This window comes from Streptomyces sp. NPDC056486 (assembly GCF_042795295.1).
Lineage (GTDB): Bacteria > Actinomycetota > Actinomycetes > Streptomycetales > Streptomycetaceae > Streptomyces.
In genome coordinates, this window is record NZ_JBHTSF010000076.1 from 1 (window position 1) to 42,746 (window position 42,746).

General features: G+C 69.4%; 43 protein-coding genes. 21 read left to right on the top strand and 22 right to left on the bottom strand.

Going from position 1 to position 42,746, the window contains the following annotated elements; all coding sequences use genetic code 11:
- Positions 1-11: 11 nt before the first annotated feature.
- Complete coding sequence (locus ACFQ7F_RS26620) at positions 12-617, bottom strand: hypothetical protein (protein WP_383274971.1); 606 nt, start codon at positions 615-617, stop codon at positions 12-14.
- 341 nt (positions 618-958) lie between these two features.
- Here ACFQ7F_RS26620 and ACFQ7F_RS26625 point away from each other — a divergent pair, with 341 nt between their 5' ends.
- The 3 genes from ACFQ7F_RS26625 to ACFQ7F_RS26635 all read left to right on the top strand — a co-directional run bounded on the left by ACFQ7F_RS26625 (position 959) and on the right by ACFQ7F_RS26635 (position 3,710).
- On the top strand, positions 959-1,891 hold the full coding sequence (locus ACFQ7F_RS26625) for a YihY/virulence factor BrkB family protein (protein ID WP_383274974.1): 933 nt from the start codon (positions 959-961) through the stop codon (positions 1,889-1,891).
- 192 nt (positions 1,892-2,083) lie between these two features.
- Positions 2,084-2,644, top strand: a complete 561-nt coding sequence (locus ACFQ7F_RS26630; protein ID WP_383274977.1) for a hypothetical protein — start codon at positions 2,084-2,086, stop codon at positions 2,642-2,644.
- Between the two features lie 196 nt (positions 2,645-2,840).
- The gene (locus tag ACFQ7F_RS26635; protein ID WP_383274980.1) at positions 2,841-3,710 is read left to right on the top strand and encodes a DUF2382 domain-containing protein; all 870 of its coding nucleotides are present in this window, start codon (positions 2,841-2,843) and stop codon (positions 3,708-3,710) included.
- Positions 3,711-3,805: 95 nt separating this feature from the next.
- On the opposite strand, the gene ACFQ7F_RS26640 is transcribed toward ACFQ7F_RS26635, so the two are convergent.
- Positions 3,806-4,234: a flavoprotein gene (locus ACFQ7F_RS26640; protein ID WP_383274983.1), complete on the bottom strand. Its 429-nt coding sequence runs from the start codon at positions 4,232-4,234 to the stop codon at positions 3,806-3,808.
- 171 nt (positions 4,235-4,405) lie between these two features.
- Here ACFQ7F_RS26640 and ACFQ7F_RS26645 point away from each other — a divergent pair, with 171 nt between their 5' ends.
- Together ACFQ7F_RS26645 and ACFQ7F_RS26650 are read left to right on the top strand one after the other, a co-directional pair.
- Positions 4,406-5,155, top strand: a complete 750-nt coding sequence (locus tag ACFQ7F_RS26645) for a dienelactone hydrolase family protein (protein WP_383274986.1) — start codon at positions 4,406-4,408, stop codon at positions 5,153-5,155.
- A 76-nt stretch (positions 5,156-5,231) separates the two neighbouring features.
- Entirely contained in the window at positions 5,232-5,870 is a 639-nt protein-coding gene (locus ACFQ7F_RS26650; protein WP_383274989.1) for a hypothetical protein, read from the top strand.
- Positions 5,871-5,898: 28 nt separating this feature from the next.
- Here the strand turns inward: ACFQ7F_RS26650 and ACFQ7F_RS26655 are convergent, their stop codons facing one another.
- From ACFQ7F_RS26655 to ACFQ7F_RS26685, 7 genes are all read right to left on the bottom strand, one after another.
- Complete coding sequence (locus ACFQ7F_RS26655; RefSeq protein WP_383274992.1) at positions 5,899-6,414, bottom strand: hypothetical protein; 516 nt, start codon at positions 6,412-6,414, stop codon at positions 5,899-5,901.
- Positions 6,415-6,485: 71 nt separating this feature from the next.
- A complete protein-coding gene (locus tag ACFQ7F_RS26660) occupies positions 6,486-6,902 on the bottom strand; it encodes a hypothetical protein (protein ID WP_383274995.1) in 417 nt (138 codons plus the stop codon).
- A gap of 423 nt (positions 6,903-7,325) precedes the next feature.
- Positions 7,326-8,525, bottom strand: coding sequence for a sialidase family protein (locus tag ACFQ7F_RS26665; protein WP_383274998.1), 1,200 nt, complete (start codon positions 8,523-8,525; stop codon positions 7,326-7,328).
- A gap of 145 nt (positions 8,526-8,670) precedes the next feature.
- A complete protein-coding gene (locus tag ACFQ7F_RS26670) occupies positions 8,671-10,191 on the bottom strand; it encodes an alpha-N-arabinofuranosidase (protein WP_383275001.1) in 1,521 nt (506 codons plus the stop codon).
- 74 nt (positions 10,192-10,265) lie between these two features.
- A complete protein-coding gene (locus tag ACFQ7F_RS26675; protein ID WP_383275004.1) occupies positions 10,266-11,153 on the bottom strand; it encodes a carbohydrate ABC transporter permease in 888 nt (295 codons plus the stop codon).
- A gap of 2 nt (positions 11,154-11,155) precedes the next feature.
- Positions 11,156-12,064 (bottom strand): carbohydrate ABC transporter permease, encoded by a 909-nt coding sequence (locus tag ACFQ7F_RS26680; RefSeq protein ID WP_383275007.1) that lies wholly within the window; start codon positions 12,062-12,064, stop codon positions 11,156-11,158.
- A gap of 88 nt (positions 12,065-12,152) precedes the next feature.
- Positions 12,153-13,520 carry an extracellular solute-binding protein gene (locus ACFQ7F_RS26685; protein ID WP_383275010.1) on the bottom strand — a complete coding sequence of 456 codons (1,368 nt, stop codon included), beginning with the start codon at positions 13,518-13,520 and terminating at the stop codon, positions 12,153-12,155.
- 278 nt (positions 13,521-13,798) lie between these two features.
- Here ACFQ7F_RS26685 and ACFQ7F_RS26690 point away from each other — a divergent pair, with 278 nt between their 5' ends.
- From ACFQ7F_RS26690 to ACFQ7F_RS26710, 5 genes are all read left to right on the top strand, one after another.
- Positions 13,799-14,815 (top strand): LacI family DNA-binding transcriptional regulator, encoded by a 1,017-nt coding sequence (locus ACFQ7F_RS26690; RefSeq protein ID WP_383275013.1) that lies wholly within the window; start codon positions 13,799-13,801, stop codon positions 14,813-14,815.
- 282 nt (positions 14,816-15,097) lie between these two features.
- Positions 15,098-15,727, top strand: coding sequence for a helix-turn-helix domain-containing protein (locus ACFQ7F_RS26695; protein ID WP_383275097.1), 630 nt, complete (start codon positions 15,098-15,100; stop codon positions 15,725-15,727).
- Positions 15,724-15,924 (top strand): ferredoxin, encoded by a 201-nt coding sequence (locus ACFQ7F_RS26700; RefSeq protein ID WP_383275017.1) that lies wholly within the window; start codon positions 15,724-15,726, stop codon positions 15,922-15,924. Before ACFQ7F_RS26695 ends, ACFQ7F_RS26700 begins: the two co-directional genes overlap by 4 nt.
- Positions 15,921-17,111, top strand: coding sequence for an NAD(P)/FAD-dependent oxidoreductase (locus ACFQ7F_RS26705; RefSeq protein ID WP_383275020.1), 1,191 nt, complete (start codon positions 15,921-15,923; stop codon positions 17,109-17,111). Before ACFQ7F_RS26700 ends, ACFQ7F_RS26705 begins: the two co-directional genes overlap by 4 nt.
- A gap of 96 nt (positions 17,112-17,207) precedes the next feature.
- The gene (locus ACFQ7F_RS26710) at positions 17,208-18,464 is read left to right on the top strand and encodes a cytochrome P450 (RefSeq protein ID WP_383275023.1); all 1,257 of its coding nucleotides are present in this window, start codon (positions 17,208-17,210) and stop codon (positions 18,462-18,464) included.
- 120 nt (positions 18,465-18,584) lie between these two features.
- On the opposite strand, the gene ACFQ7F_RS26715 is transcribed toward ACFQ7F_RS26710, so the two are convergent.
- Positions 18,585-19,316, bottom strand: coding sequence for a TioE family transcriptional regulator (locus tag ACFQ7F_RS26715; protein ID WP_383275026.1), 732 nt, complete (start codon positions 19,314-19,316; stop codon positions 18,585-18,587).
- Positions 19,317-19,374: 58 nt separating this feature from the next.
- Here ACFQ7F_RS26715 and ACFQ7F_RS26720 point away from each other — a divergent pair, with 58 nt between their 5' ends.
- Positions 19,375-20,592, top strand: coding sequence for an erythromycin esterase family protein (locus ACFQ7F_RS26720; RefSeq protein WP_383275029.1), 1,218 nt, complete (start codon positions 19,375-19,377; stop codon positions 20,590-20,592).
- A 75-nt stretch (positions 20,593-20,667) separates the two neighbouring features.
- Positions 20,668-21,447, top strand: a complete 780-nt coding sequence (locus tag ACFQ7F_RS26725) for an NAD(P)H-dependent oxidoreductase (protein WP_383275032.1) — start codon at positions 20,668-20,670, stop codon at positions 21,445-21,447.
- Positions 21,448-21,471: 24 nt separating this feature from the next.
- Here ACFQ7F_RS26725 and ACFQ7F_RS26730 read toward each other — a convergent pair whose 3' ends face one another.
- Positions 21,472-22,191: an ABC transporter permease gene (locus tag ACFQ7F_RS26730; protein ID WP_383275035.1), complete on the bottom strand. Its 720-nt coding sequence runs from the start codon at positions 22,189-22,191 to the stop codon at positions 21,472-21,474.
- A 37-nt stretch (positions 22,192-22,228) separates the two neighbouring features.
- A complete protein-coding gene (locus ACFQ7F_RS26735; RefSeq protein WP_383275038.1) occupies positions 22,229-23,113 on the bottom strand; it encodes an ABC transporter ATP-binding protein in 885 nt (294 codons plus the stop codon).
- A gap of 206 nt (positions 23,114-23,319) precedes the next feature.
- Between ACFQ7F_RS26735 and ACFQ7F_RS26740 the strand changes: the two genes are divergently transcribed.
- Positions 23,320-24,456 carry a sensor histidine kinase gene (locus tag ACFQ7F_RS26740; protein ID WP_383275041.1) on the top strand — a complete coding sequence of 379 codons (1,137 nt, stop codon included), beginning with the start codon at positions 23,320-23,322 and terminating at the stop codon, positions 24,454-24,456.
- The gene (locus ACFQ7F_RS26745) at positions 24,453-25,055 is read left to right on the top strand and encodes a response regulator (protein WP_383275043.1); all 603 of its coding nucleotides are present in this window, start codon (positions 24,453-24,455) and stop codon (positions 25,053-25,055) included. The genes ACFQ7F_RS26740 and ACFQ7F_RS26745 overlap by 4 nt, the downstream gene beginning before the upstream one ends.
- A gap of 124 nt (positions 25,056-25,179) precedes the next feature.
- Here the strand turns inward: ACFQ7F_RS26745 and ACFQ7F_RS26750 are convergent, their stop codons facing one another.
- Positions 25,180-26,646, bottom strand: a complete 1,467-nt coding sequence (locus tag ACFQ7F_RS26750) for an FAD-dependent monooxygenase (RefSeq protein WP_383275046.1) — start codon at positions 26,644-26,646, stop codon at positions 25,180-25,182.
- A gap of 63 nt (positions 26,647-26,709) precedes the next feature.
- On the opposite strand from ACFQ7F_RS26750, the gene ACFQ7F_RS26755 reads away from it, so the two are divergent.
- Positions 26,710-27,327, top strand: a complete 618-nt coding sequence (locus ACFQ7F_RS26755) for a TetR/AcrR family transcriptional regulator C-terminal domain-containing protein (protein WP_383275049.1) — start codon at positions 26,710-26,712, stop codon at positions 27,325-27,327.
- A gap of 100 nt (positions 27,328-27,427) precedes the next feature.
- Here ACFQ7F_RS26755 and ACFQ7F_RS26760 read toward each other — a convergent pair whose 3' ends face one another.
- Positions 27,428-28,078: a TetR/AcrR family transcriptional regulator gene (locus tag ACFQ7F_RS26760; RefSeq protein ID WP_383275052.1), complete on the bottom strand. Its 651-nt coding sequence runs from the start codon at positions 28,076-28,078 to the stop codon at positions 27,428-27,430.
- Between the two features lie 110 nt (positions 28,079-28,188).
- On the opposite strand from ACFQ7F_RS26760, the gene ACFQ7F_RS26765 reads away from it, so the two are divergent.
- A complete protein-coding gene (locus tag ACFQ7F_RS26765) occupies positions 28,189-28,746 on the top strand; it encodes a GNAT family N-acetyltransferase (RefSeq protein ID WP_383275055.1) in 558 nt (185 codons plus the stop codon).
- Positions 28,747-28,809: 63 nt separating this feature from the next.
- Here ACFQ7F_RS26765 and ACFQ7F_RS26770 read toward each other — a convergent pair whose 3' ends face one another.
- A complete protein-coding gene (locus tag ACFQ7F_RS26770; protein WP_383275058.1) occupies positions 28,810-29,430 on the bottom strand; it encodes a LysE family translocator in 621 nt (206 codons plus the stop codon).
- 112 nt (positions 29,431-29,542) lie between these two features.
- Between ACFQ7F_RS26770 and ACFQ7F_RS26775 the strand changes: the two genes are divergently transcribed.
- Complete coding sequence (locus ACFQ7F_RS26775) at positions 29,543-29,995, top strand: Lrp/AsnC family transcriptional regulator (protein ID WP_383275061.1); 453 nt, start codon at positions 29,543-29,545, stop codon at positions 29,993-29,995.
- A 13-nt stretch (positions 29,996-30,008) separates the two neighbouring features.
- Here the strand turns inward: ACFQ7F_RS26775 and dgoD are convergent, their stop codons facing one another.
- The 7 genes from dgoD to ACFQ7F_RS26810 all read right to left on the bottom strand — a co-directional run bounded on the left by dgoD (position 30,009) and on the right by ACFQ7F_RS26810 (position 36,574).
- The gene (dgoD, locus tag ACFQ7F_RS26780; RefSeq protein ID WP_383275063.1) at positions 30,009-31,154 is read right to left on the bottom strand and encodes a galactonate dehydratase; all 1,146 of its coding nucleotides are present in this window, start codon (positions 31,152-31,154) and stop codon (positions 30,009-30,011) included.
- 74 nt (positions 31,155-31,228) lie between these two features.
- Positions 31,229-32,005: an SDR family NAD(P)-dependent oxidoreductase gene (locus tag ACFQ7F_RS26785; protein ID WP_383275066.1), complete on the bottom strand. Its 777-nt coding sequence runs from the start codon at positions 32,003-32,005 to the stop codon at positions 31,229-31,231.
- On the bottom strand, positions 32,005-32,520 hold the full coding sequence (locus ACFQ7F_RS26790) for a GNAT family N-acetyltransferase (protein ID WP_383275069.1): 516 nt from the start codon (positions 32,518-32,520) through the stop codon (positions 32,005-32,007). Before ACFQ7F_RS26790 ends, ACFQ7F_RS26785 begins: the two co-directional genes overlap by 1 nt.
- A gap of 93 nt (positions 32,521-32,613) precedes the next feature.
- Positions 32,614-32,835, bottom strand: coding sequence for a hypothetical protein (locus ACFQ7F_RS26795; protein ID WP_383275072.1), 222 nt, complete (start codon positions 32,833-32,835; stop codon positions 32,614-32,616).
- 83 nt (positions 32,836-32,918) lie between these two features.
- Positions 32,919-33,542, bottom strand: a complete 624-nt coding sequence (locus tag ACFQ7F_RS26800) for a hypothetical protein (RefSeq protein WP_383275075.1) — start codon at positions 33,540-33,542, stop codon at positions 32,919-32,921.
- A complete protein-coding gene (locus ACFQ7F_RS26805) occupies positions 33,539-35,491 on the bottom strand; it encodes an RICIN domain-containing protein (protein WP_383275078.1) in 1,953 nt (650 codons plus the stop codon). Before ACFQ7F_RS26805 ends, ACFQ7F_RS26800 begins: the two co-directional genes overlap by 4 nt.
- A gap of 477 nt (positions 35,492-35,968) precedes the next feature.
- Positions 35,969-36,574, bottom strand: coding sequence for a sigma-70 family RNA polymerase sigma factor (locus ACFQ7F_RS26810; RefSeq protein WP_383275081.1), 606 nt, complete (start codon positions 36,572-36,574; stop codon positions 35,969-35,971).
- A 78-nt stretch (positions 36,575-36,652) separates the two neighbouring features.
- Here ACFQ7F_RS26810 and ACFQ7F_RS26815 point away from each other — a divergent pair, with 78 nt between their 5' ends.
- The 4 genes from ACFQ7F_RS26815 (at position 36,653) to ACFQ7F_RS26830 (ending at position 42,705) form a co-directional block, all read left to right on the top strand.
- The gene (locus tag ACFQ7F_RS26815) at positions 36,653-37,480 is read left to right on the top strand and encodes an alpha/beta fold hydrolase (protein WP_383275084.1); all 828 of its coding nucleotides are present in this window, start codon (positions 36,653-36,655) and stop codon (positions 37,478-37,480) included.
- A gap of 144 nt (positions 37,481-37,624) precedes the next feature.
- Positions 37,625-39,244: an FMN-binding glutamate synthase family protein gene (locus ACFQ7F_RS26820; protein ID WP_383275087.1), complete on the top strand. Its 1,620-nt coding sequence runs from the start codon at positions 37,625-37,627 to the stop codon at positions 39,242-39,244.
- Positions 39,244-40,974 (top strand): thiamine pyrophosphate-dependent enzyme, encoded by a 1,731-nt coding sequence (locus ACFQ7F_RS26825; RefSeq protein WP_383275090.1) that lies wholly within the window; start codon positions 39,244-39,246, stop codon positions 40,972-40,974. Before ACFQ7F_RS26820 ends, ACFQ7F_RS26825 begins: the two co-directional genes overlap by 1 nt.
- Before the next feature lie 210 nt (positions 40,975-41,184).
- Positions 41,185-42,705 (top strand): catalase, encoded by a 1,521-nt coding sequence (locus ACFQ7F_RS26830; RefSeq protein ID WP_383275093.1) that lies wholly within the window; start codon positions 41,185-41,187, stop codon positions 42,703-42,705.
- The last annotated feature ends 41 nt before the right edge of the window (positions 42,706-42,746 follow it).

A 42,746-nucleotide genomic window follows, 5' to 3' on the forward strand; every position in this document is an offset into this window, starting at 1 on the left:
CTCCTGTTTCGTCAGTACAGCTTGTTGACCGCCTTGACGGTCGTTGTCTTGAAGTCGGCCACCTGCGCGTGGGCGAAGTTGCCCATCTGCCCCCACTGGACGAGCGTCACCGTGGTGCCGTCCCGGCCGACCGAGAACATATTGATGTCGGAGGCTCCCCACGTGGCCTCGGTGTGGACGCCGTAGACATGAGCGCCTTCCTCGACGTTCAGCTTTCCGTAGTACTTCTGCGTCGCGGTGATCTCGGGATCCTGCTGCATCAGCTTCTTCGCGCAGCCGTCGAGGTCCTTGCGCAGCAGGGCTGCGAAGTCCTTGGCGCGCTGCTCACTGCGCTCGACGACCGTCACCTGGAGGGCGCCGGTGTCGAGGTCCGTGCGGTAGGCACGGTGGACGGAGATCGACGGCAGGGCCTCCCCCACACACATCGGCAGCGGGTCGGGCTGCCCGGCGGTCACCGGCCCCGCGGTCCAGGCCGACGTAGCATGCGGCGGCAGTTCGGCCGGAGCCAGGAACCGGGGCGAGTCAGCGGCGGCCGCCGGACCCGTACCGGCCACCACACCCGCCACTGCCACCGCGGCTCCCAGTGCACACAGCCCTCGGCTCATACGAACGCTCATGATCGTCAACTCCCCGTTTTCGAAAGGTCAGTTAGGCGACGACGTCGGTCCTGCCGCCTGATTCCCACGCCTCGTACGACCCGCGACACCCCGCACCCGTTGTCCCCGCCCACGTCACAGCTCTGTCCGCTATGTGACGGAACGGCAACGTCCGCACGCGTGTTCACGTGCACGGGCCCGCTGGAACCCGCCGGCACCCGCTGCCACCTGCGCGTGGCGGGAAGGGGAAGATTACTTTCCGCCCGCTTCCGCGTGACGGACCCGCGCGACACGTGTCCAAGGGGTCGAGCCGGGCAGGCGGCGCAGTGCGCCGTCCGCAAGAGACAACGAGGAGTAACCCCATGGACAGTTCCGCGACACCTGCGCGTGCGGCGTCCGCCGACGTCGCGGACGCGTCCGGCGTACTTCCCGCCTCTACGGGACGGGCCGAGGCCCCTTCCCTGTGGGCGCGGCGGGGTGCCGCACTGCGCCGCACGCCGGTGTCGATGTGGAACGACGACGTGTCGGACTGGGCCGCGGCGTTGACGTACTACGCGATCCTCGCCCTGCTGCCCGCCCTCCTGGTCACGGTCAGCCTGATCAGCCTCGTCAGTCCCGGCACGACGCAGACGCTCATCGCGGAGGTAACGGACTGGGCGCCCGCGCAGGCGGGCAGCGCCTTGAACGAGGCGCTCACCGAGATGGCCGGTGCGCGTTCCGCCGCCGTGACGGTCGTGGTCGCCGGCGGGGTCAGCGCGCTGTGGTCCGCCTCCAGTTACGCGGCCGTCTTCCGGCGGGCGCTGCACTCGATGCACGGCGTGAAGGACACGCGGCCCGCGTGGCGCAAGGCGCACCGCGTGCTCATGACCGCCGTCGCGCTGCTCGCGCTCCTTGCCGCCAGTGCGCTGGTGCTCGTACTGAGTGGATCGCTCGTCCAGGCTGTGGGACGGCGCGCCGGTGTCGGCGACGCCGGGCAGACCGTGTGGAGTGTCATGAAATGGCCCGCTCTGGTCTGCCTGGTGGTCCTGCTCGTCCTCGTGCTCTTCCGTAACGCGCCGCCCTCGGAGCGCGGTTGGCGCCGCAGCCTGCCCGGCGGATTGCTTGCCGCGCTGCTGTGGCTCCTGTCCTCGGGTCTGTTCACCTTGTACGCATCGGGGTTCGGCACCTACGGCAAGCTTTACGGCTCGCTGGCGGGCGTGGTCGTCTTCCTCGTGTGGCTCTGGGTGTCCAACCTGGCACTCCTCGCGGGAGCCCAGTTCACGGTGGAGATGGCCCGCGCCCCGGCCGTGCAGTGACCCGCACGGGGGGCCGAACCGTGCGCCCCCAGGCGGAAATCCGGGCCCATGTGCCCGCGTGCACCCTTCCCTGCGCGCCGCGTGCGCTCCCCCCGCAGGGGTTCGGGGCGGGCACGTACCGGTGATACGCCTGAAGGACAAATTACTCGTGCGCGTGTTCATCGCCACGCGGCATCGAAGAGGAGTCATCCCATGGCCTCGTTCGACACGGGACGGTTGCGTGCGATCGTCAAAATCCTGGACCAGGCAAGCACCCATCTCCGGCTGGCTGCCCGCGAGTGTGCCCTCACCGGATCCGCGACGGCCATGACCCGGTCGGCCGCCGAACCTGCCGCATCCGGCATCGCCACGTCCGGTGCCACCGCACCCGGCACCACCGCATCTGGCATCACCGCATCTGGCATCACCGCGCTCCTGAGCGTCTCGGAGCAGGCGTCAGGCAGTGTCCGGCGCGCTCTCGTCCACATCCGTAACGGTGAGGTCCAGGACGCCGAGGACGAACTGGACCGGGCACGGACCCAGCCGTGCGGGCCGGACCTCACTCCGGCCGGACTGCCGCGGCCACTCCCCCAGCGCGTGACCACGGCACTGTGCCTGATGCAGGGGATCACCGGCTTCTTCCCGTCCGAAACGGAACAGGTCCTGATGCGGGCGGCCCTCCCGGCGGGGGCAGGAACCCTCCGAGTGGGGTCGGCGCTCCCCATAGCCGCCGCCCCCTGCTCCCCCAGCCGCTCCCTCACTCGAATGGGCTAAGGAGGGGATGGGGGACCAGATCGGCCCGATCGCCGCAAACAGCCAGCCGAAGGGCTCCCGTCGAGCCATCCGCGCACGCTCAGTGACTCTCCTGGTTGCGTCACGCACCGGTGGGGCGCGCGATGGAGGGGACGCGTGCGACGTCCGTGGCGAGATTCGATTCTGCCCGTCGCGCGCTGCGAGGGAGTGATCACCCATGACTCAGGGCGAGGCCTTCACCAGCGCCGATGGGCTCGCGGGCCTTACGGCCTACGACCGGACCGGCGAGAAGATCGGCAGCGTCGAGCAGGTGTATCTCGACGACCGAACTGGGCGTCCCGAGTGGGTGACCGTCAAGACCGGTCTCTTCGGCATGAAGCAGAGCTTCGTGCCGCTCTCCGGAGCCCGCCGCCAGCAGGACGAGCTGCATGTGGCGGCCACGAAGGAGGCCGTCAAGGAGGCCCCGCGCGTGGACGCCGACCAGCACCTCGAGCCCGACCAGGAGCAGGACCTCTACGCCCACTATGGCCTCACCCGTCCCGGTGGCACACAGCAGTCCCGTAAGCCGGCGACTGGTGGTCGCGACCGGGCAGGCATGGCAGGAGCCGGTGCCGGCATGGGCATGGGCGCCGGCGAGCGTGAGATGGCGAGCCGCTCCGGTGCGCGCGACGACCACAAGGGCGACATGATCCGCTCCGAGGAGCAACTGCATGTCGGTACCGAAGAGCAGGAGGTCGGGCACGCCCGACTGCGCAAGGTCGTCGTCAGCGAAGAAGTGAAGACCTCCGTCCCCATCTCCCACGAGGAGGTTCGCGTCGTACGTGAGCCCATCCGCGAGGGCGACCGCAGCACGCGTGCCAACATCGGCGAGGAGCAGACCGAGGTGACCCTGCACGCCGAGAGGGCTGTGGTCAGCAAGGAGTCCGTGCCGGTCGAGCGTGTCCGCCTGGAGACCGAGAAGGTCACCGAGACCCAGGAGGTCTCCGACACCGTGCGCAAGGAGCAGATCGAGTTCGACGACGCCAAGGGCGAGCGCGGCGCCAAGGGCGAGGGCATGCGCGACCGGAAGCAGGGCCCGCGTCACTGACACCTCTCAGGGTGCCCTGAGCGAGGGCAACTGACGGTGGAGGGAGGGAGCACTCGGCGAGAGTGCTCCCTCCCTCGGCGTTCGCGTGCGGCTGGTCACGCCCGCGCAGGCGGCCCGGGGGTGAGGAGTTCCAGGGCTTCCTCCCAGCGGAAGGGTGCGTCGTCTCCGGACGTGGGGCGGTGGGGTTCGTAGTCGCCGAGCAGCACGCCCATCGCACGCAGGCGGTCGGCGATGCCCGCCGCCCACTTGTTGATGGTGTTGAAGGTGGCCGGAGCCACCACGATCGCGTCCGCCGACGGGAAGGGGCGGGGGTCGTCGGGAGTGCGCCAGGCCGATCGGATCGGGCGGCCGGTCTGGGCCTCGACGGCCTGCTCGTCGATGAAGCCGCGTCCCTGCGGGGTGGCGATCACGCCGACGTCCCAGTTCCGCTCCTGCGCCGCAGTGATCAACTTACCGACGCCGTCGGCTGTCCCGGCCGCACAGACGACGACGTACAAGAAGGGCTTGGCCGACTGGTCGGTCACGCGGGCACTCCTGGGCTGGGCGTGCGAGGGGACAGTGCGGTGCGGTGCGGTGCGGTGCAGAGAGCGTAGAGCGGCGGGCGTCACGGCATACGCCACGCGTGCCGCGTTGATCTTTGATTGACCTCAACCCCGGTAGGGCTGTGCACTGGCATCAGCCCAAGGAGGAACAACTTGCCCACCAAGTCACTGCAGATTCCCACCACGGACGGTCAGGCCGACGCCTTCGCCGCCTTCCCCGACCGTGGCGAGCGGCACCCGGGGGTGCTGCTGTACCCCGACGCCTTCGGCGTGCGGCCCGAGTTGGAGGAGAAGGCCCGCGAACTGGCCGAGCACGGTTACTACGTGCTCGTCCCCAACCTCTACTACCGGCACGGCCCCGCACCGGTGATCGAACTCCCCGAGCACATCGGAGAAGAGATCCGGGCCGCGGTCTTCGCCCAGCTGATGCCCCTGGTCGAGGCGCACACCGCCGAACGCGTCCTGCGCGACGCCGACGCCTACCTCAGGTTCCTCACCTCCCAGCCCGAGGTCAGCGCCGGGCCGGTCGGCGTGATCGGCTACTGCCTGGGCGCCGCCCTGGCGATGCGCACAGCGACGGCCCACCCGGACCAGGTGGCCGCCGTCGCCGGATTCCACCCCGGTTTCCTGGTCACCGACGCGCCCGACAGCCCGCACCGCCTGGTCCCGAAGCTCACCGCACAGGTCCATCTCGGCCTGGCCGAGGGCGACCTGACGCCCGAAGCCATCAGTGAGCTCGACCAGGCTCTGGATGCCGCGGGTGTCGGCCACTCCATCGAGATCTACCCCGGCACCATCCACGGCTTCACCATGTCCGACACCGACGCCTTCAACCCCTCCGCACTGCAACGTCACTGGGACCGCCTGCTCCCCCTCCTCGACCGCACCCTCGTCACCAAGTGAGGCGCTGAGGCTTCGGCCCGGTATCCGGGCCGAAGTCCAGCGGCAGCATCCCGCGACACTCAGTAAAGTCGCCGACATGCGCGGTGTGCGGGTGGTGTTGATCGGGGGGACGTCGCATGTGGGGAAGTCGACCGTCGCCCAAGTGGTGGCGGACAGACTGGGGTTCGCGTGCCTGTCGACCGACGGCCTGGCGCGGCACCCGGGGCGGCCCTGGCGGACGCCGGACCGGGAAGTGCCCGCGCACGTCGCCGAACACTACGGATCCCTGCCGGTGGACGAGCTGATCTCGTCTGTACTGGATCACTACGAGCGGCTGTGGCCCCGCATCCAGGAACTGATCACGGATGGCGCGGCCGGGCACCGTGCCGGAGCGGGCCTCGTCCTGGAGGGGTCGGCGCTCTGGCCGGACCGCGTCGCCAGGCTGAGAGCCCCTCACGCGGCCGCCGTGTGGCTGACCGCGGAGGACGCGGTAATCCGCGCCCGTATGCACGAGGGCAGCCGCTACAACGAAGTCACCACCGAGGAACGGCACCTGATCGATCAGTTCCTGGCTCGCACCCTGCGCTACCAGGCGCTCATGCGGGATGACGTCGACAGAACGGGCTTGGATCACATCGACGTGAAGAGCGACTGCCGGTCACCCGAGGAACTGGCCGACGCGGTGCTTACAGCGGTCGCCGCGCAGTACGCGATCGGGCGGTCGGCCATCGGTTGATGCCCACCGCGGTGGCTCGCCGACAAGGTCAGAGCCCTGCACTGCCCGGCAGAACCTGACCGTCCGGCGAACCGCGCCTGGCGGCGCCCGCACATTCGAGGCAGGCCGGTTCACCGTCGATCGTCGTCCCGTCGTCGGATGCGGCTTCGCAGATGCCGGTGCGGCCGGGGTGGTTGGCCTGGCAGTGGCAGGTGCAGGTGTCGGTGACCGCTTCCACGTCGGAGTCGCCTTGGGGGGCGAGGCCCATGCGGATGTCGTGGCAGTTGCGGCACAACGGCACATGCTGCGGGCCGGTGGTGGGCGCGTTGACGACGACGGTGAGACCTGGTTCGGCGTAGCCGCTGCATGTTCCGGGGAACTCGGGGTGAGTGCCGCACGGGCAGTGGCAGGAGGGGAGGTCGGCGGTGAGCGGCGTCGGGTTGGATTCGTACTCGGCCTCGGAATCGGACCCCTGCCGCTGCACGGCAGGCACCATCGCCCGTCTGAGTGCCTCGGCGACAGCCTGAAACTGCTCTGCGTTCGGCGCGGATGCAGGCTTGGTCATGCGCCCATTGTGTTGATCGACCCGGCGTAGCGCCAGTAGCCCTGGGGGCCGCGAGGTGTTGACGGTTCGGCTCAGGCGCCGGTCTCCGAGAGGCCGGCGACGCTGTTCCGGCACGCCGCTGCCGCGGCAGTGATGACCTTCTCGTACTGCTCGTCGTCGAGGAGGACGGAGAGCCCGAAGGCGATTCCCCATGCGACTTGTGCCGCGTCCTCGCCGAAGGTCTGTTCTTGCCTGATCAGCTCTCGACCGAGGTACTGGCCGTGGAGGTCTCTGGGATCCTGGCTCTCCGCGCGACGTCGGACGGCTTCGACGGCGCTCACAGTGAACGTCTCGTAGTGGGTGTCACCCAGCAGTCTGCGCAGTTGCTCGAGCTGGGCGTGGGCGGCGCGAAGGTGCAGCGACCACGTTCGACTGGTGCCGAATTGCGCTTCCATGGCCTGCGTCAGGTCGATCCGCCGGAACATCTCGTCGAGGGGGTCGTAGGTCATGATCTCTCGGTAGCGGCTACTGACGCCAGGGCGACGAAGGCTCGCTGCGGGCTCCCCCATGTGGCTGCAGTCAGCAACCAGGGAGCACCACTCGTTCGTGCCCGCGAATCAGCATCATGCACATGACCATTGGCACGTGCCTCGGCTTAATGGCCGGCAACGGCACCCTCAGCGACGGCTCCCAGGTCGGCAACGGCGACCGCAACGGCTACAAGGTCGGCGGCGAGGGCATCAAGGTCAACCACGTCAACCGGCGCAACATCGCCCACAACAACGGCAAGCACGGGTTCACGTACAACAGGAACCTCCTACGCGGCGGACGGGCACCTCGTGGTCACCTTCGGCGGCAACGCGACAGCGCCATAGACGCCGATGCCGGCCGGGGTGGCACCCCGGCCGGCATCTCTCGCTCAGAACCGCCGCTCAGGCCGCGGGCACGGACCCGGTGGCGAAGTACGGCTTGCACACCGAGCCGGACCAGTCCGTGGCGATTTCCAGGAGCCTGTTGCCGTCGGCCGACGGCAGCAGGCTGGAACTGTAGTTGGGGCAGTAGTCGACGGTCGTCGACTCGACGGCGACCGGCGCGGGGATCTCCCGCCACTTGCCCGCGCCGCCCGCGCTGTTGACCCAGACGGTGCGTCCGCTCCCTGCCGCCTTACTGCCGTCGCGGTTGTACATGACCTGGCCGACGAGGAAGAGCCTGCCCTTGGGGTTACCCGCTTCAGGCGCCCACGCCATGTTCGGCGCGTGCTTGAAGTACTTGCCGTCTGCGGTCTCCGGGCGGATACCCAGGGAGGTGACGGCGCCCCAGTTCCAGCCGTCGGACGAGGTCCGGTAGTGCACGACGCACTGGAACTGGCCCGCGGCGGCGCAGATCTCGAACGACATGAAGTAGGTCCCGTCGCCCATCTTGCGGACCACCGCCATGCCCGGCCGGTCCGAGGCGAGCGTGCTGGCGACGGTGTCGTGGTGCCCGTTCCACTTCACCCCGTTCGCGGTGCGGGCGGCCACCAGTTTCTGGCTGTGCGCGGCGTCGGTCTCGTCGGAGTAGTGCGCGACGAGTTGCCCGGATGCGTCGACGGAGAACTCCGGCTCCCACAGCCCCTTGGTGTTCGACGCCGTGGCGATGGTGGACAGATAGCTCCAGCTGCGGCCCACGTCATTGCTCTTGAAGACCCGCAGGGCCATCCGCCGGTTCGCCTCGTCCTGGCCTACGGAGGCGGCCCACAACAGCGTCCCCGCGGGCATGTTGCCTATGCGCCGCGGGAGTTCGTACAGCGTCGAGCAGCAAAGACCCTGCCCGCCCGCGGCCTCCGGGTCGCGCACTGTTCCGACTTCACGGAACGACCCGCCCCCGTCCGTACTCTCGTGAATGGCGCCGAGCCCGTTGTTCCCGGAGAACGTGACCACGGAGGCCAGGATCCGGCCGTTGGCGTCGCCGCTGTGGGCAAGTCTGACGGCGCGCGGGTACAGGCCGGTGCCGTCGCGCAGCAGGGTGCCGGTCGCGGCGTCGGCCGACGACCCCGACTGCGAGACGAACAGCGCCGCCAAAAAGGCGAGCAGCACGGGGAACAGGACGGTGGGACGGAGGAGACGTGGTCGTGCGGGATCGTGCGCTGACATGGGCCTCTCCTGACTTTGCGGTGGGTGTGCAAGGGGCGTGGGACGTGTGGGACGGAACAGTTCGAACTACGGGTGTCGGTCGTCCTCAGTCGTCCTCAGTCGTCGTCAGTCGTCGTCAGTCGTCGTCAGTCGTCGTCAGTCGTCGTCAGTCGCCTTGAGGTGCGAGACGGATGACGTTCCAGGAGACCGGCGGCAGCTCGGCCGCAAGTGAGCCCTCGGCGGTGATGTGCGTCCCGGACGCGCGACGCGGCACCACCCGGTCCGGCTCCGCCTCGGTGTTGACCGCGTCGGGGTCCTGGTCGGCGAGGACCAAGTGCTCCACGACGCGGTATCCGGCGGCGCCCCCGCGCAGCGCGGCCTCGAGTCGCAACGGCTGCTCCTGGTCACGGTTGACGGCCAGGACGGTGAGCGCGCCGCTCTCCTCGTCGTGCGTCACCACGGTGTCGAGGGTGGACACATCGCCGTACTGAGGTGTGTCGATGCGGGGCCCGGTGGCGTCGGTGCGCAGAACGCGTCCGGTGGCGTATCGGGCCGCCTGGGCGAAGGGGTGGAAGATGGTCTGGCGCCAGCTGGCGCCGCCGGGCTCGGTGCGGATGGGCGCGATGACGTTGACCAGCTGGGCGAGGCAGGCGATGGCCACCCGGTCGGCGTTGCGAAGGAGCGTGATGAGCAGCGAGCCGACCACGGCGGCGTCGGTCACGCTGTACGTGTCCTCGATGAGGCGGGGCGTCTCGGCGGTCTCCAGGTTGCGCTCGCCGACGAAGCGGGCGGCGTACCAGACGTTCCACTCGTCGAAGGAGAGCTTGATGTGCTTCTTGGCTCCGCGCGCCGCCCGTACGTGATCGGCGGTCGACACCACGTCGCGGATGTACTGGTCCATGTGTGCGCCCGAGGCGAGGAAGCTGGCGCGGTCGCCGTCGAACTCCTCGTAATAGGCGTGCAGGGAGAGGTAGTCGACCTCGTCGTAGGTCTGCTCGAGGACCTCACGCTCCCAGGTGCCGAACGTCGGCATCCGCGAGTTGGAGCTGCCGCACGCGACGAGCTCGATGGAGGGGTCGACCTGGCGCATCGCCTTGCCCGCCTCGGCCGCGAGCCGCCCGTACTCGGTGGCCGACTTGTGGCCCGTCTGCCACGGCCCGTCCATCTCGTTGCCCAGGCACCACAGCTTCACGCCGTGCGGGTCGGTCACGCCGTGCTTGATGCGCAGGTCCGACCAGGCCGTGCCGCCCGGGTGGTTGCAGTACTCGACCAGGGCGCGGGCGGCGTCGATGCCGCGCGTCCCCAGGTTCACGGCCATCATCGGGTCGAGGCCCAACTGGCGTGCCCAGCCGAGGAATTCGTTGGTACCGACGCGGTTGGTCTCGATGGAGCGCCAGGCCAGGTCGAGCCTGCGCGGGCGATCGGCGACAGGACCGACGCCGTCCTCCCAGTGGTAGCCGGAGACGAAGTTGCCGCCGGGGTAGCGCACGAGGCCGGTGCCCAGTTCGCGGACGAGCTCCGCGACGTCTCCGCGGAATCCGTCGGCGTCGGCGGTGGGGTGCTCGGGGTCGTGGATGCCGGTGTAGACGCAGCGTCCCATGTGCTCGACGAAGGTTCCGTACAGGCGCGGGTCGACGTCGCCGACGCTGAACTCGGGGTCGATGACGAACCGTGCGGTGTGCGGCATGGTGTGGTGCCTCTCTCTGTGGTGCGGTTTTCGGGTCGGGCAGTGGGTGGGTTTCTTCTCGGGCCGAGGGTGGGCTACTTCAGGCCGGTACCGGCGATGCCCTCGACGATGCGGCGCTGGAACAGCGCGAAGACGGCGAGCAGCGGGATGGCGCCGAGTACGGCGGAGGCCATGAGCTGGGCGTAGGGCACGCCGAACACGTCCTGGACGGAGGTCAGTCCGACGGGCAGCGTCATCATCTCCGGGTCGGTCACCACGAGCAGGGGCCACAGGAAGTTGTTCCAGACGCCGACGAACACGAAGATCGTGACCGCGGAGACGGCCGGGCGGGAGATCGGCATCACGATCTGCCAGTAGGTGCGCAGCCAGCCCGCGCCGTCCGCGCGCGCCGCGTCGATCAGCTCCCGCGGTATCCCGTCGAAGAACTGCTTGAAGACGAACACGGCGACGACATTGGGGACTTGCGGCAGGACCACACCCCAGTAGGTGTTCAGCAGGCCCGCCGACTGGAGCGCGAGGAACTGCGGGATCATCAGGACCTGGCCCGGGATCATGATGCCGGCGAGCAGCATCACGAACGCGGCCCGGCGCGCCCGGAACCGGGTCTGCGACAGGGCGAACGCGGCGAGGGACGCCATGATCACCGTGAGGACCGTGGTGAGGATCGAGGTGATGAAGCTGTTGGCGTACCAGTAGGGCAGCTTCCCCGCGTCGAAGATCTGCCCGTACGCCTCCAGGGTCGGGTGCGCGGTGAACCATGCGGTCGGGTTGGTGACGACCTCCTGCGCGGGCCGCACCGAGGTGGCGAGCGCCCATGCGAGCGGCACCAGCCACAGCACCGCGAGGGCGATGAGCGTGCCGAGGGCCACCCGGTTGAACAGGCGCTCCGAGTCGCGGCGGGGGGCGGGCGGTGCGGTGGTGCCGCGGGGCTCGGTCTCCGGTCGCGTGGCGATCGCGGTCATGGTCAGTTCTCCTTCTCGGCGCGGCGTACGAGGGCGAACCAGACGAGGGAGACGAACAGGATCACCACGAACAGGAGCAGCGACACGGTCGAGGCGTAGCCCACGCGGCCCTCGACGAACCCGGTGTCGTAGATGAGCTGGAGCGAGGGGCGTGTGCTGCCGTCGGGGCCGCCGTTGGTCATCATGTAGATCTGGTCGAAGACCTTCAGCGAGGCGATGACCTGCAACACCGTCACCAGGGTCGTCGTACGGCCCAGCATCGGCACGACCACGTGACGGATGCGCTGCCAGGGCCCGGCCCCGTCGATGGCGGCCGCCTCGTGGACCTCGCGCGGCACGTCCTGCAGACCGGCCAGATAGAGCACGAAGTTGAAGCCGACGGTCCACCACACCGTGGCCGCCGCGATGGAGATCATCGCCCAGTCCGGGTCGCCGAGCCACGACGGCGGGGTGTCGACGCCGAACCACTTCACGGCCTCCTGGGCCAGGCCCAGTTGATCGGCGTAGATGAACATGAAGAGCAGCGAGACGACTGCGGACGGCAGCACGAACGGCGCGAAGAACGCGAAGCGGAAGAACCAGCGGCCGCGCACGAACCGGTCGGCGAGCAGGGCGAGGACCAGGCTGAGCACGACCAGCGGCACCGTCGTCAGGACCGTGAACCACAGCGTGTTGCCCAGGGTGCGCCAGAACTCCGCGTCGCCGAGCACGGCCTTGTAGTTGGAAAGGCCCGCGAAGTCACCGAGGCCGCTCCTGAGCAGGCTCGTCTCGAAGAACCCGGCGACCACGGTGTAGATCAGCGGCCCCACCAGGAACACCAGATAGAAGAGGGCGAAGGGCAGCAGCATCCCCGGGCCTGCCCAGCGTTCGCGTCTGCTGGATATCGGGGAGTTCGCGGTCGTCGTGGCCACGGTTCGGCCTTTCGGTCAAGGCGTACGGGATCCGAGGGAGGGTGGAACGAGGGGGGGTTGGGCGGAAGTCGTCAGCGGGCCGCGCTGCTCATACGGGAGCGGGGCGCGAGGCCAGGGTCTGCAGCTCGCGGCGCAGCCGGGCGGCGCCCGCGGTGGGGCTGGCGTCGCCGGTGAACACGGTGGTCACCACGTCGCCCACCACGGTCTGCATGGTGCCTCCCGCGCCGCCGTACCAGGCGGCCGGGTCGTAGACGGCTCCGTCGGCGGCATCGGCGTAGTGCGACTGCGGGACGAGTTCTTTGTACGCGCGTGAACGCTGCGTCGGCAGCCAGGCCGGCACATGGCCGCCCTCCGCCCACAGCTTGCTGGAGTGCAGCATCGACGCGGCGAACCCCAGGGACAGATCGAGGCGTTGGGCCTTCGCGGAGGGGGCCTTGGGCAGCACCAGGGCGTGCGAGTCGGCGGCGCAGGCGTAGGGCGCGTCCTTGAAGATGCGCGGCAGGGGCCGCATGTCGAACTTCACCTTCGCCGACTGGACCGCGAGCGCCTGCCATACCCCGTCCATCAAGAATCCGGCCTTGCCGGTGGTCAGCAGCGTGATGGCGCCCTTGCCGTCGGTGTTGGCGGGGATCACCTTCTCCTCGCTGAGGCGGCGGATGTAGGCCAGCGCCTCGGCCGCGGCGGCCGTGTCGATGACCACCCGCTTGCCCTGGTCGGCGACGAGGTCGCCGCCGCCGATCTGCCGGTAGAGCGACCAGAAGATGCGGAACTGCATCGAGGCGTCCTTCACCGAGGCGATCGAACCTCCCCAGGCGCCGGTGACCTCCTTCGCCGCACGCAGCGCGTCGATGAACGCGTCGGGCCCGTCGACGTCCGCCAACTGGCCCTTGCCGTCGAGCAGTCCGGCCTTCTTGGCGATGTCCGTGCGGAAGTAGAGCACGAAGGGGTGCGTGTCCAGCGGTATGGCGTGCGGCTTGCCGTTGAACTGGGACTTGCGCCAGGGCCGCGCGTCGAACTTGTCCTCGGTCAGGCCGTGCCGGGCCAGGTCCTCGGGGTGCAGCTCGCTGAGCAGGCCGGCCTCGGCGAGGGTGGGCAGCTTCGACAGGTGGATCACCGCGGCCTGCGGGGGCCGGTCGCCGAGCGTGGCCAGGGTGAGCTTGGTGTAGTACGGGTTGCCCCACAGGAACGTCGCCGACTTCAGGTCGATCGAGCGGTGCGAGGACCGGTAGGCGTCCTGCATCGCCAGCATCCGCTCGCCGTCGCCGCCGGTGAACGGGTTCCAGAAGTTCAGCCGCGACGGCGAGGGCGCGCCGCCGGTGAACCCCTGCGCCAGGGTGCTGCCGCAGCCTGCGGCAGTGAGCGCGGCGGCGCCGGTCGCACCGATCGCGAGCCCGGTGCGCAGCACACGGCGGCGGGACGGGGCGGGCGGCGACGGGGTCGGTATGCGGTCCCGCATGGGCATGCGTCCTTCCACGGCGAACAAGGAGAACAAGACGGACTGACGAACTGGACGAACAAGACTGCTACGAAATGCAACGTTGGAATGTCGCTGCGACGACAACCAAACCTCTGGTTGCCCGCTGTGTTTACAACGTTGTACTCAGCTGGCAATACGGCGTCAACACCTAGGGACGCATTACCTGTTCACGTACTCGACGGATCCACACCGGCCCCATCCGATTACAACGTTGAACCATGACGTACGCTGCTGCTGTCGGGGGAGGGAGAAACACCGTGGCAGGCACCCGTCTGAAGGACGTAGCGGAGCGCGCCGGGGTATCGATCAAGACGGTGTCGAACGTCGTGCGCGGCGAGACCAGAGTCGCCGACCGGACACGCGAACGCGTCCTGCGCGCCATCGCGGACCTCGACTATCAACCCAACGCATCGGCACGCCACTTGCGCACCGGCCGCAGCGGCATCATCGCGCTCGCCGTCCCCGAACTCGTCGCTCCGTATTTCGCCGAACTGGCCGCCGAGGTCATCGCGGCCGCGAAGAAGCGCGGCTGCACCGTGCTCATCGAGGACACCGGCGGCAGCGCGGACGAGGAACTGCGCATCGCCTGCGGACTCAGCGACCCGCTCATCGACGGCGTCCTGCTCAGCCCGCTCCGGCTCGACGAGCAGGTCCTCGCCGCCCGCGAACGCCGCGTACCGCTGGTGCTCCTGGGCGAGCAGTCGTACGAGATCCCGGCCGACCACGTCCTGATCGACAACTCGGCGGCCGCGCGCGAGGCCACCGACCACCTCCTGTCCCTCGGCAGGCGCCGCGTCGCCGTCATCGGTCAGCCCTCGGGCCCCGCCCATGCCACGACGGTCCAGCGCATGCACGGCTACCTGACCGCGCTGCATGCGGCGGGCGTCCCGCACGATCCTCAACTGGCCCCGGACACCCGGGCTTTCACCCGAGCCGAGGGGGCCACCGCGATGCGTGCGCTCCTGACGCTGGATGACCCGCCGGACGCCGTGTTCTGCTTCAACGACCTGCTGGCATCAGGAGCGCTGCGGGTGGCGCACGAGCACGGCCTGCGCGTCCCGCACGACCTGGCCGTCGTCGGCTTCGACGACGTCGAGGAGTCCCGCTACGGCGTGCCGAGCCTGACCACCGTCGCCCCGGACAAGCGGGGCATCGCGGAACTGGCCGTCGACGCGCTGCTGCGCAGGATCGACGCCGGTGCGATGGCACCGCCCACACGGCTGACCGCGGGGTACGGGCTGACGGTGCGGGAGAGCACGCGCGCGACCGGCTGAAACGGCCGAAGGGACGCCCAGGTGGTCGGCGAGCCCTCGGGGCGGTCGCCCCCCCCGACGGAGGCTGACGCCTCGCACCGCCCGTCTCACCCACGAACCCACAGCGCACAGCGCACGATCCATTTTTAAGTCAGTTGATTGACTTATGAAAGGGCGTGCGTTTGACTTCTGGTGCCAGCACGCACTGCCGAACCGTGGAGGCCGCACGTGGCCGGACGCCAGGAGACCAAGCCGCTCACCCGCCTGCGCGCCGAACGCGTGGCGGAGACCCGCGGGGCGATCATGTCGGCCGCGGAGCGGCTCTTCGCCGAGCAGGGCCTGTCCGCCGTGTCGAACCGCCAGATCGGCGAGGCGGCGGGGCAGGGCAATGTCACCGCCGTCAGCTACCACTTCGCCTCGAGGGCTGTTCTGGTGCGCGCCATCATGGCCAGGCACGGCGAGGCAACCGACCTCATCCGGAAGCGGTATCTGGAGGAGATCGGCGACAGCGAGGACATCCGGGACTGGGTGGACTGCCTGGTGCGCCCGGGTCCGGAGTATCTGGACTCGCTCGGCGTTCCTTCCTGGCACGCCCGCTGCGCGGTTCAGGTCATGACCGACCCTCTGCTGCGCGCGATCGTCACCGACGAGGCGCTCGTCAGGCCGTATCTGCAAAAGACCCTGGACGGCCTCGGACGATGCCTTCACATGCTGTCGGCGCAAGTGCGCGCGGAGCGCGCTGCGATGGCCCGTGACCTGCTGACCCATGCCTGCGCGGAACGAGAACGCGCCCTGGCCGACGGCAGAGTGCCGCTGCACGACTCCTGGCGGCGCACGGCCGATTCACTCTGCGACGCGCTCGTCGGCCTGCTCACCGCGCCCGTCACCTCCCCCCGCACCCCCCACAACCATCTGGAGGACACCGGACCATGAAGATCACCGTCGAAGAGGACAAGTGCTGCGGTGCCGGAAGCTGCGTACTGATAGCCCCTGAGGTGTTCGACCAGCGGGACGACGACGGCATCGTGGTACTGCTCAGCACCGAACCGCCCGAGGACCAGCACGCGGCCGTCAGGGAATCAGCCGGTGTCTGCCCCACGGCTGCCATCCACCTCAGCGCAGACTCGTGAACGCACCCGGCCACGTCCTGGTGGTCGGCGCCTCCGCCGCCGGTCTCGGTACGGCCGAAGCCCTCCGCCGCCAGGGCTACCAAGGCCGCATCACCATGCTGGGTGCCGAGTCCCGCCTTCCCTACGACCGTCCCCCGCTGTCCAAGCAGGTCCTGTCCGGCGCCTGGGAACCCGAGCGGGCACAACTGCGCAGTCGGGAAGTCCTCGACGCTCTCGACGCCGAGTTCCTGCTCGGCGACGCGGCCGTCGCCCTCGATGTACCGACGCGCACGGTCCGTACGGCGTCCGGGAGCGCTCTGAGCGCCGATGCCGTCGTCGTGGCCACGGGCCTGCAGGCCCGTACGCTGCCCGGCCAGGAGGCTCTGCGCGGCGTGCACGTACTGCGCACGCTCGAAGACGCTGTCGCGCTGCGGAACGATCTGCTGGGCGGCTCACGGGTCGTGGTCGCCGGAAACGGCGTTCTCGGTGCGGAGATCGCGGCAACGGCCCGGCAGTTGGGCCGCGACGTCACGCTGGTCGGGCCGCAGCCGGCGCCGATGGCCGGACAGCTCGGGCCCCGGGTGGCCGGTCTGCTGGCGGAGTTGCACACCCGAAACGGCGTCCGTCTCATGAACGGCACGGCGGTCACCGGTCTGACGTCTTCGCGGGGTCGGGTCAACGGTGTGCTGTTGCCGAACCGCGAGACGCTGCCCGCTGACGTCGTCGTGGTCGCCATCGGCTGCACTCCGGCCACCGCCTGGCTGGCCGGGAGTGGCCTGCGCCTTGACGACGGGGTGATGTGTGACGCCAACTGCCGTGCTGCGGAAGGCATTTACGCCGTAGGCGACGTAGCGCGCTGGCACCACGAGACCCTCGGTACTTCACTGCGCCTGGAGAACCGGACGAGCGCGGTCGAACAGACGGCGGTCGTCGCCGCGAACATCCTCGGCGCCTGCCGGACCTACGCGCCCGTCCCCTACTTCTGGACCGACCAGTTCGACACGAAGATCCAGGTCTACGGGACACCGTCCGCCGATGCCACGGTGACGGTCGTGGAGGGCAGCGAGCAGGACCACCGGTTCGCCGCCCGCTACTCGCTGGCGGGACGGCCCACCGCCGTACTCGGCTGGAACATGCCCAAGCAGGCACGCCTGCACCGCCAGGTCCTCGTCGACGCGGACACGCGCGCCACCGTGCCGAGCCGTTGACGGCAGCGGGGCGGGATCACCCCTCACCGAAAGCGGCGGCCCCACCCCACGCCCTCCCTTCCCCGGCGACTTCCCGATCACCACAGAAGGACGAACATGACCAGCGTGCCCCCCACAGACACCGCCCCGGACACCACCCCGGCCGAAATACCCGAATTCCCCCCGGCCCGCTCGGCGGTCTGCCCGTTCGACCCGTCCCCACAGATGCGTGACCTGGCCCAGCGCGGCCCGCTGACGAAGGTCCGCTCCTGGGGCGAAAGCACCCCCTGGGTGGTGACCGACCACGCCGAGCAGAAAGCGCTGCTCGCCGACGCCCGGCTGAGTGCGAAGTTCTCCCACCCCGGCTTCCCCAGCCCTGTCGCCCCTGATCCGGCCCATCAGCACGCGGGCAACGCGACCGACTTGAGCTTCGTCGGCCTCGACGACCCGGAGCACGCGCGGCTGCGCCGCATGGTCAGCGGGGTGTTCACCATCAAACGCGTCGAGGCGATGCGCCCCGTCGTGCAGAAGATGACGGACGCTTTCATCGACCGCATGCTCGACGGGCCGAATCCCGCCGACCTGGTCCAGGCTCTCGCCCTGCCGATCCCCTCCCTGGTGATCTCCGAACTGCTCGGCGTGCCCTACGAGGACCACGCCTTCTTCCAGAGCAACAGCAAGGACATCGTCTCCGCCGTCGCCACCCCCGAGACACGGCAGGCCGCGCACGCCAACCTGGCCCAGTATCTGGATCACCTGGTCTCGGAGAAGCTCACGAGCCCCGGCGACGACCTGCTCTCCCAGCTCGGCGAGCAGATCAAGGCCGGCGAGCTCACCCGCCGCCAGGCCGTCGCGATGGGCGTACTGCTGCTCCTCGGAGGGCACGAGACCACCGCCAACATGATCACTCTGGGCACCCTGCTGCTGCTCCAGCACCCCGACCAGCTCGCCGTCGTCCGCGACACCGACGACCCCAAGGTGATCGCCTTCGCGGTGGAGGAACTGCTGCGGTATCTCTCCATCGTGCACCTGGGCCGGCGCAGGACGGCACTGGAGGACATCGAGATCGCGGGCCGGACCATTCGCGCCGGCGAGGGCGTGATCCTGCTCGGCGAGCTCGCCAACCGGGACCCCTCCGTCTTCCCCGACCCGGACCGCCTCGACATCACCCGCGACGCCCGCCTGCACCAGGCCTTCGGCGCGGGCACCCACCACTGCGTCGGCCAGCCCCTGGCCCGGTTGGAACTGCAGGTCATCTACCCGACCCTGTTCCGGCGCATCCCCACCCTGCAGGTGGCCACGGACCTGAAGGAGATCCCCTTCAAGTACGACGCCGTCATCTACGGCGTGCACCAGCTGCCGGTCACCTGGTGAACGGGCGCCTGCCTCTTCCGCCCACCGGCCGCTCCACCCCATGAACCCTCACCCTCACGCTCACCTTGAGGGTGAGGTGCCACTCGATACGCGTAACGGGTCGGCCCGGCGACCGAGACCTCATCCGCGCTTCTGGAGGTACGCCTCCAGCTCCGCGGCGCCGGTCAGCATCGCCCGCCCGCGGGCGGACAGTCGGCCGTGCCAGTCACCCAGTGCTGCCTCCAGCGGCTCAAGACCACCGGCCGCACGCACCTGGGCGATCAGCGGGGCGATCTGCTCGAGGAGGTAGCCGCCCCGCCTCAGTTGGTGGGCGAGCCGGGCGTCTCGTACGTCGGCCTCGTCGTAGACGCGGTATCCGGTCCGCGGGTCGCGGCGCGGGTTCACGAGACCGGCGCGCTCCCATTTGCGCAGCGTCGCGGGCCGGATTCCGAGCTTCTGCGCCAGCGGCCCGACGAATGTGCCGCCGGGCTCGGATCCCGTGGTGGGCTCGGGCCCCGTGGTGGGCTCCAGGTCGCGAAGGGCGCTCTCCACGGCCTGGAGGGTCCGCCGGTCGTCGAGGAGCTGGGCGTGGCTCTCGTCGATGAGGCGGAACGCCCCGTCCACCGCGCCCTGGTTCACGGCCCGCATGATCGATGTCGCCGTCTGGTGGCCGTGACCGGGCACCAGAGCCAGAAACGCGCACAGCGCCGCCGCGTGCAGCGACGTATAGGTGCGGTAGCCGTGGGAGGTGCGGGCGGCGACCGGCAGGATGCCGGCCTCCTCGTAGTTCCTGATCGCCTGCGTGGACAGACCGTGCCCGCGCGCCAGGTCAACCGGCCTGAGCCGCTCACCGCTTTGAAGGTTTCTCCCCATGGGGCCGATGATATCGCGGCCAAGTTTCAACCGAAGGTTCAACGATACCGTTGAAGGCATGGCTACTGACGTCAAAGACACCGCCCATGCCGTCGAGGCCGCCGCGGTCATGAGGCTGCTCCCGGCCCGGCCCCGGCTGCTCGCCCTGGGCGAGCCCACCCACGGCGAGGACGCCCTGCTCGACCTGCGCAACGAGCTCTTCCGGCAGCTCGTCGAGCAGGAGGACTACCGGACGATCGCGATCGAGAGCGACTGCATGATGGGCCTGGTCGTGGACGACTACGTCACCTCGGGCACCGGCACTCTCGACGAGGTCATGGAGCAGGGCATCAGCCACGGCTGGGGCGCCTCCGCTGCCAACCGCGAGCTCGTGCGCTGGATGCGCGCCCACAACGTCCGCGCCGACAACGACGGCAGGCCCGCGTCCGAACGACTCCGCTTCGCCGGTTTCGACGGCCCACTGGAGATCACCCACGCCGCGAGCCCCCGCCGGGCCATCGCCGCGCTCCACAGCTACCTCGCGGCCCGGGTCGACGCCGACCTGCTCCCCTGTACCGCGGACACACTCGACCGCCTGCTCGGCGCCGACGACCGGTGGACCGATCCCGCCGTGATGATGGACCCGTCCCAGTCCGTGGGGCAGTCGGCCGAGGCCGGTCAACTGCGGCTGCTGGCCGACGATCTGGTGGCACTGCTCGACCAGCAGACGCCGCACCTGCTCGCGACGGCCTCGCGGGAGCACTGGGACCGGGCGCGGCTGTACGGGCGTACCGCCACCGGCCTGTTGCGCTACCACCACTGGATGGCCGACACCTCAACGGCGCGCATGACCCGCCTTGTGGGCACCCGGGACCAGATGATGGCCCACAACCTCCTCGCTCTCGCCGAGCGGGGCCCGGCACTCGTCCACGCCCAGAACGCCCATCTCCAGCGACCCAAGAGCTCGATGCGGATGGGCGGGGTGCCGCTGGAGTGGTGGAGCGCCGGCGCGCTGGTGAGCGCCCGGCTCGGCCAGGAGTACGCCTTCGTGGCCACGGCGCTCGGCACGATCCGGCACCAGGGAGTGGACACTCCACCGCCGGACACCGTCGAAGGACTCCTGTACGCGCTCCCTGAAGACCGCCGCCTCATCGACGCCCCGCGGCTGGCCAGCGCCCTGGCCGACATACCGCCCGCGCCCCGCGTATCCCCCTGGTTCGGCTACGCCCCGCTCCATCCGGGGCACCTGGCGGACATCGACGGCATCGTGTTCGTCAAGGACGTACCGCAGAGCTGACGCTGGCCAGATCCTTGCACTCCCTGGCCATCTGGCCACTCGTCCCCCGCCGGGCCGCGGCGGAGGATCGATGACATGAAGATTCTTTGGGTATTCGCACACCCCGAACCGCAGTCCCTCAACGGCTCCTTGCGTGACGACGGGATACAGGAACTGCGTGACCTCGGGCACGAGGTCCGCGAGTCCGATCTCTACGCCATGGACTGGAAACCCGTGGTGGACTCCGGCGACTTCCACCGCGAAACGGTCGACCGGCTCCTGGTCGGCGCCGAGCAGGAACACGCCTACGGCGCGGCCAAGCTGACGGACGACATCACCGCCGAGCAGGAGAAGATCGCCTGGGCCGATGCGCTGGTGTTCCAGTTCCCGCTGTGGTGGTTCGGGCCGCCCGCCATCCTCAAGGGGTGGTTCGACCGGGTGCTCGTACAGGGCTTCGCCTTCGGGCTCCAGGACCACCGGGGACGAACCCTGCGCTACGGGGACGGCGGACTCGCGGGCAAGCGCGCCATGGTCATCACCACGGTCGGCGCGCGGGAGTCGGGATTCGGGGCGCGCGGGATCCACGGCCAGCTGGACGAGGTGCTTTTCCCGCTGCTGCACGGCACCTTCTGGTACACGGGGATGGACGCACTCCCGCCGTACGTCGTCTACGGCGCCGACCGGCTCGACGAGGCCGGCTACCGCGCCCGCGCAGCCGAACTGCGCGACCGGCTTCGCACGCTGCCGGTCACCGCGCCACTCCCCTACCGTCACGAGCACGACGGCGACTACGACGACGCGCTCGTCCTGCACCCGGAGATCGAGCCGGACCTCACAGGTGTCGCGGCACACCGGTCACGAACAGCAACGCGCTGACACGCCCTTTCAGGGACGAGGAGGTCAGCGGCGCGGCTCCCAGCGGAAGAGCCGGGAGGCCAGGGCCACGGAGACGATGACCCAGCCCAGTGTGGGCAGCAGCAGCGGCAGGGACTCCGCCACGGGAACGCCGCCGTTCCAGGCGTTGAGGGCCAGTTCGGTGGCCGAGCCGCCGGGGAGCAGCCGCTTGAGCAGGGTGAGTTCCTCGGTGCCGGTGATGGCCACCCAGTTCGTGACGGCGATGGCGCCGAGGCTGACCGGCAGCGTGGTCACCTGGGCGTGCTCGGGGGAGTTCGTCAGTCCCGCCGTGGCAAGGCCGAGGCCGAGCATCATGACCACCGTGGAGAGGACCGCCGCCGTCAGAAGGAGCACGTTGTCCGGCTCTCCGGCGACGGCGGCGAGCACCGCGAGGATCACGGTCACTTGGACCAGTGCGAGGACGGTGACCGGGAGCACGAGGCCGGAGAGGATACCGGCGTCGCTCGCCGGGGTGGAGCGCAGCCGCTTGAGGAAGAGGGTCTGACGGCGCGAGGCCAGGGTCGTCACCGTGCTGGCGTACAGCCCGAAGGCGGTCACGGTGAACATCACCACCGCCGCGATGTATCCGAGGCTGCGCAGGTCCGCGAAGGTTTCGTGCTTGTAGACGAAGAACGCGCAGGCCGCTACGGGAATGATGAAGCTGTTGAGCAGAACCAGCCGGTTCCGGAAGATCTGGATGAGCTCGCTCAGAGCGATGGAGAGCATCGTGAAGGTCCTCTTCTTGGGAAGGTCCGGCAGTGGGCTACGCGCTGCCGATGGCGCGGAAGACGTCATCGAGCCGCGTCGGTCCGGCCTGGAGTTCCTCGAGCTCCACCGCTTTGGCGTCCGCCCAGCCGAGCAGGGTGTGGAGGTCCTTCTGCAGGTGGAAGGTCTTGACGACGAACCCCCCGTCCATCTCGCGTGTGGCCTGCAGCGGTGGCTCCGGCGCGGTGGCAGGAAGGGAGAAGCGGATGGCGGCCGGGAGTGTCCGCGTCAGCTCGGCGACGGTCCCCTCCTGGTGAAAGGCGCCCATGTGCATGAGCCCGATGCGATCGGCGCGCTGCTGTGCCTCTTCCAGGTAGTGCGTGGTGAGCACGATGGTGGATCCGTCTTCGCGCAGCTTGTCCACGGCGTCCCACAGAGCGTCCCGGGACTGGATGTCCAGGCCGGTGGTCGGCTCGTCCAGGAAGATCAGCTCGGGGTTCCCGTACACGGCGGTGGCGAAGTCCAGGCGCCGCTTCTCACCGCCGGAGAGCTGGGACACCTGGGTGCCCGCCTTGTGCGTGAGGTCGACGATGCTGAGCACGCGTTCGGCCCTGTCCTCGCGCCGGGAGAGTGTGCCGATGAGCCGGACCGATTCCTTCACCGTCAGGTCCGGGGAGAATCCGCTCTCCTGCAGCATGATGCCCATCCGGTGCCGCACGGCGTGCCGGTCGCGCGGGCTGCGCCCGAAAACCCGCACGGTGCCCGAGGTGGCCGTGCGGTGGCCTTCGATGATCTCCAGGGTCGAGGTCTTCCCGGCCCCGTTCGTGCCCAGAAGCGCGTAGAGCTCCCCCTTGTTCACCTGGAAGGTCAGGTCTTTCACTGCGTGGAAGTCGCCGTAGCTGATGTTCAGGCGTGCGACGTCGATGACTGGTGTCGAGGTCATGCTTCGATTTCAGCCGTCGTGACGCCCGCCCGGCAGGGGCGTGGTGTCACCACCGCGCCATGACATTTCTTAGGGTGCAGGCATGACGCGGTGTCACTGGTGGCGCCCTCTGAGCCGGGGGAATATTGCGGGGCAGACTCTGCTGCCCGACCCCGAACCTGATCCCGAACCCGATCCCGAACCTGATCCCGGAAAGACATCACAAGATGCCCGAGCACGCCCAGACGACGCAGGGACGGCTGCGCGGCATCAACCTCGCCATGATCATCCCGCCGCTCGCTGCCGTGGGGGCGGTTCTGGTGGCGGTCGATGCCAGGTCGTGGTGGGAGGGCGCCCTCCTGACCCTGGGGGTGGTCGCGGCCCTGGTGGTCATCGAGCGATGGACGGCGGGTGACACCTCCCGCGTCGTGCTCCCTTGCCTGATCATCACCGCTGCCGTATGGCTGCTCGGAGTGCTGGTGACCGACAGCCACACGGCGTTCTACGGCATCACGATCGTGGGCCCCTACTTCATCTCCCAGCTGTCCCGCCGCCACCGCGTCCCGGCGACCCTGGCACTGAGCGCGTTCGTCGCCGCGGTGGGCACGGCGAAGCTCCTTGAATCACCGGCCGATGTCGCCGGCGTCCTGATCCGGTACGTCCTCCTCCCCACGGGAATCATGGTGGTGGCAACCGGCCTCATGTTCGCCAACCAACGCTTCTACGAGGTCATCGAGCAGTCACGGGAACACGAGGCGGAGCTGGCCGTCTACCGCGAACGCATCCGTTTCGCCAGCGATCTGCACGACATCCAGGGCCACACACTGCACGTGGTGAAGCTGAAGATCACCCTGGCCGAGAAGCTGCTGCGCAGCGACATCGGACGCGTGGAGGAAGAACTGCGGGAGGTGCGCGCCTTGGTCAGCGACACCATCACCCAGACAAAGGAGCTCGCCTACGCCCAGCGGCGGCTCAATCTGTCCGTGGAGCTCGAGAACGCGAAGAACCTCTTCGAAGCCGCGGGCATCCGCGTGCGCGTCAACCGTGAGACCGACCCCGACGAGAGGGTCAACGGTCTGCTCGGCCAGGTCCTGCGCGAGACGACGACCAACATCCTGCGCCACGCCCAAGCCACGCGGGTGCGGATCACTCTGTCGGAGTCGGGCATCACCATCGTCAACGACGGCGCGCGGGAGGCTCCCCTTCCCGAACTCGGCGGCCTTGCCACGCTCAAGGAACGAGTGGGCGACAGCGGAGGCGAGCTGACGGTGGAGCAGAAGGACGGACGCTTCCTCACGGCTGCGGAGTTCCCCTCCCTCCGCTCGGCGAATCCGCACTCCGCGGCACGAGAGGACGACCGATGATCAGCGTGGTGCTCGCCGACGACGAGGCCCTCCTCCGCAAAGCCCTGGCTGCGCTGCTGCCGCTCGAAGGTGACATCACCGTGCTCGCCGAAGCGCACGACGGCCGATCGGCCGTCGAGGCCACACTGCGGCACCGGCCGGACGTGCTCGTCATCGACCTGGAGATGCCCGGTGTGGACGGACTCGGCGCCGTCGCGGAGATCCGCCGTGCGCAGCCGGACCAGGTGATCCTCATGCTGACCCGCCATGCACGGCCCGGGGTGCTCCGCAAGGCCCTGAAGCTCGGAGTCCAGGGATTCGTCAGCAAGTCGGCGGAACCCGCGCACATCACGACGGTCATCAACACCTTGCACGAGGGCAAGCGCTGGGTCGACCCGGATGTCTCAGCGCTCGCCGTCGTCGACGACTGCCCGCTCACCGACCGGGAGATCGACGTCCTGCGGGTGACCGGCGACGGGTACTCCGTCGCCGATATCGCCACCCGCCTCCGCCTGGCGCAGGGCACCGTACGCAACTACCTCTCGAACGCCATGCAGAAGACCCAGACACGGACCCGGCACGACGCGGCGCGCTACGCGCGTGAGCACGACTGGCTGTAGAGAAGGACGGGGCCTACGGGACAGGACGGGGCCTACGGGACAGAGGGTGCCAGGGGCTGTCTTGGCCGGTGCGAACCGTCCGGCTGCCGACGGCCGGGGGCCGTGGACATCGACGGCGTCCTGGTCAGCGGTGGGTCGCGGATACCGCCGCGTGCGCCTCGGCCCGCAGAGCTTCGGCGTCGGGCTGTTCGCTCGCCCAGGCGACATGGCCGTCGGGGCGGATGAGCACGGCACGCACCGTGGACCAGGCGGGGCGTGGGTCGGGCCGGTGTGCTGTGTGCGTGACGATGTGCGGGGTGGAGGGCGGTGCCGGGGTGCCGGTGAAGTGCAGCAGGACGTGGCGGCCGGTCCGGAGCAGGGTGAAGAGGTCTGTGCTGTCGGTGAGTTCGAGGTTGGGTGCGCGGTGACCGGTCAGGGGGTGATGGTGTGCGGGGCCCGGGTAGGTGACGGCCAGTGCCGAGAGCCGTTCGGCCAGGCTTCGGGAGAACTCGGGCACGGTGGCGATGAGTTGGCTCAGGAGCGCGCGCAGGTCCTGGCCCTCCGCCGAGTAGGCGTTCATCAGCGCCGTCTGGGCGCGGGTGCTGAGCAGCAGGTCGGCGCCGACCGGGTGGCGTTCGGAGTGGTAGCTGTCCAGAAGTCCGGCGGGGGCGGTGCCTGCCACTGTGGCGGCCAGTTTCCAGCCGAGGTTCGTGGCGTCCTGGATGCCGACGTTGAGGCCCACGCCTCCGGCCGGGTAGTGCATGTGCGCCGCGTCGCCCGCGAGGAGGACGCGGCCCCTGCGGTACTCGGCGGCCTGGCGGGTGGCGTTGCCGAACCGGGAGAGCCAGCTCGGGTCACGCATGCCGAAGTCGGTGCCGGCGATGCGGGTCACCTTGGCGCGCAGCCCGTCGAGGGTGAGTTCGCCGGGGTAGCCGGTACCGGTACTGTCCGGGTCACCGCCGACGATCCGGTGGATGCCGCCCGGCAACGGGACGATCATGACGCCGCCGGTCGGGCCCGACACGGCAAGCACCGTTTCCTGTGGCGGGTTGTCCAGGACGACGTCGCCCAGGAAGCCCCAGGTGGTGGCGTCGTTGCCGGGGAAGTCGATGCCCGCCGCTTCGCGCACGGTGCTTCGGGTGCCGTCGCAGCCGACGATGTAGTCGGCGCGCAGTGTGTACGGGCCATCGGGGCCGGTTGCCTCGACGCTCACCCCGTCTTCGTCCTGGGTAAGTCCGGTCACTTGGTGCCCGCGCCGGATCTTGGCTCCGGCCGCATCGGCGTGCTCCTCCAGCAGTTCCTCGGTGCGGGCCTGCGGCAGGGCGAGTGTGAAGGGGTAGGGGGTGTCGAGGACCCCGAAGTCCATCCGGTCGTCAAGGCCGCCGAAGTGGCCGCTGGGGATGCGCCGCCCCTCCGTGAGGAAGGGCTCCAGCGCGCCCCGGGTGGCCAGGGCCTCCAGTGTGCGCGGATGGATGGTGAGGGCCTTGGAGTGGGGATCCCGCTCGCGGCGAGTTTCCAGGACGGTGACGGGTGTCCCGCCCAGCCGCAGTTCGGCGGCCAGCCACAGCCCGGTGGGGCCGCCTCCTGCGATGACTACGTGCTCGTGCTCCATGGCAGCTCCTCAAGACTCTCTTGGTCAGTGACCAAGACGGGGTGCGCCCAGTAGACTAGGTCGGTGACCAAGAAGCAAGCGGAGGATCTCGCCCGGACTCGGCTCGACCCCGGAACGGTGGTGCGAACGGCCCTGGAACTCCTTGAGGAGAAAGGCGCGGACGGGCTCTCGATCCGCGGCATCGCGGACCGGCTCGGCGTCCGGATGAACACAGTGCTCTGGCATGCGAAGACCAAGGCGCGCCTGTCGGAGTTGATGGCGGACGCGATCGTGGCCAAGGCGCCGGTGGACGGACTGCCCGAGCCCTGGGAACCACGGGTCCGCGAACTGCTCCACCGCTACCGCCGCGCCCTGCTGGCTCACCGGGACGGGGCCAGGATCGTGGCCGGTACGTACGCCGCCGAACCCGCCACACTCCGCTTCGCCGACCTGATGACCGAGGCGCTGCTGGCCGGCGGTCTCGCGGAACGCGAGGCGGTCTGGACCGGCTGGAGCCTTGTCTACTTCGCCTTGGGGCTGGCTCAGGAGGAACAGGCGCTTCCTGACGCGATGGGTCCGGCGTTCGCACGACAGCTGGACACGGGCGAATACCCCTCGCTGTCCCGAGCCGCCGCGCACTTCGAGGACACCTCCTTCGACGAGCGCTTCGACTACGGACTCTCCCGCATCCTGGGGGTGTGAAACGCAACGGCGCCCCAACGGCCGGGCTCACCACTCTCGGCGGAGGGCCCCGGCCCGTCCTCGCGGGAGACCCACGCGCGGATGTTCTGGATCAAGGAGATCAAGCGTCGGCGACTTCGCCTGCGGCTCGCTCCCTCTGGGCACCTCCGGCGCCCAGCCGTGCCACGTACTCGTCGACCAGCGCGATCTGCCGCTCGGCAGGGAACTCCCGGGGCGCGAACAGCGCCTGGACGACAAGCCCCAGCACAAAGCTCTGGGCGGCCGCCGCGGTGTCCTCGGTCCGCGGGCCGGGCGGCAGTTCGCCCAGTTCCTTGGCGTCCGCGATGTGCCGGGCCATCCGCTCGCGCGCACGGCCGTACCGCTCGGCGTGCTCCTGGGCAAGATCCGGGTCGGCGAGCGCCACGTCCCAGGAAGCCACCCAGATCCGGTTGCTCGCCGCGCTCTCGTCGTCCAGCGGGAGGATGTCGAGCAGCGTCGCCCGCAGCATCACAAGCCCGGTCGCCTCCCCGGCCTGCTCCGCCGCCGGGCGCGGGCGATCGGCCGAGCGCCGGTCGAGTACCTCGAGGGCGTGTCTCAGCAGGGCCCGCTTGCTGGGGAAGTAGTGCGTGAGGAGCCCGGTGGTGGCCCCCATCTCCGCGGCGACCGCGCGCAGGGTGAGCCCGCCGAAACCGCGGGCGGCAAGCACCCGCCACACCGCCTGGGAGACCTCGGTCCTGCGGGCGTCATGGTCGGTACGGGCTGGCGGCGTCATAGCCGTTAGAGTACATACCCAACGTTCGTTACGTACCTGAGTGCCACGTACCTGGATGCGCTGGGCCTGACACCGCGCGCACCCAGCCGGACAACCGCATAGGACCAGCCATGTATGCCATACCGCTGACCGAGAACGCCGAGCTCCGCATGCTGGAGCCCTGGCAGGACACCGAGTTCCTGGCCCACATCGACCGGGCCCGCGCCAACACCGACCCCTGGATCCCGTGGGCCTCCCGCTCCACCGATCTGGAGTCCGCCCGCGCCACCCTCCAGAACTACGCGGACAAGCAGGCCGCCGACTCCGGACGGATCTACGGGATCTGGCGGGACGGCACGCTGATCGGCGGCGTGATGTTCGTGCGGTTCGACGCCGAGACCGGCAACTGCGAGATCGGCGTCTGGGCCGAGCCCGCGGGTGAGGGCCACGGCCTGATCAGTGCCTCGGTCCGGCACTTGATCGCGTACGCGTTCGGCGAGCGCGGCATGCACCGCGTCGAGTGGTGGAACAGCGCCGGCAACACCCGCAGCCGTGCCGTCGCCCGGCGCATGGGCATGCACCTGGACGCCACCCTGCGCGAGCAGTCCCTGTACAAGGGGGTTCGCCACGACATGGAAGTCTGGTCGCTGCTCGCGCACGAGTGGCGGGGCGAGCCGAACGCCGCGTGACGCACTCGCCTCAGGCACGTACTCCCCTCGGGCCACGTACTCCCCTCAAGCCACGTACTCGCCTCAGGCCGCGAGGCGTTCCGCGAGCAGCAGTACGCCGATCACGATCATGGCGGCGCCCGAAACGCGGGTGACCATGCGCGCGGCCGCGGGGCGTGCCCGCAAGATGGTGCGGGCCAGTACGCCCACGCACAGATAGATCGCCGCGCAGCTGAGCGTGTGCACAAGTCCGAGCGTGCCGATCTGCGCCGCGAGCGGCCAGCCGCCGTGCGGGGCGGTGAACTGCGGCAGCAGGGCGAGGAAGAGCAGGAGCGCCTTGGGGTTGAGTCCGCTGATCCCCACCCCCTTGAGGACCCTGGCCCCCACCGCCCCGCTCTCCGCGTCCTGCGAAGCGGTCCCGGCGACGGCGGGCCGGGCCAGCGTCGTGGCGCCGAGCCACACCAGGTAGAGGGCGCCGAGGACGGTCAGGGCGGTGAGGACGGACGGTGTCCGCGCCACGACCGCCGCCACCCCGGCGGCGACCACGGCGGTCAGCGCGAGATAGCCGAGCAGAAGGCCACTGACGGCCGGTACTACGGACCGGTCGCGGAGGCCGGCGTTGATCGCGTAGGCCCAGTCCGCCCCCGGTACGAGGATGAGCAGGACTGAGACCGCCCAGAAGGCGGTTATGGAGCTGACAGCCACGACGTACTTTCTCCCTCTCAAGCAGGTTCCGAGAAGGAGATTAGTTCCGATATGCCCAAAGGTGTTTCCAAGTATTGCCAGCTGGAGCAGCCACAGTGGCAGGATCTACCCCATGGATGATGTGGACCGGAAGATTCTTGCCGAGCTCCAGGAAGACGGCCGTCTGACGGTCACGGAACTGGCGGCCCGCGTGCGGCTCAGCCTCTCCCCCTGCCACCGTCGGCTGCGCGAACTCGAACGCAGCGGGGCCATCCGCGGCTACCGCGCGATCCTCGACGCGAGCGCCGTGGGCCTGAGCTTCGAGGCGCTGGTGTTCGTCACCATGCGCCAGGAGGACCGCGACACCGTCGCCGACTTCGAGCACGCCCTCGCCGAGATCCCCGAGATCCTGCAGGCCGAGCGCCTCTTCGGGGATCCCGACTATCTCGTACGCATCGTCAGCAAGGACCTGCCCGCCTTCCAGCGGCTCTACGACGACAAGCTCGCCACCCTGCCCGGCGTGCAGCGCCTGAGCTCGACGCTCGTCATGAAGCACGTGGTGAACGAGCGCGCCCTGCCCCTGTGAACCCCGAGGAGCCTCACCACTCGGCGAACGAGCCGTCCTCGTGCCGCCACACCGGGTTGTGCCAGTCGGCCTGACTGTCGTCGGCCGCGCGCACCGCCTTCTCGTCGATGTCGATGCCGAGCCCCGGTCCGGTCGGACGCAGCAGATGGCCCTCGTGGAAGCGGAACACCTCGGTGTCGGCGAGGTAGGACAGGACGTCGGCGCCGGTGTTGTAGTGGATGCCGATCGACTGTTCCTGGATGAGGAAGTTGGGCACGCTGACGGCGATCTGCAGGCTCGCGGCCAGCGAGACGGGGCCCAGCGGGCAGTGCGGCGCGATGAGGGTGTCGAAGGTCTCGGCCAGCGAGGCGATGCGACGGACCTCGGAGATGCCTCCCGCGTGGGACAGATCGGGCTGCAGGACCGCGACACCGGCCTGCAGCGCGGGCAGCACGTCCTGCCGCGAGAACAGGCGCTCGCCGGTGGCGATCGGCACGGGCGAAGAGGCGACCAGGTCGGGCAGCAGGTGGCCGTACTCCGGCAGGAGCGGTTCCTCTACGAACATGGGCGCGAGCGGGGCCAGGTGAGGGAGCAGCCGGCGGGCGTTCGCCGCGTGGAAACGGCCGTGGAAGTCCAGCGCGAAGTCCCGCTCGGTGCCCAGGACTTCGCGGGCCGCCGTGGCACGGGTGACGATCTCGTCGATGTCGGCGACTGTGGCAAGGCGGTTCATGCGGCCGCTCGCGTTCATCTTGACCGCGGTGAAGCCCGCCTCGACCTGGGCCGCCACATGGTCGGTGACATGGGCAGGGGTGTCACCGCCCACCCAGCTGTAGGCGCGTACCCGCTCGCGGACCGGACCGCCGAGAAGCACGTGCACCGGCACGCCGAGCCGCTTGCCCGCGATGTCCCACAGCGCCTGGTCGAGCCCGGCCACCGCGCTGGAGAGAACAGGGCCGCCCCGGTAGAAGGACCCTTTTGTCATCACCTGCCAGTGGTCCTCGATGCCCGACGGGTCCTTGCCGATGAGGAGTTCGGCCAGCTCGCCGACGGCCGCACGGACTGTCGCCGCGCGCCCCTCGACCACCGGTTCGCCCCAGCCGACCACTCCTTCGTCGGTCTCCACGCGGCACAGCAGCCAGCGGGGCGGTATGGAGAACGTCTCGACACGGGTGATCTTCATCGGGTGAACCTCCTTGAGTGGCACGGCAGATGGCGGATGGCAGATGTCATGTGTCGGGGCCGGGGGGGCTCGGCTCAGGCGGACGTCTTGTACACGCTCCAGCCGCCGTCCACCACGAGACTGGCCCCGGTGACGAAGGACGCCTCATCGCTCAGCAGGAACGCCGCGCTCGCCGCGACCTCGTCGGGGCGCCCGAGCCGGCCCGCGGGTGTCTGCTCGATGCTGCCGGCCCGGTCGTCGGCGCCGATCGTGTCCCAGGCCCGGGTCAGGATGGGCCCCGGCAGGAGCGCGTTGACTCTTACGCCGGGTGCGTACTCCACCGCGAGCTGGCGCGCCAGACCGGTCAGGCCCGCCTTCGCCGCCGCATAGGCGGGACGTCCGGGCAGACCCATCACGGCGTGCACGGACGAGACCAGGACCACCGCGCCCCGCGTGGCGCGCAGGTCGTCGAGGCAGGCTCGGACGCCGAGAAACGCGCCGGTCAGCATCACGGACAACTGCCGGTTCCAGTCAGCCGGTTCGATCGCGTCGGCCGCGCCGCCGCACACCGTGTAGGCGTTGCTGAGCAGCCCGGTCACCGGACCGAAGCGGGCGCGGGCGACCGCCACCGCCCGCGCCCACGATTCTTCCTCGGCCACATCACACGCCTCGAACACCGCACGCCCGCCGTCCTGACGGATGGCATCCGCGGTGCGCTCGCCCTCCTCGACATCCACATCAGCGATCACCACCCCGGCACCCTCCGCGGCAAGTCGCCGGGCCGTAGCCGCCCCGATCCCGTTGGCTCCCCCGCCCACACCATTAACCACCACCGAACACGCTGCCGCCAACACCCCCTCCCTCGCGGGCATCACGTGGGACGGACCGGATGCGCGGCGAGGTCGATGGTGAAAGCCACCCGGTCGAGTCCGGGGCCGTCGTAGTTCGGCTTCACGGGTGAGACGGTGAAGCCGAGCCTGGTGTGGAAGGAGCGCGATGCGGTGTTCTGCGGGCTGGTGACGCAGTGCACGTAGCGGCGGCCGTGCGATCGGGCGAGAGCGAAGAAGGCGCGGTACAGGGCTCGCCCGATGCCCTGCCCGTGCAATTGCGGATCGACGCCGACGAAGTGCACGTAGGCGGCGTCGGGTTCGGTCTGCGACAGGAAGCCGACCAAGAAGGCCGCGAGCTGTTCCTCGTCGCGTTCGATCAGAAAGCTGGTGGTGGTGAAGTGCTGGAAGTAGAGCCTCGGCAGGAGCAGCGCACGTTCCAACGCCCCTGCCTGCCCCTTCAGACCGCCCCACCACGCGTCGACCACCGCGAGCACCCGCAGATGGTCTTCCTCCGTAAGGTGCCGTGCTGTCAGTCCACCAGGAAGGTCGTCAATCATCGGCGCAGTCTGCCACCGGCGCCGGGCCCGCCGCCAGGCAACCGAGACCCGGAATGACCATAGTGACTGGAGTGACTGGAGTGACTGGAGTGACTACTGGATGCTCCAGCGGTGGGGGTGGCCGCGATCGGCGGGGCAGGCAAAGACGTTGAGTTCGCCCGCGCGGCCCACGACGACCTCGGTGGGCCTGGCCGACGGGTGCGCAGGGAGGGCTCGTTCTTCCATGGGCTTCCAACTTCCGCTGCCGCCGTCCCACTCGGAGCTGTCGATGGTCAGCAGCAGCTCCATGGGGGTGGTGCAGGTCTGACAGTCCATGGGGGAAGGGTCGGTCGTGTGCCAGGACGCGAAGCCGCCGACGCGCCAGCCGGGTGGGATGGACAGGTCGTACTGGTAGCGGATCAGCTCATCCGCGTTCGCGTCCTCGTCCGCGTCCTCCTGCTGCTCGGCCTCTTCTTCAAGTGCCTCCTCCCTGGCGTAGATCCGGTCGCACAGGTCATCGGGCAGCAGCCCGGCGCCGACCTGCGCCAGCGCAGGTGGAGCAGCAGTTCGTACCGGCTCGGTCCGTGCGCGTCGTAGGGGCAGCAGAACACCTGGAGGAGGTCGCGGCCGTCCGGTCCTGCCGGTAGATCGGGGATGTCCCGCCGGTGCAGCTGCGCAAGGCCGATCAACGGAAGCGGATCGGTGTCGCAGACGCCGGGGATCCGGTGCCTGCGGCTCAACTCGTGCAGGAGCTGCCCTTCCTCCTCCGTGGGGCCTGAGAACGGTGCGCGCCCCCACGCGTCGGCCAGGATCTCTCGCTCCCGGTGGATGTCCGCAGGACGTCGGCCCCGCTCACGGCCGTGGGTCTGGGTGCACACCGGCCACGGCTCGTCCGCCGGCCACAGCATCGGCCCACCCACGGAACTGGCCGACGCATCGGGGTTCCCCGGCCTCGGGTGCAGTCGGGTGGTGGTGCCCCGGGCGGCGAGCTCCGGGAAGAGCGACTCGGCATCCAGCGGCCGCGGCGGTGTGGTCCTGGTCATGTGGTCGATCTGAATACCTGGGGATTTCCCCCCTCATTGGGCACCCCCCGTGCAGCCATCTCACGCGCCATCAGACCCTCGCGCCGAGGCTCTCCGTCCAGAACTCCGCCTCGTACCGCAGGAGAGCGGAGGCGATCATCGGGGCGCTCCGGCACGACCGGCGGGGGCCCGTCACAGCAGCCGACCTCGGCGTACCGCTTTTCGACACCATCGTGCCGGGTCGCGTCCGGCGAGGGCTGCCTACCGTCACCTTTCGCCCCGTCGCGCTTCGGCGCCGACTTCCGCTCGCCGGGCGATGAGGGGGCGCAGGTCGAGCCGGTGCAGTCGGAGCCGTGTGTACGCGGTGCGTCAGATGCGCCCTTCACGGAGGGGCGACCCTTTTCGTGGATCGACCCGGAATCCGGAGCCGCCGTCGAGGAGTCGAGCATCCATCGCTGCCTCGCGGATCCGTCACGGACCTTGACCACGACATCCGCTCCCTTGCGCAAGGTGGAGGGCGCGACCGCAAGACCTTCGTGCCAGCGCGGAAGCAACTCCCCCAGCAGGGTCAGGTCGTAGCGCACCTCATCGGCACGCGCGGCCGAGGGCGCCACACATGTACGGAGGGCGATCACGCCGCTCTCCGCGTGGGAATCGAGGCAGAGTTCGGGGCGGGTGACGCTGCTCAGCAGTCCGCTCTCCTCGTACGACCACTGCTGGCTCGCCTTCGCCGAGCACTTGGCCAGCTTCGTCCCGGCACCGGGCTCCGCCTTGCCGCCCCGGACGGCGAGGCAGAGGTCCGCCGCCGCGTTGCGCAGTCTGCCCTGGTCGGACCTGCCGGGGTAGCCCGCGGAGGTGGGAGCGGAAGAGCCGGCGGGCGGCTGCTGTTCCCCGGGATCCGCGCTCGGCGGGGTTCCATGGCTTCCGGCCATACCGGTCGGCGGCACGGTCCCGCCGCTGCCGCCGTCACCCGACGAGAGGGTGGTGACGAGCACGGCCGCGAGCAGCGCGGCGGCGCCCAGGGCTGCTCCGGCCCGCAGCGCCCCGGATCTCGTTCGTGTCGGCCCGAGCGCACCGCCCGGCAGGGGGATGCGTGACGGGGGACGGTGGCGCCCCCCACTGCCGCCCGAGTGTCTGCCGCCACGCCCGGTGGCTCCTGCGCCACGCGTCACGGCGGCCCCACCGGCACGTGTCGCGGCACCCCCGCGCCCGGGCCGCGACTCCAGATAGCGACGGGCGCCCCAGCCGAGTACCGCTTCGGCGAGAAGCGTGCCCAACTTGCGCTCGACATGGCCGAGTTGATCCGCCACGTCACTGCAGTGGCGGCAACCCGACAGATGCTCCAGTACGTCGGGCAGTAAGGCGCCGCCCCGTCGGATCGTGACATCGAGGAGACGATTGTAGAGGGGACATTTCTCGGTCGGCGCGAGTTCCCGGTGAGCGCGCACGATGCCTGCCCGGAATTGTTCACGCGCCTGGTCGAGAGCGTCGGCCGCGAGGTCGGCACTCAAGCCGGACAAACCGGCCGGTATGGATATGTGCTCGGCCTCGACCTCGGTGTGCCACAGCAAACACTGGGCGACCCCCGGAAGAGCCCAGAAGGAGCGTGCGGCGAGTTTTCGCTTTTCGGACGTCATGGAGGTTGCCGCCCGCATGCCGCGTCCACCGGTCGGTTTGCGAAGTTCCGGCATGAAGGCGGATATACGGCTGTCGACTGACCATCCTCTGACCGTCTCGCGGACGGTCACCAGGAGGTACGGACGCAGGGCCCCGCCCGGCTCGCTGCGCGCCATGTGTTCGAGCGCCTGATGGAAGGATGCCGTGGCGACCATCGAGGCCGAACCGGACCGAGCGGCAAGGCAGATGGCCGAGTAGTCGTACGTCGCCTGCCAGTGCCGCGCGAGCAGGAGCGCGACGGGTTGGTCCGACTCACCCTCCGACCGGTCTCGCAGTCGGGCGGCGAGACTCATGTCGGATTCTCCGGGGCTCACACCGGGGCGAGGCGGGTGGGTCGGGCGCGGGGGGTGGGGGGATTGCACGGAGCCCTTTCCTTCCAAGCCGAAAGACGGCGCACGGAAATCGCACCCACAGAAAAGCGGGCGGCCGATTGGTGCATACCAGGGACTCGCCGAGGCAGGGAAATGGATCAGCAAACCGCGAGACTGTCCGCGTACGGCCGACTGAAGACCTTTTGGGTCGATCGGCACGAAATCGCGAACAAGAAAAGCGGGCCTGTCCATTACCTCAGCGCGAGGACGCTTACCTTCGCACAGCCGACTCGCGGGAAACAAGAAGTTCGAACGATTTCCATTCGACACGAGAGAGGAACACCGGCGTTACCGGCAGTACTCGCACCCGCTTTCGAAATCCGGCAAGCGCGATCTTCTTCGGGGCGGTCTCACGGCGCATCACACTGCCGAGGAGCGGCAGCGTCGGCCAGACGTCGGTCAGGCGTTACTTCCGAGCCGATCGCGCTGGATCTCATGGGCGAGGGCACGACGCACGGAGGCCGAGCCGGTGGCGGTGACGTTCGCGGGGAGGTCGAGAGCGCGGCTGATCTCGTCGTACGCGTCCCGGTAGTTGCCCGGCAGTTGCGCCTGATGCTGCCTCAGGTCCTCTTCGAGGAGACGCCGTAGCTCGTCGACGTTCTGGGGGGTGAAGCGCTTCTTCCCCCGGGTGAGGGCGTTGACGTACCGGGTGCAACGGGCACTGTCGTCCAAGGTCCCCGAGACTTCCTCGGCAAGGCCCCACAGTCGCCCTTCGAGCCATGGGAGGTCTCGCTGGTCGAGGTGGAGCTTCAGTGGGGGCGGCCGGTCGCCCGGTTGCTTGTACTTCGTCATCTGCTTGGACACGGCGGGCTGGCTCATGTCCGCGAGCTCGGCAATCTTGTCCTGCGTCCAGCCGAAGTCGGCGAACAGCTTGATCATCTCCGCGCGCAGCTTCCGCATCTCCTCGCCCGCGCGGATGACTTCGTTCATGCCGGCAAGCATCCGCTCGGCCTGCTCCTCGGTCAGCGCCCCGGAGTTCTGATGAGTGTCCTCTTTACCTGCCATGGCTCGGTTATACAGTCCGGCGACCCCGCCGTCATAACCGGGTTGTATAACTAGGTTATGCCTGCCAGGATCCGCGTCATGCCCACCTACGCCGCATCTGACGGAACCCGACTCGCCTACCGCCTGCAGGGAGACGGCGACCCAGTCGTGTGCGTCCCCGGCGGTCCCGCGGACTCCCGCTATCTCGGCGACCTCGGTGGCCTGGCCGCACACCGGCAGCTGATCGTCCTGGACACCCGCGGCACCGGCCGGTCCGCGATCCCCGAAGACCCCTCCTCCTACCGGTGTGACCGCCTCGTCGAGGACGTCGAGGCCCTGCGCGACCACCTCGGACTCCCCCGGATGGACCTGCTCGGCCACTCCGGCGGTGCGAACATCGCGACGCAGTACGCGGCCCGGTACCCGCGCAACGTCAGCAAGCTCGCCCTGATCGGCCCCGGGACCCGAGCCGTCGGAGTGGCGGTCACCGGTGAGATGCGGCGTGAGCTCGCGCAGTCGCGCAAGAACGAGCCGTGGTTCCCGCAGGCGTTCGCCGCCCTGGAGGCGATTATCGACGGCGCCGGCACGGACTGGGAGGCCATCAGCCCCTTCTTCTACGGACGCTGGGACACCGCCGCCCGGCATCACCATGCGGCCAGTCGGCCGAGCAACGAGGAAGCGGTCGCGGGCTTCGCGGCAGAGGGCGCTTTCGACGCGGAGAGCACCCGTTCGGGCCTTGCGGACTTCGAGGCACCCGCTCTGCTGCTCGCCGGGGAGTTCGACGTGAACAGCCCGCCTCAGCAGGTGGCCGAGTTCGCGGCGCTGCTCCCTGATGCGACTTTCGTGGTGCAACCGGCAGCGGGCCACTATCCCTGGCTCGACGACGCCGAACAGTTCGTGGCGACCACTGCGGCGTTCCTGGAGTAGGCCCTCCAGGTCCCCGAGGCCCTGAGCCCCTGCTGAGCCCCTGAGACCCCTGATTCCCCTGAGGCCCCAGTCCACCTCATGCGCATCGGCCGGTCGTCTGCCGTGGGCATGTATGACCGACTGAATTCGGGTCAGATGGGGCCCATGATGCGTTTCGCAATGGTGGGCCTGCTGATGGCCTGCGCAGTGGGCGGTGCACTGCTTGCCCTCCTGGCATCCCCGTGGTGGTGGTTCGCCGGGGCTCCTTTCGTGGCCGCGGCCCTGACCGGGGTGTACGACCTGGCCCAGAGACGGCACTCCGTACTGCGGAACTACCCCGTGCTCGGTCATCTGCGGTTCCTCATGGAAACGCTGCGCCCGGAGCTCCAGCAGTACTTCGTGGAGCGCAACTACGACGGCAGGCCCTACGACCGCGACACCCGCAGCATCGTCTACGAACGGGCCAAGGGTGTCGATGCCGAGGAACCGTTCGGCAGTGAGCGTGACATGGACGAACGCGGCTACGAGTTTCTCGTGCCGTCCATGGCTCCCGCGAAAGTGCCCGACGAACCGCCCCGCGTCCGGATCGGCGGCCCCGACTGCACCCAGCCGTACGACATGGCGCTCCTCAATGTCTCGGCGATGAGCTTCGGCTCGCTCTCCTCCAACGCCGTCCTGGCGCTCAACACGGGCGCGGCACGCGGCGGGTTCGCGCACGACACCGGCGAGGGCGGCCTGTCCGACTATCACCTGCGGCCCGGCGGCGACCTCGTCTGGGAGATCGGTACCGGCTACTTCGGCTGCCGCACCCGTGACGGAGATTTCGACGCGCGGCAGTTCGCCGAGAAGGCCGCCCACCCTGCCGTGCGCTGCGTGTCGCTGAAGCTGTCGCAGGGCGCGAAACCGGGGATGGGAGGCGTCCTTCCCGGCAGCAAGGTCAACGCCGAGATCGCCTCGGTGCGGGGTGTACCCGAGGGCGAGACGGTGGTCTCACCGCCGTACCACCGCGCCTTCTCCACCCCTCGTGAACTCGTCCGCTTCCTCGCCCGGCTGCGGGAACTGGCGAACGGCAAACCGGTGGGCTTCAAGCTGTGCCCCGGGTCCCGGACCCAGTTCCTCGCCGTGTGCAAAGCCATGGCGGCGGAAGGGATCACCCCCGACTTCATCGTGGTGGACGGCGCGGAGGGCGGCACGGGCGCCGCGCCACTCGAATTCGCCGACCACATCGGCACACCGCTCACCGAGGGCCTCATCACCGTGCACACAGCCCTGACGGGCACGGGACTGCGGGAACGGATCCACATCGGCGCCAGCGGCAAGGTGGCGACGGGCTCCGACATCGTCAAGCGCCTCGTCATGGGCGCCGACTACACCAACGCGGCCCGCGCCATGATGTTCGCCGTCGGCTGCATCCAGGCCCAGCGCTGCCACACCAACCACTGCCCCACCGGCGTCACCACCCAGGACCCGCACCGCGCCCGCGCCCTGGACGTCGTGGACAAAGCCGAGCGCGTCACGCGCTTTCAGCAGAGCACCGTCCACAGCGCGTTGCAGATCATGGCCGCGATGGGCGTCCGCGACGCCGCGGACCTCGGCCCGCATCTCCTGCGGCGCCGCGAGGACCACGGCCGGTTCCGGTCCTACGCCGAACTGTACGAGTGGCTGTCCCCCGGCGAACTGCTCGCCGCACCGCCCGAGAGCTGGGCCGCCGACTGGCAGGCGGCGGACCCGGACACCTTTGCGATGGGACAGCGAACGCCCCGATTCATCGAGAGGAACACCTGATGGCCCGCACTGTTGCCCGCGTCGTGATCGACGCCCTGGAAGAACTCGGAGTACGCCATGTCTTCGGCGTCGTGGGGGATGCTCTGAACCCCCTCACCGACGCCATCCGCGACAGCGGTTCCGTCGAATGGGTGAGTTGCCGACATGAGGAGGCAGCGGCTTTCGCCGCCGGCGCCCAGTCCCAGCTCACCGAGACCCTCGGGGTCTGCATGGGCACGGTCGGACCGGGCTCCGTACACCTGCTCAACGGGCTGTACGACGCCGCCAAGAGCGGGACCCCGGTGCTCGCCATCGCCGGCCAGGTGCCGCTCGCCGAGGTCGGCACCGACTACTTCCAGGAGGTCGACAACGACCTCCTCTTCCGTGACGTCGCCGTCTTCCGCGCCACCGTCACCTCCCCGGAGCAGATGCCCGGCCTCGTCGAGATCGCCGTGCGCAATGCGATCGGGCGCCGCGGTGTGGCCGTACTGACGATCCCAGGCGACATCGGCGACCAGGAGCTGCCGAAGGACCGGCCGACCCGGCTCTCCGTCGCCGAGTCCGCCAACCGGCCCGACGATCCAGCCCTTGACGAGGCGGCCGCCACTCTCTCCGACGGCGGCAAGGTCACCATGCTCGTCGGCCGCGGAGCGCGCGGATCCCGCGAGGACGTCCTCGCCCTCGCGGAGCGCCTCGCGGCGCCCATGGTGCTCACCCTCAAGGCGAAGGACGGCTTCGAGGGCGACAACCCCTACCAGGTCGGCCAGACAGGGCTCATCGGCAACCCGGCCGCCTCGCACGCGATGGACCACGCGGACACCCTGCTACTGCTCGGCACCGACTTTCCGTACCGGGAGTGGTATCCGCAGGGCAAGAAGGTCGTGCAGGTCGATCGGGTCGCCGAGCACATCGGCCGGCGCGTCCCGGTCGACGTGGCCCTGGCCGCCGACGTCGGCCCCACGGTGCGGGGGCTCCTCGATCGTCTTGGGCGGCGCACGGAACGCGACCATCTGGACGGGGCACGGGAGAAGTTCGTCAAGTGGCAGGAGGGACAGCAGCGGCTTGCCGCACCCGGGCACGACCGAGGGCTCATCGGCAAGGTGCGGTCCGCCTTCGACAACCGGGATCACCTCGTACGCCCGGAAGCGCTGGCCGCCGCGGTGGACACGCTGGCGGCCGATGACGCCGTCTTCACCTCGGACACCGGGATGGCCACCGTTTGGCTCTCGCGGTTCGTCGAGATGCGGGGGTCCCGCCGCCTGCTCGGCTCGTACAACCTCGGTTCGATGGCCAACGCGATGCCGCAGGCGATCGGCGCGCAGCTCCTGGACCCCGACCGGCAGGTCGTCGCCTTCTGCGGCGACGGCGGTCTGGGAATGCTCCTGGGCGACCTCATGACCATCCGCAGCCGGCGACTGCCGGTGAAGCTCGTCGTCTTCGACAACCAGCGACTCGGGATGGTGAAGCTGGAGCAGGAGCAGGCGGGCCTTCCGGAGTTCGGCACCGAACTCGACAACCCGGATTTCGCCGCGGTCGCCGAGGCCATCGGCATCACCGGCATCCGGGTGAACCGGGCCGAGGACCTCGCCGAGGGAGTGGGCCGGGCCTTCGCCACACCGGGTCCTGTCCTTCTGGACGTCCTCACCAACCCCGAGGAGATCGCGGTGCCGGGCAAGCCGACCGTCCAGCAGGGCTGGGGTTTCGCCATCGCCAAGATCCGCGAAAACCTCACAAGCCCCAACGGCCACTGATCAGAGACCACTGAGCGGAATCGGAAGCGCTCGCCACGTATCGGCGGCGCGAAGTCGGGCACTCGGACTCTGGCAAATGGCTACATGTGAATAAAAGCCGCAAGATGGACTCGACGCTGATACAACGCCGAATCCGCCGAGCAAGAGACGGGCCCTCCCCACCCCTTTGCGGCGCAGAGAACATCACCCACCGAAAGGCACTCGTCACCCATGAGCGACGTCACAGGTAAGGCGACCACCACGGACGCCGGAGCTCCGGTCGAGAGCGATGAGCACTCGCTCACCGTCGGCGCCGGTGGGCCGATCCTCCTGCAGGACTCCTATCTGATCGAACAGATGGCGCAGTTCAACCGGGAGCGGATCCCTGAGCGGCAGCCCCACGCCAAGGGCAGCGGCGCCTTCGGGCACTTCGAAGTCACCAACGACGTCAGTGCCTACACGAAGGCCGCCCTCTTCCAGCCGGGCACCCGGACCGACCTCGTGGCCCGGTTCTCCACCGTCGCCGGCGAGCGCGGGAGCCCGGACACCTGGCGTGACCCGCGCGGATTCGCGGTGAAGTTCTACACCACCGAGGGCAACTACGACATGGTCGGGAACAACACCCCGGTCTTCTTCGTGAAGGACCCGATGAAGTTCCAGCACTTCATCCGGTCCCAGAAACGCCGGGCGGACAACAACCTCCGCGACCACGACATGCAGTGGGACTTCTGGACCCTCTCGCCGGAGTCCGCCCACCAGGTCACGTGGCTGATGGGTGACCGGGGCATCCCGCGCTCCTGGCGTCACATGAACGGCTACACCTCGCACACCTACATGTGGATCAATGCCCAGGGTGAGCGGTTCTGGGTGAAGTACCACTTCAAGACCGATCAGGGCGTCGAGCACTTCACCCAGCACGAGGGTGACCAGATGGCCGCGGCGGACACGGACTATCACACCCGGGATCTCTTCGAGCACATCCGGGACGGTGAGTACCCCAGCTGGACCCTGCACGTGCAGCTGATGCCGTACGACGACGCGGCCACCTACCGCTTCAACCCGTTCGACCTGACCAAGGTGTGGCCGCACGCGGACTACCCGTTGGTCGAGGTCGGCAAGATGACCCTGGACCGCAACCCCACGGACAACCACGCCGAGATCGAGCAGGCGGCCTTCCAGCCGAACAACCTGGTCCCGGGCATCGGCCCCAGCCCCGACCGCATGCTCCTCGCGCGGCTGTTCTCCTACGCCGACGCACACCGTCACCGCATCGGCGGCAACTACCAGCAGCTGCCGGTCAACGCTCCCGTCGCGCCCCTGCGCACGTACTCCAAAGACGGAGCCATGGCGTACAACAAGACCCAGGACCCGGTCTACGCACCGAACTCCAAGGGCGGCCCGGCGGCCGACACGAGCCGCTATGCCCCGCCCAGCTGGTACGCGGACGGCGACATCACCCGTGCCGCATACGTCGATCACGCCGAGGACGACGACTGGGGCCAGGCGGGCACCATGGTCCGCGAGGTCCTCGACGATGCCGCGCGCGACCGCCTCGTGGACAACGTCGTCGGTCACCTGCTCAACGCGGTGAGCGAGCCCGTGCTCGCCAGGGCCTTCGAGTACTGGTCGAACATCGACAAGTCCATCGGTGAGCGCATTGCGCAGGGTGTGCGCGCCAAGGCGGACGAGAAGGACCCCAAGGCCGGGGAGCAGGCCAACCCGGCCCGCAGCAGCATGCAGGACAAGGCCTGAACCACCTGCGCCCGTCGGCCGCTGCCTGAGAAGGCAGCGGC

What these genes read in the sequence shown, in the direction of transcription:
- ACFQ7F_RS26795 (WP_383275072.1), bottom strand. Translation starts at nt 32,835, where the DNA reads ATGGACTGTCAGACCTGCACCACCCCCATGGAGCTGCTGCTGACCATC.
- ACFQ7F_RS26635 (WP_383274980.1), top strand. Translation starts at nt 2,841, where the DNA reads ATGACTCAGGGCGAGGCCTTCACCAGCGCCGATGGGCTCGCGGGCCTT.
- ACFQ7F_RS26720 (WP_383275029.1), top strand. Translation starts at nt 19,375, where the DNA reads ATGGCTACTGACGTCAAAGACACCGCCCATGCCGTCGAGGCCGCCGCG.
- ACFQ7F_RS26725 (WP_383275032.1), top strand. Translation starts at nt 20,668, where the DNA reads ATGAAGATTCTTTGGGTATTCGCACACCCCGAACCGCAGTCCCTCAAC.
- ACFQ7F_RS26650 (WP_383274989.1), top strand. Translation starts at nt 5,232, where the DNA reads ATGCGCGGTGTGCGGGTGGTGTTGATCGGGGGGACGTCGCATGTGGGG.
- ACFQ7F_RS26665 (WP_383274998.1), bottom strand. Translation starts at nt 8,525, where the DNA reads ATGTCAGCGCACGATCCCGCACGACCACGTCTCCTCCGTCCCACCGTC.
- ACFQ7F_RS26630 (WP_383274977.1), top strand. Translation starts at nt 2,084, where the DNA reads ATGGCCTCGTTCGACACGGGACGGTTGCGTGCGATCGTCAAAATCCTG.
- ACFQ7F_RS26730 (WP_383275035.1), bottom strand. Translation starts at nt 22,191, where the DNA reads ATGCTCTCCATCGCTCTGAGCGAGCTCATCCAGATCTTCCGGAACCGG.
- ACFQ7F_RS26660 (WP_383274995.1), bottom strand. Translation starts at nt 6,902, where the DNA reads ATGACCTACGACCCCCTCGACGAGATGTTCCGGCGGATCGACCTGACG.
- ACFQ7F_RS26800 (WP_383275075.1), bottom strand. Translation starts at nt 33,542, where the DNA reads ATGACCAGGACCACACCGCCGCGGCCGCTGGATGCCGAGTCGCTCTTC.
- ACFQ7F_RS26685 (WP_383275010.1), bottom strand. Translation starts at nt 13,520, where the DNA reads ATGCGGGACCGCATACCGACCCCGTCGCCGCCCGCCCCGTCCCGCCGC.
- ACFQ7F_RS26765 (WP_383275055.1), top strand. Translation starts at nt 28,189, where the DNA reads ATGTATGCCATACCGCTGACCGAGAACGCCGAGCTCCGCATGCTGGAG.
- ACFQ7F_RS26695 (WP_383275097.1), top strand. Translation starts at nt 15,098, where the DNA reads ATGTCGGCCGCGGAGCGGCTCTTCGCCGAGCAGGGCCTGTCCGCCGTG.
- ACFQ7F_RS26825 (WP_383275090.1), top strand. Translation starts at nt 39,244, where the DNA reads ATGGCCCGCACTGTTGCCCGCGTCGTGATCGACGCCCTGGAAGAACTC.
- ACFQ7F_RS26715 (WP_383275026.1), bottom strand. Translation starts at nt 19,316, where the DNA reads ATGGGGAGAAACCTTCAAAGCGGTGAGCGGCTCAGGCCGGTTGACCTG.
- ACFQ7F_RS26625 (WP_383274974.1), top strand. Translation starts at nt 959, where the DNA reads ATGGACAGTTCCGCGACACCTGCGCGTGCGGCGTCCGCCGACGTCGCG.
- ACFQ7F_RS26775 (WP_383275061.1), top strand. Translation starts at nt 29,543, where the DNA reads ATGGATGATGTGGACCGGAAGATTCTTGCCGAGCTCCAGGAAGACGGC.
- ACFQ7F_RS26785 (WP_383275066.1), bottom strand. Translation starts at nt 32,005, where the DNA reads ATGCCCGCGAGGGAGGGGGTGTTGGCGGCAGCGTGTTCGGTGGTGGTT.
- dgoD (WP_383275063.1), bottom strand. Translation starts at nt 31,154, where the DNA reads ATGAAGATCACCCGTGTCGAGACGTTCTCCATACCGCCCCGCTGGCTG.
- ACFQ7F_RS26620 (WP_383274971.1), bottom strand. Translation starts at nt 617, where the DNA reads ATGAGCGTTCGTATGAGCCGAGGGCTGTGTGCACTGGGAGCCGCGGTG.
- ACFQ7F_RS26670 (WP_383275001.1), bottom strand. Translation starts at nt 10,191, where the DNA reads ATGCCGCACACCGCACGGTTCGTCATCGACCCCGAGTTCAGCGTCGGC.
- ACFQ7F_RS26810 (WP_383275081.1), bottom strand. Translation starts at nt 36,574, where the DNA reads ATGGCAGGTAAAGAGGACACTCATCAGAACTCCGGGGCGCTGACCGAG.
- ACFQ7F_RS26655 (WP_383274992.1), bottom strand. Translation starts at nt 6,414, where the DNA reads ATGACCAAGCCTGCATCCGCGCCGAACGCAGAGCAGTTTCAGGCTGTC.
- ACFQ7F_RS26830 (WP_383275093.1), top strand. Translation starts at nt 41,185, where the DNA reads ATGAGCGACGTCACAGGTAAGGCGACCACCACGGACGCCGGAGCTCCG.
- ACFQ7F_RS26805 (WP_383275078.1), bottom strand. Translation starts at nt 35,491, where the DNA reads ATGAGTCTCGCCGCCCGACTGCGAGACCGGTCGGAGGGTGAGTCGGAC.
- ACFQ7F_RS26815 (WP_383275084.1), top strand. Translation starts at nt 36,653, where the DNA reads ATGCCCACCTACGCCGCATCTGACGGAACCCGACTCGCCTACCGCCTG.
- ACFQ7F_RS26750 (WP_383275046.1), bottom strand. Translation starts at nt 26,646, where the DNA reads ATGGAGCACGAGCACGTAGTCATCGCAGGAGGCGGCCCCACCGGGCTG.
- ACFQ7F_RS26700 (WP_383275017.1), top strand. Translation starts at nt 15,724, where the DNA reads ATGAAGATCACCGTCGAAGAGGACAAGTGCTGCGGTGCCGGAAGCTGC.
- ACFQ7F_RS26790 (WP_383275069.1), bottom strand. Translation starts at nt 32,520, where the DNA reads ATGATTGACGACCTTCCTGGTGGACTGACAGCACGGCACCTTACGGAG.
- ACFQ7F_RS26735 (WP_383275038.1), bottom strand. Translation starts at nt 23,113, where the DNA reads ATGACCTCGACACCAGTCATCGACGTCGCACGCCTGAACATCAGCTAC.
- ACFQ7F_RS26760 (WP_383275052.1), bottom strand. Translation starts at nt 28,078, where the DNA reads ATGACGCCGCCAGCCCGTACCGACCATGACGCCCGCAGGACCGAGGTC.
- ACFQ7F_RS26820 (WP_383275087.1), top strand. Translation starts at nt 37,625, where the DNA reads ATGATGCGTTTCGCAATGGTGGGCCTGCTGATGGCCTGCGCAGTGGGC.
- ACFQ7F_RS26740 (WP_383275041.1), top strand. Translation starts at nt 23,320, where the DNA reads ATGCCCGAGCACGCCCAGACGACGCAGGGACGGCTGCGCGGCATCAAC.
- ACFQ7F_RS26675 (WP_383275004.1), bottom strand. Translation starts at nt 11,153, where the DNA reads ATGACCGCGATCGCCACGCGACCGGAGACCGAGCCCCGCGGCACCACC.
- ACFQ7F_RS26710 (WP_383275023.1), top strand. Translation starts at nt 17,208, where the DNA reads ATGACCAGCGTGCCCCCCACAGACACCGCCCCGGACACCACCCCGGCC.
- ACFQ7F_RS26745 (WP_383275043.1), top strand. Translation starts at nt 24,453, where the DNA reads ATGATCAGCGTGGTGCTCGCCGACGACGAGGCCCTCCTCCGCAAAGCC.